Origin of the sequence: Staphylococcus arlettae (assembly GCF_002902345.1) — a bacterium.
GTDB lineage: Bacteria > Bacillota > Bacilli > Staphylococcales > Staphylococcaceae > Staphylococcus > Staphylococcus arlettae.
The window spans coordinates 291,051-348,721 of the sequence record NZ_PPQB01000005.1 but is presented as its reverse complement, the minus strand read 5'-3'; the positions used below and the strand labels follow the sequence as shown (position 1 = coordinate 348,721).

Here is a 57,671-nt window from a genome sequence, read left to right as displayed (position 1 = left end):
TAGTTTGTATTACCACCATCAATAAGAATGTCGTCGTTATCTAATAACGGTAATAAGCTATCTATTGTTGCATCTGTAGCTGGACCAGCTTTGACCATCAATAGAATCTTGCGGGGTTTTTCTAAAGAATTAACAAACTCTTCAATTGAATATGTTGGATGGATATTTTTACCTTCGGATTCTTTTACCATTTCATCTGTTTTTTCAGATGAACGATTGAATACTGAAACGCTATTACCACGTGATTCAATATTCCAAGCAAGGTTTTTACCCATTACTGCTAAACCTACTACACCAATTTGTTGTGTCATATTACTAACCTCTCTTATTAAAGTTTACATGTTTATTGTATCACAAAGCAGTAATCACATCACTAAATGAGTTTCTAACCTTGATTAGCAATTTGTGTGATTTTAAGTAACTGCTGAGCTAATGCTGTTAACGATTTTATCTCCATACGTTCTTCAGTTGTGTGTATAAATTCATAACCAACACCTAAAATCACTGTAGGAATACCATAGCCATTAATAATATTACCGTCGGATCCACCTCCAGCAATAACTGTTTGTGGTTCTAAATTTAATTGTGTTGCACTGGACTGTGCTACTTGTGTAACTTTACTTTGGTCATCAATTTTAAAACCTGTGTAGGTTTGGTATGTCTCTACTGTTGCTGAGCTTCCGTAATTCGTAGCGGTCGCTTCAAATATTTTTTTCATATGATTAATTTGAGCTTCTACTTTTTGTGGAGAATGGGAACGTGCTTCTGCTTGTAAAGTTACTTTATCTACAACGACATTTGTTGCAGAGCCACCTTCAAAACGACCAATATTTGCTGTCGTTTCATGGTCAATTTGACCTAAATGCATATTGCTAATGGCTTTTGCAGCTATGTTAATAGCACTTATTCCTTTATTTGGTGTACTTGCATGTGCCTTTTTACCATGTATTGTTGCTACTAATTTCATTTGTGTCGGGGCACCTATAACAGTAGTACCGACAGGAACGCTGGCATCTACTGCATAACCGTATTCTGCATCTAATAATGTACTATCTAATACTTTAGCGCCTTCTAGCCCAGATTCTTCACCTACAGTTATAATAAACTGTATTTGTCCGTGTGCAATATCATAATCTTGTAATGTATGTATTAATTCTAAGATTGCAGCTATGCCAGCTTTATCATCTGCGCCTAAAACTGTAGTACCATCAGAATAAATATATCCGTCTTCACTTATTACTGGCTTGATGTTTTTACCTGGTGCCACGGTATCCATATGACTAGTAAAGTAAATTTTATCGCTATTGTCATGTGCATTATATGGTGCTAATGTACAAATTAAATTATTGGCTCCGAGATATTCGTATGACCCGGCGTTATCTTCTGTGACTTGCACATGTAATTGTCGGAAGTATGATTTTAAATATTCTTGAATCGATGCTTCATATCCCGATTCAGAATTAATCTTAACTAAATCTAAAAAATTATTAATTAAACGTTCTTGATTGATCATAGTTCCACTCCTAAAATATGTGTTTCTGCATAGTATTAGTATTATAGTCATTATTGTTAAGTGTAAACAAAATTAGTCATTTACGAAACATATTTGATTACTTCCATTCATCAGCAATCTATTATAAAATATGCTTATATTAACAATTAGAGTAAACTATGTATTGTGGATAAGATATTATAAGTTTTACGGAGGAATTTTAAGTGAATAATAATAAAGTATTAAGAGTTATCATTGTGGTCATGCTCGTTGCAGTAGTATTAGCTTTAATTTTATCAAGTTTTGCTCCAATGATGGGATAGTAATTAAAAAGAACCTAAGTGAGTTAATGTTACTCACTTAGGTTCTTTTTATGCACTGTGTGATTCATGATGCATTTTTAAAGATCCGAAATCTGATTTGATTAGTAAATATTCTTCCAATTCATTTAACAACTGCATAAGACTAGCTCTTGTTTGTAATGCGTTTTGTGATTGTGGTAAAGGCATTTTGTCTAATTCAAGTCGAATTTCATATAATGAATGTAAACGCAGTAAAGTATAATCATTACTATTCACATTTTCGGCTATTTCTAATAATAAGTTACTTAATTGGTCTAATAATAAATCTGAACACTCTATATTTTGCAACATGTTTTGAATTCTGCGTAACAAATCAAGCTGCTCCTCACGCATATCAAAATAATGATAATATGAGTTTTCATTTCTGCCAAAATGATTTTTAACATCTCTAAAAGCAAGTGATTTTGCTTTTTTGATGGTAAATTGGATTTGAGAAAACGATAAATCTAATGAACGGCTTGGATCTCTACATACTTCGCTATATGTTTTAAAAACTTCTGTAAAATAATCTTCAATTTCATGCTTATATTGTTTTAAATTTTTATCTAAGCTTGGCATAATCATATTCATTAAAAAGGCTATACCTAAACCTACAATTAATAATAAAATCTCATTGAAAAATAAATTTATATCAATAGTTTGTGCGTTAAAGACATGAAGCAAGATTACGCAACTGGTTACTATGCCTTCTTGAACCTTTAAAACTACTGTTAGCGGTATAAAAAACAGTACGATAAGACCTAGTATTAGTGCGTGTTGTCCGAAGTAATTAAAAATAATTGAACCAAATATTAATATTAGCGCACAACATACAAAACGTGAAGCTATTGCTTGTACAGAATGAACTTTTGTATGCTTTATGCAAAGTACAACTAAAATGGCACTAGAAGAAAAATTATCTAACCCTAACAGTTGTGCAATAATAATTCCTAGTGCCATTCCAATGGCCGTCTTTATCGTCCTAAATCCTATTTTATATGGATTTAAACGTGGCATGATATTTGGCCTCTTTATCTTTCTTCGCAGTATTTATCGAATAAAGATTGTAATTGCGTAATAACATCCATCACATCGTGACCTTCTATTTGATGACGTTCTATCATTTCAGTAATTTGTCCATCTTTAATTAATGCAAATGATGGACTTGAAGGTGCATAACCTTCGAAGTAATCACGTGCTTGTTGTGTTGCTTCTTTATCTTGACCAGCAAAAACAGTCACTAGGCGATCCGGGAGCGTATCATAGTGTAGAGAATGAGCGGCTGCTGGACGAGCCATACCACCTGCACATCCGCAGACTGAGTTTACCATTACTAAAGTAGTGCCATCTTGTTGTAATACTTTATCTACTTCTTCAGCAGACGTTAATTGTTCATATCCCGCTTCGACCATTTCGTTTCTAGCTTGGTCTACGACATCATTCATATATAAATCGAAATTTAAATCCATAACCAGGTCACCTTCCATATCTTTATTAATATCATTATTTTACTAATTTCTTGGTAATTGTTCAACCCGCGTGTTTCACATGCATAAAAATAGGAGTGAGATAGAAGAACAATTTGTATCGTTTCTTAATCTCGCTCCAATAAAGATTTTTTTAATTAGCTTTGCTTAAAATATACTTGTGTTTTCAATTGAATATTGTTCGATACGTGATTTTACATAATTCATAAATCTACCAGCTTGTAAGCCATCTAAAATACGATGATCAATAGATAAACATAAATTAACCATATTTCGAATAGCAATCATATCATCAATTACGACAGGCTTTTTGATAATTGATTCAATTTGTAAAATTGCTGCTTGTGGATGATTAATAATGCCCATCGATGATACTGAACCAAATGTTCCAGTATTGTTAACGGTGAATGTACCACCTTTCATATCTTCGCTACGTAATTTTTTATAGCGTGCTTTTTGGGCTAAATCATTTACTTCGCGAGCAATACCCTTGATTGATTTTTCATCAGCATTTTTAATTACAGGTACATATAATTTATCTTCATCAGCAACTGCAATAGAAATATTCACATCTTTATGAATAACAATTTCATCATTTTGCCAGCTACTATTTAACAACGGAAATGCTTTTAATGCCTCTGCAACAGCTTTTACAAAGAATGCAAAGAATGTAATATTGTAACCTTCTTTTGCTTTAAAACTTTCTTTATGATAATTTCTCGTATTTACTAGATTAGTAGCATCTGCTTCAATCATCATCCATGCATGTGGAATTTCATTAACGCTATTGACCATGTTTTGCGCGATTTGTCTACGTACACCATTTACTGGAATAGAGGAACCAGCCTGTTGTGTAGCTATGCTGCTTTGGTCATCGACAGTTGGCGTCGGCGCATTAACAAAATTCGAAGCCTCTTTAGCTGTACCTTCCTTAATGGCCTTTTCAATATCTTTTTTCGTGACACGTCCTTCAAATCCAGTCCCTACAACTTGTGATAAGTTAATTTCATTTTCAGATGCAAGTTTAAATACTACAGGTGAAAAGCGCCCATTATTATTCGGTTTAGTAGAATCTTGTTGAACTGACTCTGTTTCAGATGGAGTTTCAGTAGGTGTTGATGTTGTAACCTCTTCATTATTAGCTGTAGTTGATGCTTCTTCCGTAGACGCTTCATTTTCTACTGCCAAGTGACAGATCACTGCTCCAACTTCTACAACTTCACCTTCATTCACAGTAATTTCTGTAATAGTTCCGGCATATGACGATGGCACTTCCGCAGTAACTTTATCTGTTATAACTTCACATAACGGGTCATATTCTTCTACAGTGTCACCGACCGATACTAACCATTGTTCAATTGTACCTTCATGCACACTTTCACCTAGTTTAGGCATTTTAATTTCCATTGTGCGGCCTCCTTAGTATTCTGCTAGTTCTCGCATTTTTATTTGTATTTTGTCAGGATTCATCATAAATTCATCTTCTAACGGTGGAGAAAATGGCATAGATGGTACATCTGGTCCTGCAAGACGCATAATTGGCGCATCTAAATCAAACAAGCAATTTTCAGCGATTATAGCTGCTACTTCTGACATTACACTACCTTCTAAATTGTCTTCTGTAACGAGTAAGATTTTTCCTGTTTCTTTTGCTCTTGCGATAATTGTTTCTTTATCTAGTGGGTAAACTGTACGTAAATCAACAACTTCAATGCTTATATTTTCTTCGGCAAGCATGTCAGCGGCTTGAATACAATAATTTACACATAAACCATAAGTGAAAACAGTAATATCATTACCTTGTCGTTTAACATCAGCTTTACCAATTGGCACTGTGTAATAATCTTCAGGCACTTCTTCTTTCAATAAACGATACGCTTTTTTATGTTCAAAGTAGAGTACGGGATCATTGGATTCAATTGATGCTAATAATAACCCTTTTGCATCATAAGGATTTGAAGGAATAACAATTGTTAAACCAGGTGTAGAAGCGAAGACACTCTCGATACTTTGTGAATGATATAAGGCACCGTGAATACCACCACCAAATGGCGCGCGTATTGTTAAAGGACAACTCCAATCATTGTTAGAACGATATCTAACTTTAGCTGCCTCACTCATAATTTGATTGGTAGCTGGTAAAATATACTCAGCAAATTGTATTTCTGCAATTGGGCGTTTTCCCATCATTGCTGCACCTACACCAGTTCCTACAATGTTAGACTCTGCTAACGGTGTATCGATGACACGTTCGCTGCCATATTTTTGTTGCAGACCTAATGTAGCACCAAAAACGCCACCTTTTAAACCAACATCCTCACCTAATATAAATACATTGTTATCTTTGTCCATAGCTTGGTCCATAGCTTGATGAATAGCTGCTAAGTAAGTTAATTTAGCCATTGTTGACGCTCCCTTCTTCATAGACATAACTATAAGTTTCTTCTGGAGATGGATATGGTGCTTTTTCTGCTTCTTTTGTTGCTTGATTGACAATCGATTTATGTTCTTGCTCTAAATCTTCTAACCATTGTTCGTCGATGATGCCTTCATTTAATAAAAATGCTCTAAATGATGCATTACAATCTTCTGTTTTCAAGCTATCTAACTCTTCTTTAGAGCGATAGCCACTGTCATCATCATCAGAAGAATGTGCTGTCATACGAGTACACATTGCTTCGATGAGTGTTGAGCCGCCACCATTTAACGCACGTTCCCTTGCTTCTTTCATTACCTTATACATTGCAATTGGATCATTACCATCAACACGTTCACCGTGAATACCGTATCCGATAGCTCTATCAGATAATTTTTCCGCACCGTATTGTAATGACTCTGGCACAGAAATAGCATATTTGTTATTTTCAATAACACAAATAAATGGAAGTTTGTGAACGCCTGCAAAATTAAGTCCTTCATGAAAGTCTCCTTGGTTAGAAGTACCTTCACCTAAAGTTGCTAATGCAATATTAGCTTGTTTATCCATTTTTAATGATAATGCAGCTCCCACACCTTGTAAGACCTGTGTACCTACGGGCGAACTTTGTGATAATATGCCAATTTTTTTATTGCTGAAGTGTGCTGGCATTTGTTTACCACCTGAATTAATATCGTCACGTTTACCAAATGCAGAAAGCATTGTATCAAGAGGTGACATTCCTAAGTAAGTAACAAGTGCTAAATCTCTATAATAAGGTGCAGAAATATCACCATCTTTCATCGCTAAGCCCATACCTATTTGTGCTGCTTCTTGACCTTGACAACTTATGACAAAAGGTATTTTACCGGCACGATTAAGTAACCACATACGTTCATCTAATTTACGACCTAAGTCCATCCATTTATACATTAATTTTAAGTCTTCTGTTGAAAGACCTACATCTTTATAATCAAACATGAAATTTCTTCCTCCTTGTTAAACGTGAATTGATCGATTTTCAACCTTTAAGCCTAACTCCATTAATACTTCTGACAGTGACGGGTGAGCATGTGTTGTTAAACCAAGTTCTAATGTTGAGCCATTCATAAATTGTAACAATGATGCTTCATTGATTAATTCAGTTACATGCGGTCCTATCATATTAATACCTAATACAGTATCATGGTCTTGATCAATCACGATTTCACAAAAGCCACTTTGGTTTTTAGTATCTTCGATAACAGCTTTGCCAATTGCTTTAAATGGCACTTTTACTGCTTTAGCTTTGTAACCTTCTGCTTTGGCTTCTTCGACATTCAAACCTAACGAAGCAACTTCTGGTTGTGTATATATACATCTAGGCATAATTTGATAATTTATTGGTAAAGGCGTTTGGTCAAACATATGTTCAACAGCAACCATCCCTTCTTTAGAACCAACATGTGCTAGTTGTAATTTACCGACACAATCACCTGCAGCATAAATATGTTGGTCGGCTGTTTGTTGATAGTCATTTGTAATAATATGACCTTTATCTGTTGTTTGAATTTTTGTATTGTTTAATCCAATATCTTCAGTTCGAGGTTTGCGACCAATAGCAACTAATACTTTATCAAAACGTTGTTCAGATTCTGCAATTTTAATTTCAATTACATCATCTTGTTGTGAAATATCTTCTGCACTGAGTTGCACTTTTTCATGAAAAGTTACGCCTCGTGTTTCTAAATCTTGTTTTAGTGTTTTTGCGACAGTCTTACTTTCTGTCGGTGCGATTCGCTCACCTGCTTCAATAACAGTTACGTCTACACCAAAATCTGTCATCATCGATGCAAATTCTAAACCTATAACACCTGCACCAATAATTGCTAAATTTTGAGGAAGATTTTGTAAGTTAAGCATATCGTCACTCGAAAGAACAACTTGATGATCAAAAGGTAAAAATGGTAATGATAGAGGATCAGAACCAGTAGCGATTAATACATTTGAGTTTGGTATTAATTCCGATTCCCCATCTTCATATTCAACGGAAATAGTACCACTTTGTGGTGAAAATAGAGATGGTCCTAATATACGACCATTTCCGTTAAATACGGCAATTTCATTGTATTTCATTAATTGTGAAACACCATTATGCATTTGTGATACGATTTCTTGTTTTCTCTCTTGTATTTTTTCATAATTAAGCTTAAATGAATCAACATCTACACCAAAATCGGATGCATGATTAATTGTGCGCATCACTTCTGCTGATTTGAGTAAGGCTTTAGTTGGAATACAACCTTTATGTAAGCATGTTCCCCCTAATAAGGAATTTTCTACTATAGCAACTTTTTTACCTAATTGAGTTGCTCTTATTGCAGCAACATAACCTGCAGTTCCTCCACCTAAAATTACTAAATCATATTGTTCTTTTGACATTATTTGTGCTCCTAACTAACATTTATTGACGTGACATTTCTTTTTTATCGTAAAATACAAGGAATGTGTAAACAATCAAGTTACCGCTAAAATCAACATATGTCACTTTGAATGAGTACATAGTGATTTTAGCAGTATACAAAATGTATGTCTTTGTGTAATTTCTACTTTTGTTTTTTATATTAGTTATGTAAACATTTTCGTTTTATTATGTTTACAGTTTAACTTATTTTATTAATTTATAAAAATGATAGCAATTAAATTAATTTTGTTATTGCTTTTTGAGTCTTAAACTAAAATATAATGAATCTAACATATTGCTTTTGCTATCAGCTTTTGAAGTGGCAACGATTGGAAAATTAGTACCTAGTACTAAACTAACGACAGAAGCGTCCCCGAAATATGAAAATGACTTATATAGTGCATTTCCTACATCTATATTAGGCACAATCAATACATCAGCATCACCTGCTACTGGGGATTTTATTGATTTTCTTATTACGCTTTCCATACTTATAGCATTATCAAAAGCGAGTGGTCCATCTATTAATAAATATGGTCTTACACTTGTTGAAAAGTGTTGTGTTACTTCTTGTGCATCAACAGAAGAAGTGACTTGTGAGTCCACACCATCTACTGCAGATAACATAGCTACTTTTATTTTGCTATATCCTAAGTTTTGAGTGAATGTTAAAAGGTTATCAATAATTTTTATTTTATCAGACACTGTAGGATTGTTATTAATGGCCACATCGCTTAATAATAACATCTTATGGTACTTTGGTATATTAAAACAAGCTACATGGCTTAATATCTTATTGTTAAGTACTAATGATGGATATTGGTTGAGGAATGATATCAATTTTGTTGAATCAATATTCCCTTTCATCAATACTTTAATTTTACCGTTAATTAAATCGCTGGCAACAGTCTGAAACAAGTCAATTTCATTATCTAAAATTTGCGTAGATATACGTAATAAATATTGGGTATCAATATCAAAAGAACGCAATAACTCAGTTAAATCTGTAGTATCATACAGGTAAATATTTACGTTCGTTGTTTTTAGAGCTTCAATTGCGACTGACATAATTTTCTCGTTATTGGGAAAAATGATTGCGACATTACCTTCTAAAGACGAAGTGTTTTGTACTAAATGTTGATATTGCATTACATTCAACACCTTTCAAGTGTATTAATAATACTCTCATTGGCATAGTGTTGGTTAGTATTTAACGATTTTGTTCAATCATTTCTTTTGCATTTTGTCTCGTGATTTCAGTTACATTAGCCCCAGATATCATACGAGCTACTTCATCAATACGTTTATCATCTGTTAGTTCAGTGACTTTTGATGTTGTTCTATCTTCATGTGCGACTTTACTTATAAGTAAATGATGATCACTCATTGTTGCAACTTGTGGTAAATGGGAAATGCAAATGACTTGTATATGTTGTGCAATTTCTCGCATTTTTTCTGCCATTTTTTGTGCAGCCTGACCGGAAACACCTGAATCGACTTCATCAAATAAAATTGCAGTTTGACCACGTGATTTAACAAATATACTTTTTAAAGCTAACATAATTCGGGATAATTCACCACCGGAAGCAATTTTATTTAAGCTTTTTAACGGTTCACCTTTGTTAGGGCTTATTAAAAATTCTACAAATTCTATACCTTCTATGTTCGGTTCATCTAATGGTTTAAAAGAAATTTCCAAATTAGCATCTTTCATTTGTAAATTTTGAATTTCCGCTACAATATGATCACGTAATGTTTGTGCTACAGCTCTACGTTCTTGTGATAGCGCCTTACCTTTAGATAATACTTGTTGATATAAGGATTGAATTTCTTCTCTTAACTGTGAAGTACTCTCTTCATAATTTTCTATTTTATTAATTTCGTTTTCTATTGTTGTTTGATAACGTATTAGTTCACTAATATCTTTACCATATTTTCTTTTTAAATTATTTAGTAAGTTCATACGTGACTCTAACTCGTTCAAATATTGTTCATCAAATTCAGTATTTGACAATTCATCATAAATTTGGTGTTTAGCATCTTCTAATGTGTAGTAAATTTGGTCCACATTTTCTTTTAGACTGTCATATTTGTTCGGTAATATATCATTAATAGTCTGTAATTGGTGGCTAAATTCATATAATCTATCTGTGATAGCATGTTCATCAGTTAAAGTCATATGAGCATTATTCAATGCTAAGTTTAGATTTTCAGAATTTTGAATACGTTTAATATCCATCTCTAATTGCTCTGTTTCACCTTCAACAAGGTTCGCTTCTAACAGTTCATCATTTTGAAATTTCAATAAATCTAAACGTTGTAATAATGCTTGATCTGCACTTTCCAAATCATGCAACTCTTTCTTTTTAGCTTTGTAAGCTTTAAAGGTCTGTGTATAATCATCAATTAATGATTTATACTGATCCTCTGCATAATGATCTAATAACTGTAGATGGTATTTTTGTTTAAGTAAAGTTTGCGTTTCATGTTGTCCGTGTATATCTAGCAATTCTTGCATCACTCTGCGTAAGTCTTGTAACGTAACAATTTGATTATTGATTCTACACATACTTTTGCCAGAGCTGAAAATTTCTCGTTTAACTAGTAAAAAATCTTCCGTAGTATCTATAGCTAAATCATGCAACACAGCTATAGCTTCTTGACTATTATCAATATCAAAGATACCTTCTATAACCGCTTTTTTCTCACCGTGACGTACATAGTCAGATGAAGCTCTCATACCAATTAACTGGCCTATAGCATCAATAATAATTGATTTTCCAGCACCAGTTTCACCACTAAGTACAGTTAAGCCATCACCAAATTGAATTTCTAATTCATCAATGATGGCAAACTGTTTTATTGATAAGGTTTGCAACATTGTAAAATCACTTCCCTCTAACTATAATAAATTAAAGATTCTAGTTTTAATGTTTTCACTTGCCTCTTTATCACGACAAATAATCAAACAAGTATCATCACCACATATAGTACCCAATACTTCATCCCAAGCAATCTGGTCTAAAATTGCTCCAATTGATTGTGCATTACCAGGCAGTGTTTTAAGCACTAGTAAATTCTCTGTTCCATCAATGTTGACAAAAGAATCCATTAAATAGCGCCCTAGCTTTTCTAAAGGGTGGTATTTGCGGTCATTTGGTAAACTATAAACATATTGTCCTGTAGGCGTTGGAACTTTAATTAATTGTAATTCTTTAATATCTCTTGAAACAGTCGCTTGCGTAACATTTAATTCATATTCATTTAAGCGTTTAACAAGTTCATCTTGCGTTTCAATTTTTTCATTAGAAATAATTTCTCTAATTTTAATATGTCTAACTGACTTTTTAGCCATGATAACACCTCTATATACGAATATTTATACATTGATTTTATCATACAGCGATATTATCTACTACTAAGAATGTATATATAACTTGGCAATTTAGTTAGATTCTTTACTGGCCAGTGTTTCTACCTGAAATAGTTGCTAATATAAATAAATTAACTGTATAAATATAAAATTGTTGTTACGGTTAAATAAAAATAAAATAGGTTGGAATAAAAGTATATTAGTAATGGCTATATTGTAATACCATTATAATTGCTACAGTAATATACTTTATATCACAACCTATTATTAACTAGTGATCTCGATTAACGAATAGTTCAATGATATATTTCAAATTGGATGTATCATATTGTTGCTCAATTTGAGCTAAACAATCATAAGCAGCATCGGTGTGATGTTGTAGTTTTTCTTCAGCACCGTCTAATCCTAATAATGAAACATAAGTACTCTTGTGATTTTCTAGATCACTTCCAACAGACTTACCTAACTTTTCTTCGTCGCCATATATATCTAGCAAGTCATCTTTAATTTGGAACATCAGTCCAATATGATCACTATATTCATACAATGCATCAGCAACATGATTTTCTACCTGTGCAATGTCAGAAGCAGCCATGACGGCAAATGTAATTAAGGCACCTGTTTTAGTTCTATGAATTTGTTCTAACGTAGCTAAATCAATTTGTATTTCTTGATTTTCGCTTTGCATGTCTAATGTTTGTCCGCCAACCATTCCTAAATGACCACTTGCTTGTGACAAGCGTTGTATTAATTTCAGTTTAACAGAGTCAGATAGTGTTTCGTCATGCGATACGACATCGAATGCTTTAGTTAATAAAGCGTCTCCAGCTAAGATCGCTTTCCATTCACCATAAACTTTATGATTAGTCAGTTTGCCTCTGCGATAATCATCATTGTCCATTGGTGGTAAGTCATCATGAATTAATGAATAAGTATGAATCATTTCTAAGGCGAGTGCCGGTGATAATCCTTGTTCATGGTTACTAGTCAACATATCTAATGTTAATAAAAGTAAAACTGGGCGAATACGTTTGCCTCCAGCTTCCAATGAATAACTCATACTTTCTTCTAAGTTAGTTGATAAAGGTGATTGTGGTATTATAACTGCTATTGCATTATTAATTTCTTCAGTGAATGTGTTAACTTTTTGTTTCATTATCTTGTTCCTTTACTTCTTCGTCTTCTTTAATTAATTCATTGACTTTTTGTTCTGCATTTTTTAATGTTTCATCACAACTAGCAGAGAGTTTCATACCACGCTGATATAATTCTAATGACTCTTCTAAAGATACGTTCTCATTATCTAACTTTTGAACGATTGTTTCTAGTTCTTCCATCATTTCTTCAAAACTTTGTTTGTTACTCATCTTTACACCTAACTTTCTTTACTTGAGCCTCAACGATACCATCTTTCATTGTTAATTCAATATTATCATTTTCTTTTAAATCTTGTGTACTTGTAATTACTTGTTCATCTTTATTTACAATTGTATAACCTCGCAACATTGTGTTAGTTGGACTTAAAGTATTAAGATTATCCAATTTACTCGCAAGTGTTGTTTTTTTGTTATGGAGCTGAGCGTGAATAATTTTAGTTAATTCTTGTTGTTTTTGAAGCGTTTGATTACGATGTGTCACAATATTTTGTTTAAAAGTTTTTAAATTAAATTGACCTTTTAACAATGATAATTGTTGCTTATTATTTTGTAACGTTAGCTGCATATTCAATTTTAATTGTTTCTCTAAATCATCACGCTTTTGAATTTGCTGGTCATAAAGTAATGATGGTGTTTTAAATTTATAATAAGAAGCTGTATGTTCTAAATATTTACGTTGTTGTTGAACATGTTGTTTAATATTTCGTGTTAAAAATAATTTAACTTGGCGAAGCTGTTGATGCAATTCGTATTGATCGGGTGTAGCGATTACCGCTGCCTGTGTAGGCGTTGCTGCCCTAATATCAGCTACAAAATCACTTAAAGTAAAATCAGTTTCGTGTCCTACAGCAGAAATAATGGGCTTAGGACAATTAAATATTGCTTTGACAACTTCTTCTTCATTAAAGTTCCACAAATCTTCTATAGACCCGCCACCTCTACCAATGATGATAGTATCTACATCTAATGATTGAGCGTATTGAATCTTTTCAATGATATCTTGTTTAGCTTGTTCCCCTTGAACTAATGTACTGATTTGTACTTGCTCAGCAAGAGGATATCTATTATTAATCGTTGAATAAATATCACGGATTGCTGCACCTGTACTTGCTGTGAGAACAGCTATTTTTTTGGGGTACTTTGGTATCTCTTGTTTATGCCGTTCATCAAAATAACCCGCTTCAGATAATTTTTTCTTTAATGCTTCTAGTTTTTGATATAAATTTCCTACGCCATCCATATGCATTTTATTTACATATATTTGATAGTTTCCTCGACGCTCATAAACAGAGACACGCGCCTCAAGTAATACTTGGTCGCCTTCCTTAGGTGTAAAATCTAGCTTTGCTGCAACGCCTTTGAACATCATCGCATTAATCACACTATTCTGGTCTTTAACATTGAAATACAAATGTCCGCTAGAATGCTTTTTAAAGTTGGACAATTCGCCTTTGATTAATACAGATTGTAAATGAGGGTCTTGATCAAATTTATATTTAATATATTTTGTTAAAGCAGAAACACTTAAATAGTCAGCCATGTTATCTACCACTCTTTTACTCAATATTACTTAATACACCATTAATGAATTTATAATGATCATCATCACTAAATTGTTTTGCCAATTCCACAGCTTCATTAATAACTACTTTTTTAGGTGTGTCACTTTGTAATAATTCAAAAGTTGCCATCCTTAAAATAATACGATCTGTTTTTAACAGTCTATCTAAAGTCCACTCTTTTAAATGGGGTTGGATTTTATCATCTAATACCGTTTCGTGATCTTTAACGCCTGTTACTAGCCAAGTAATAAAGTCGAAATCTAAGTCTTCATTTTCGTCTTTAATAAAGTTTATTGCCTCATTAATCGTCAGTGTATTATTTTTAATTTCAATTTGAAATAATGTTTGGAACGCTTGTGTTCTCGATTCTTTTCTACTCATTGTTAACTCCTTCAAGTGTCATTCTTTTATATCTACGGCTCAGTCACTAAATAACCTACTATTTATTATTTCCTTTGGCTGCAGCGATATGCGAAATGTGAATATTAATTTGCTTCGGTTCAATTGCAGTCATTGTAGTTAAAGCGTTATAAATAGCGTTTTGAATAGCTTTAGCTGTTTCAGAGATATTTACACCTTGTTCGAAAGCACAAAAGACATCGATATATAAATCTTCATCTTTAATTTCAATTTGGATTCCTTTATTTAATTGACGTTGCGTAATTTCATCAAAATTCGCATTTCTCAATTCTTTAAAATGACCATGTATACCTTTAATTTCAGATGTAGCGATACTTGCTGTAACTGCAAGTACCTCTGTTGAAATTTCTATATTTCCTAAATTAGACTGTGCATGTCCTGCAACTTTTACCATAAACAAACCTCCTAGTCTGTTTCTTCATCCATAATATTATGCGTTTCTAAGAATTTTGTATTAAATAAACCACTTCTAAATGTTTCGTTATTTAACAAGCGCATATGGAATGGAATTGTCGTGTCAATTCCTAAAACTACAAATTCTCCTAAAGCACGTAATCCAGTCATAATTGTTTCTTCTCGTGTAGGTTGATGTACTATAAGTTTAGCAACCATAGAATCATAGTATGGCGGGATTGTATAATCCGTATAACATGCAGATTCAATTCTAACTCCAAAGCCACCTGGCGTTAAATACTGTGTGATTTTACCTGGAGATGGCATGAAATTTTTGTATGGATTTTCTGCGTTGATACGAAATTCCATTGCGTGACCATTTATAACAACATCCTCTTGTTTGAAAGGTATCGCTTCGCCCATGGCCACTTTTAATTGTAATTTAACTAAATCGACGCCTGTGACCATCTCAGTTACTGGATGTTCAACTTGGATACGTGTATTCATTTCCATGAAATAAAAATTATTACTATCTAAATCAAAAATAAATTCAATTGTACCCGCATTTTCATAGTTAACTGCTTTAGCTGCGCGTATAGCTGCTTGTCCCATTTCCTCGCGCTTATCTTGCGTTAATATGGGTGATGGTGCTTCTTCGACTAGTTTTTGCATACGACGCTGTATTGTACAATCACGCTCACCTAAATGAACTACATTGCCAAACTTATCGCCTATGACTTGAATTTCTATGTGTCGGAAGTTTTCGATGAATTTTTCTAAATATAAACCCCCATTACCAAAAGCAGTTTCTGCTTCTTGTTGTGTCATCTTATAGCCATTTTCTAATTCTTTTTCATCACGAGCTACTCTGATGCCTTTACCGCCACCACCAGCGGTAGCTTTAATAATAACAGGATAACCTATTTTTTCAGCAATATCTTTTGCATCATCGATAGATTTAATTAATCCTTCGCTACCAGGAACAACTGGAACATCAGCTTTTTTCATTTCTTCTTTAGCAATGTCTTTAATTCCCATTTTTTGAATTGATTCATAATTAGGACCTATGAATTGCAATTGACATGCTTCGCATAATTCAGCAAAGTCTCCGTTTTCAGCTAAAAAACCGTACCCAGGGTGTACGCCATCACAACCAGTTGAAGTTGCAATAGAAAGAATATTTGCGATGTTTAAATATGAATCTTTGGATTGTGTTGGTCCAACGCAGTATGCTTCATCTGCTATTTGAGTATGTAATGCGTCTTTATCGCCTTCAGAATAAATAGCTACTGTTTGTAATCCTAATTCATGACATGCTCTAATAATTCTAACGGCAATTTCTCCGCGATTTGCTATTAAAATTTTATTCATTATTTCACCTTAAATAACGGCTGGCCATACTCAACCATTTGACCGTCTTCAACTAAGATTTCAGTAATTTCCCCGGTAACTTCAGCTTGAATTTCATTAAATAATTTCATTGCTTCTAAGATACATACTGTTGTGTCATTTGCTACAGTATCACCAACTTGTACATAGGCGCTTTCTTCTGGTGAAGGAGATTTATAAAATGTCCCTACCATTGGTGCATTAATTGTTTTCGCATCGCTATCATTAGATGTAGTTGTGACATCCGTTGATGCACTAGGTAGTGTTGCCGGTGTTTCAGCTGGAGCAACTGATTGTTGAACAGGTTGTTGTGAAATTTGTGGTGTAATGATTTCAGTTTCTTTTTCTTTTTTAAGATTAATTACATTACCTTTATCTTCAATATTGATTTCAGTAAGACTTGATTGATCTAAAATTTCTATTAATTCCTTTATCTCTTTAAAATTCATAAATATAACTCCTTCAGAATGTTTTCATCTACCATGCTTATTTTACTTGACTAAAAAACGCAATTCAAGTATATGCACGTTGGTATTGCGTATATTAATTATTTTATCATTTTAATTTACATTTTTGTGTATTTATATCATAAAAATAAAAAGCGAGTCAGAAATCATATAAGGTGAAATGATTTCTGACTCGCTGAGTGTAGACTTGATACTCAGATAGAGTTTATTACTATTACACTAACATAAGCGCTTGTCTGTCGTTTAGTTATTATCCAAGATTCGTTATTGGCTTAGCCTCTTGAAATATAACTACCATCGCTTGTATTGATTACCAAAATGTCACCTTCATTAACGAATAAAGGTACGTTTAAAGTGTAACCTGTTTCAACAGTAGCAGATTTAGTAGCTCCTGTTGCCGTATCTCCTTTGATACCTGGTTCTGTTTCAGTCACTTCTAATTCAACTGTTTTAGGTAATTCTACGCCAATAGTTTCACCTTCATAAGTTTGAATTTGGACTTCCATGTTAGCTTTTAAGTATTTTAGTTCATCTTCTAAATAATCAGCTGCTAGTTCTATTTGGTCGAAAGTTTGATTGTCCATAAATACATGCATGTCACCATCTGCATAAAGGTATTGCATACGACGGTTTTCAATCATCGCTTGCTCAACTTTTTCACCCGCTCTAAAGGTTTTTTCTTGGATAGCACCTGTTCTTAAATTACGTAATTTAGAACGCACAAACGCTGAACCTTTACCTGGTTTTACGTGTTGGAAATCAATTACTTTCCAAATACCATTATCTACTGAAATTGTTAAACCTGTTTTAAAATCATTAACCGAAATCATTCAGTTTCCTCCTCAAATATACGCTCTTCTATAAAATAATAAGGTCTTTTGTGGAATTAGTAAAGCGTTGACAACCATTTTCTGTGATTAAAATATCATCTTCGATACGTACGCCACCTAATCCGTCTATATAAATGCCGGGTTCAATTGTAACACAATTATTAACTTGTAAGGCACTGTCTGTATTTTTTGCTAAAACTGGCCCTTCATGTACATCTAAACCGATACCATGTCCAAGTGAATGACCAAATGCCTCACCATATCCTTGCTTGGTAATGTAATCACGGGCAACCGCATCTAATGCTTTACTAGAAATACCAGCTTTAGCAGCTTCTATAGCTTTCTGATTTGCAGCTAATACAATGTTATAAATTTCTTTAAGTTTTGGATTAGGTTCTCCAATAGCAAATGTTCTAGTAATATCTGAAGCATAACCTTGATAATATGCCCCGAAGTCTAAGGTAATCATATCTCCTTGTTCGATAATTTTGTCGCTTGCAACGCCATGAGGCAAGGCACCACGATGTCCAGATGCAACAATAGTAGAGAACGATGTTCCTTCAGCACCAAGCTCTAATAATTTACTTTCTAATTTAGCTTTTAATTGTTGTTCCGTCATACCACTTTTGGCTACTGTTAAAATGTACTCATACGCTTGGTCTACAATATTCGCAGCACTTTGGATAATTTCAATTTCTGTCGGGTTTTTAACTTCTCTAATTTTTTCAATTGCGCCACTAATACTAATTAAACTAACGTAAGATTTACTGAGTTGTAAATACTCATCATAACTTACTAAATTTCCTTCAAAACCAATGTTTTGTAAATTTAGTGTGCTTATTTGTTCTTTTAGAGATTGAATGAGACTGTTTTGTCGATTAATTATATGGAATGCTGGTGCTTCACTTGTTGCTTGTTCAATATAACGGAAATCAGTAATCAAATACTGGTCCTCTTTTGTGATAAGTAACGCCCCGCTCGTACCAGTAAAACCTGATAAATAGCGTCTGTTATATTCAGATAATACAATGACACCATCTAAATGTTTTTGTGCAATAAAGGATCTTAATTGTTCAAGTTTGTCCATGCTGAATCCCCCTATTCAATAAATTTGTACATTTTCTTTATATACATTAAAATGATAGCATAAATAATATGATAATAAATAGTTTTTGAATTAGGAGAAAATGATGAAAAAGAAAATAATATCAATTATTGGCGCATCATGTATACTCGCGGGATGTGGTAGTCAAAATCTAGCGCCATTAGAAGAAAAATCGACTGATTTACGAGAAAAAAATCATAATTTAAAATTAGATATTCAAGAACTAAACCAAAGTATAACTGATCAAAAAGCTAAAATTGCTGATTTGAAGCAAGATAAAGCAAATATGAAAAAAGCTAAAAGTAATGAAAAGCGTGTTAATTATATGAAAGCATCATCAAAATATTATGATGATATTGCTAATGTCATTAGTGACTATAATTCACTTGAACCAGACTTAACTAAAAATAAAGCCGATCAGAAAATACAAAGTAAATTAGACAAGTTAATTAGTAATACTGATAAAGCATACGCTACATATGAAGGCAAGGTTGATACTGATGACATGTCTTCAGATGCAAAAAGTAAGCACAAAAATATAAAAACACTTAATAAAGACTTATCAAAAGCTTTAGCTAAAATTAAAGAGGGATACAGTGCCAAAGATAAAAAGAAATTAAAAGCAGGGCAACAAGACTTAACTGAAGTAAGTATTAACGAACAATAACTTACATGAAAGGAGCATAATAGCAATGATGAAGCAGATTTTATTTTATTTTGTCATAGCGGTTGCACTATTTGGACTAATTATGAACTTAGATATGTTTATTTTTAGTTTCGTGCAAATGGTTATTAGTTTAGCCATATTAGGTGGGATTATTTATTTAATTTATTATTTTTTCTTTTTAACACCAGATCAGCGGAAATATAAACGAGCAGTTAGAAAATCTAAACGTCATAATAAACATTAATTACAACTTGCAACATGCTATAAAATAAAGGGCTGAGTGACAAGTAGTAACATAGCCTCAAAACGTAGATAAACCCTTCGCATTAATTTGCGAAAGGTTTATTTTTATTTATATAAGTTATTCACAATAGCACGTTCCGCAGACTATAGGCTAAGGCAGTGCCCGGGAAAAGCGTGCATAAAAACTGCCAACAAAGTCAGAAGATTTGTCGACAGTTTTAGACTATCAATAACTGAATCGTTTAATTAACAGCGTATTAAGTTATTGTGCAGATGCATATGAAGCTCATTATTTACGATAATTCCATTCATCAGATTTATATTTTATTATTAATTCATCTACTTCTTGTAATTGTGATGGCGTAAGTTTGAGTGGTTTGAATTCAATATCTAAACCTTTTTTAAAGCCAGCTTCAAATGCTGATTCCATTTCAGCAATAGAAATATGACGTTCTGCAATATCATTGATTGCTACAGCTTTATCGACAAACGCTTGTTTCATTTTATCTTTCAAGCGATCATTTTTAAAAATAAACAAGTCGAAAAGTTCATCAATATCAACATCTTGTAATAAAGAACCGTGTTGTAATATAACACCTTTTTGACGAACTTGTGCACTACCGGCAATTTTTCGCCCTTCTACTACTAATTCATACCAACTAGGTGCATCAAAACAAACAGCGCTACGTGGTTGCTTTAACTTTTCTCGCTCTTCTTCGGAACGTGGAATTGCGAAATATGCATCAAATCCTAATAATTTGAATCCTTCAAGTAACCCTTCAGAAATAACACGATATGCTTCTGTTATTGTACTAGGCATGTTAGGATGTGATTCAGGAACAATAACACTATAAGTCAATTCCTTGTCATGTAGTACACCTCTACCACCGGTTTGTCTTCTGATTAAACCATAGCCAAGTGCTTTGACTTTTGCAGTGTCAATTTCTTTAGTTAATCTTTGGAAATATCCCACTGACAAGGTAGCCGGGTTCCACGTATAAAAGCGTATAACTGGGTCAATTTCACCTCTTGATACAAAATTTAGTAATGCCTCATCAAATGCCATGTTATAGTAAGGATCATTACTACCAGTATTTATAAAATTCCAAGTTTCAGTCACAATAAAAAACTCCAATCAATATTAAATAAGAACATTTATTTTTGTTATCGTTTACAGAACTTTAACATTATAACAAAAATATTTTGATAAATCGTTATAACAGTCTTATAATATATATTATCGGGAAAATAGGGAGGATGCAAGATGAGTAGTTTTTGGTTTATAGCATTAGCAATACTAATTATTATCATTGTTTATATGATAGTTAACTATATGCTTAATAAAAAAGCTGTTACTGAATTAAATCAAAATGAATTTCATAACGGTTTAAGAAAAGCACAAGTCATTGATGTTAGAGAAAAAGTTGACTATGATTATGGCCATATTGTTGGTTCAAGAAATATTCCTATTACAATGTTTAAACAAAGATTTCAAGGTTTAAGAAAAGACCAACCTATTTATCTTTGTGATGCGAATGGGATTGCGAGTTATCGTGCAGCACGTACATTAAAGAAAAACGGTTACACTGATTTGTACATGCTCAAAGGCGGTTATAAAAAATGGACTGGCAAAATTAAATCTAAAAAATAATAAATTGATGGTAATAATTTTAAATGATAGAGTAATGCTCAACTAAATTAATGTAAGTAAATACTCTTAAAAATCGTTGCTAATTTTTAAAAACCCCCTGATGATACTTTAAAAGTTCATCAGGGGGTTTTCTAATTATTTTTCGCTACGTAAGTTTTCAAATTTTAAAACAGGTTTTCTCGCAGCTTGTGTTTCATCTAAACGATCAATAATAGTAGTATGTGGTGCTTCTAACACTTTATCCGGATCATTTTTAGCTTCTTCAGCAATTTGAATCATAGAGTCACAAAAATAGTCTAAAGTCTCTTTGGATTCGGTTTCTGTTGGTTCAATCATCATGCCCTCTTCTACGTTAAGTGGGAAATAAATTGTTGGTGGATGTACACCAAAATCCAATAAGCGTTTCGCCATATCTAATGTTCGAACACCTTCAGATTTTTGCTTAGAACCACTTAGAACAAATTCGTGTTTACAATATTGTTCATAAGGAATTTCAAAATGATCTTTTAAGCGTGCTTTAATGTAATTCGCATTAAGTACGGCTGCTTCTGAAACTTCTTTCAAACCTAAATTACCCATAGTTCGAATGTAGGTATATGCACGTAAATATATACCAAAATTACCATAAAACGGTTTAACACGACCGATGGAATTTTCAATATCATTATCATATTTGAAAGTATCATTTTCTTTTACGACCATTGGTTTTGGTAAAAAGCTTGCAAGTTCCTTTTTAACGCCGATAGGACCAGATCCTGGACCACCGCCACCATGAGGACCAGTGAACGTTTTATGCAAGTTTAAGTGAACAGCATCAAAGCCCATGTCACCAGGTCTTACTTTATCCATAATGGCATTTAAGTTTGCTCCATCATAATACAATAATCCACCTGCTTCATGAACAATGTTGCGGATGTCCATAATATTCTTTTCGAAAATACCTAAAGTATTTGGATTCGTTAACATAATAGCAGCTGTATTTTCATTAACTAAACGCTTCAAATCTTCAACATCGACTTCTCCACGTTCATTTGATTTAACAGTGACAGCTTTAAAACCTGCAAAAGCAGCTGATGCTGGGTTAGTACCGTGTGCTGAGTCTGGTACTATTACTTCATTACGATGACCTTCACCATTTTTTTGATGGTATGCTTTAAAGATCATTAAAGCCGTCCATTCACCATGAGCGCCTGCTGCGGGTTGTAATGTAACTTCATCCATACCAGTAATTGCTTTCAGTTCTTCTTGTAAATTATGAACAATTTCCAGTGAACCTTGTACTTGATCTTCTTCTTGTAATGGATGTGATTCCGCAAATCCAGGTATTCGTGCCACTTTTTCATTGATTTTTGGATTATATTTCATCGTACAAGAACCAAGTGGATAAAAACCTGAATCGACACCAAAGTTTTTATTAGATAATTCAGTATAATGACGCACTAAATCTAATTCAGCTACTTCAGGGAATTCTGCTTTGTTTTTTCTAATGAACTTATCATCTAAAAGACGATTAACTGCATCATTATCAATTTCTTTTTGCGGCAAGGAATAAGCATATCTATCCTTTTTAGAACGTTCGAATATTAATGGTGTTGATTTACTTACTACCATTGAGTTCACCTGCTTTCTCAACAAATGTATCTATTTCATCTTTTGTTCTTAACTCAGTTACTGCAATTAACATATTTTGTGCTAAGTTTGAATCTACTTGGCCTAAATCGAAACCACCAATGAAGCCTTCTTCAGCTAATAATTGGTTAATTTCTGCGATTGGTTTATCAAATGTTACAACAAATTCGTTAAATGATGTACCTTCTGCAACTTTAAAACCTTGTGCTTTAAATTGTTCTTTTGCATAGTTAGCATTTTCAAAGTTTTGAACTGCGATATCATATATGCCTTGTTTACCAAGTGCTGACATACATATTGATGAAGCCAGTGCATTTAATGCTTGGTTTGAACAAATGTTTGAGGTTGCTTTGTCACGACGAATATGTTGTTCACGTGCTTGTAATGTTAATACAAAGCCACGGTTACCATCATCATCTTCTGTTTGACCAACTAAGCGACCAGGTATTTTACGCATTAATTTTTTAGTTGTTGCGAAAAAGCCACAGTGTGGTCCACCAAATTGTGCTGGAATACCGAACGGTTGCGTATCACCAACAACAATATCAGCTCCAAAAGTACCAGGTGGAGTTAATAAGCCAAGTGCAAGTGGATTCGCATAGACAATAAACAATGCTTTTTTAGATTCGATAAAGGATTGAATTTTTTCCAAATCTTCAATAGAACCATAGAAGTTAGGATATTGTACTGCAACTGCAGCAGTATCATCATCTATTGCTTTTTCTAATTTATCTAAATCTGTAATAGTACCATCTAAATCAACTTCTACAATTTCAAACTCTTCACGTGTTTTTACATATGTTTTCAACACTTGTAATGCTTGGTAATGCATGCCTTTAGAAACGACAATTTTATTTTTTCTAGTTTGGTTGAAGGCTAAAATACATGCCTCTGCAAAACTTGTCATTCCATCATACATAGAAGAATTGGCAATATCCATATCTGTTAATTCACAAATTAACGTTTGGAATTCAAAAATAGCTTGTAATTCCCCTTGTGATATTTCAGGTTGGTATGGCGTATATGCAGTGTAAAATTCTGATCTAGAAATCATAGCATCAACTACAGATGGCGCATAATGATCATATACACCGGCACCTAAAAATGATGTATGTGTTTCTTTAGTGACGTTTTTACTTGCGATTTGACTTAACTTTCTAAATAATGTTGTTTCCGGAACAGCATTAGCAATTTGTAATTCGTCGTTTAATAAAATATCTTTAGGTACATCTCCAAATAATTCATCAATGGACTTCGCACCTATAACATCTAACATTTCTTGTTTATCTTGTTCAGTTAATGGAATATAACGATGACTCACTTTGTACACCCCTCAATACTATTTTGAAATTTGATTTTTTTTAACGATTTTAGCTTTAACTTGTCTCTTTCTAACCTGAACCAATACTTCTTTATCTAATTCAAATTCGCTTCTCTCAATTAATGCTAAAGCGATTGATTTACCAGAAAATGGAGATTGCGTACCCGAAGTTACTTCACCAATTTCATTATTATCCAGGTCATATACTTTATAACCAGTTCTTGGAATGCCTTTATCTATCATTTCTAATCCAACAGCTCTGCGTTTAGATCCATTTTCTTTTTGATCTTTTAATACAGATTTCCCTATAAAATCAGCCTCTATTAATGGCTTAGCCGCAAAAGCAATTCCAGCTTCATATGGTGTGATTGATTCAGTTAGATCTTGACCATGTAAAGGTAAACCAGCTTCCAATCTTAGTGTATCTCTAGCACCTAATCCACAAGGTACTACATTGTTATCAATAAGGTTATCCCATATTTCTACAGTATCTTGTGCTTCACAATAAATTTCAAAACCATCTTCACCGGTATAACCTGATTGTGAAAGAATTACATTTTTACCAAAACAAGATACGTTTGTTTTGAATTCAAATGGTTTCATTTCGGATACGTCAATATCTACATGCTCCTGTATAAGTCCACGTGCCTCAGGACCTTGAACTGCCAATTGACCATATTGGTTTGATACATTCGTTACTTGAGCATCAAAATCTTGTGCATGTTGTTGCATCCATTCAAAATCTTTATCTGTATTACCTGCATTGACAACAAGTAAATAAGATTGGTCAGCTAATTTGTATGTTATTAAATCATCAATAATGCCACCATCCTCATTACATAAAGCAGTATATTGTGCTTTTTCTGTAGTAAGCTGATCGGTATCATTTGAAAGTAGGTATTGAACCAATTGGTCAGCTTCTGGACCTTCTATTAGTACTTCTCCCATATGACTAACATCAAATAATCCTACCGCAGTTCGAACAGCATTATGTTCTTCTTTAATACTAGAAAACTGGACAGGCATTGCCCAACCACCAAATTCTACAATTTTAGCTCCACTGTCCACAAATGTTTGGTACAATGGCGTTTGTTTAAGATTACTAGACATCAAGATACCCCCAATTAAATATTTATTAAAAAAACAGGATAGCTAAATAAGCTACCCTGTCTCATTATTCAGGAACGCGTCACAGTGTTATCCTTTTGCCTGAGAGTTTCGTTAAACTTGCACCTTCGGCGATGACGTTTATACATTGTCATTCTCTCCAACACTGATCAATCGCTAATCAAACTTTGTATAATTTCACTCTGTAAATCACAAAGTTTTTGATTACTATTAACTTTTTTGAATGCGATTTCATTATATCTTGAAACCCTAGATAAATACAACCATTTTAATTCAGGAAATGTTTTGTTATTCGCGTTCGGTCGATTTTCGTCGGATTTCACACGTTCATATAAAACCTCTAATTCACAATCTAACCAATAAACATATTTTACTTGTTTCAACAATTGGAGCGATTGTTCACCTTCAATAATACCTCCACCAGTAGCAATAATATCGTACTGTTCGAGACATTGTTGTAAATAAAATGCTTCTAATTGTCTAAAAACAGATTCACCATCTGACTCGAAAATTTCTGGGATGGTTCTTTGTTCTTGTTCTACAATATAATGATCTAAATCAATATATGTGTAATTATTAGCTTTTGCCATGTACTGACCTAATGTTGTTTTGCCAGTACCCATAAATCCTATTAATACTATTGGCGTTAAAGCACTATTCATGAATGAAATCTTCCTTTTATATGTGTTTTTCAATTTGGGAATCATAATATTTTTCTATATTATTTAAAGTTTTAAGTTTTAAACTATGATGAATTAAATAGAAAGATATTAAAGATAAATATAGCATAAAAAACCCGGCAACAAAAGAGGATAAAAACCCTTTCATACTATAAATAGATTGTTTTTTCAAAATATTCCCCCTTTTCTACTAATTTTAAATGTATTGCTAAATGATGGGTTGCTATTGTTGCTACACGAAAAGATAATACATTATTCAATAAAATAATATATCCGGTATCATTTACTTGTTTAATAACTTTTCCATTTTTATAACTATAAGAATATGTTTGATTTTTCGAGGTTGCTATTGAAAATTTCTGGGGATGAATAATTGTTAATTTATGTTGTGAAGTAACGATAGATTGAGTGATATCACGTGCAAATAATTCTAGTTCTATATATTGTGTAGAGGTGTAATGTGAATTAAATAGTACTGCTTGTTTGATAAGTAATGGGAGTAAATGAGCAGCAATTGTTAAAATCAACATCGTAAATAGCATTTCGATAAAACTAAAGCTTTTTATTCTTATATTCATAGCAAAGATCTTCTTTCAAACTGTGATTCTTAATACACACGTTTTTTAAATGATAGGTAATTTTATATTGAGCAATTGTTTTAGACTTTTTATCAATAGTCTTGGATAAAGTTAAATCATAAAGTAAAATTCTTTTAGCCTCTAGTTTGTTCAATTGATTTTGAAGTGTAGTTTCTAATTGATAAGTTAATGGAATAATTTCGAGGCAAAGCGTCATGATTAGTGAAAATGTTAATAAACTATCCAGCAATATATTACTCTTTAACTTTTTCATATCTAATAGTCCCTTTTTCAATATTAAATATTATTCGAAAAAGTTGCTGCTGTAATTTAATATATAATGAACCAAATTGATGTGTATTACCATGTTTATCAAATGTCAGGTGTTTTAAATTAGTTTTAGGATGGATGAAACCATTAGTAATTAGTATGGGTTGATATGATGTATTTTGCATATCCATCATAGATATTTCTTGATTATATGGTTTGAAAAACATTGTTATAGATTGGTTTTCTTTAATTGCTTTAGATTTAAAATAGTAAAATTTTAGAATCAACTGCTGAATTTGATTGTCACGTGTATAAACGCTGTGTGTGTCATGTAGAAATTTCATTTGCATATACAATATAATCGCAATAATTGATAAAACAAATAACATTTCAATATAAGTAAATGCGTGCCTAGCTAGCAACAGCTTCACCATTAGTAATTGTAATATTTGCACCGGATTTACATTGTTTTTGATTCTCTTTAATATACCCCTCTCGAACAAGGTCATCTATTGTTGCTGGTGCTTGATTATTTTTTAATGTGTATGCTTCTATTTGGCTATCGACCATTTTTAATTGTGCTTTACAACCTGTATTTTGTATATGCTTTGATTGTTTTGCAATATTAGGGATTATTAGTATGAGTAATAAACTAATGATTAATAGTACGAGTAACATTTCTATTAATGTAAAAGCTTTTGTAACAGTTCTTTTATACATTTTTTCATATTTACTCCTTTTAATAAGTTATTATTTTAAAGTTTGCATTAAATCAAACATCGGTAGCATAATTACTGCGTAAAGTGCGAGAATTAATATCGCTAGTATTAGAAAGATTGTGGGTTGTATAAAACGAATTTGCTGTTGAAATCTATTTTGAATTTTATCAATAATGATTGTGCTATAAAGTTGTAGCTCAATACCTAATTTACCACTGCGTTCACCTTGTTGTATAAATGTAATTAATTCTGTTTCAATACAAGGTACACGTGATAATATTTGGTCTAATGTATCTCCTTTAGTGGTATGAATTGCAATTACAGAAGCTAAATAATTGAGGTATAAATCTTCCTGTTGCTGATATAAGTTTACGATGTGATGCAAGGTAACACCGTGTTTGTAAAATAACGCGAATTCAGAAGCAAATTGATATGTTTTATATAAACGGTAATAATGGTGGAAAATTGGAAGCTTAGAAAGTAATCTAATTTGTTTATTAATGGGTAAACGTTGAATAATTTTACGCATAATAATTAAAATGAGGAATATACTAATAAAAAATATACTAATAAATTTCGGTAAGACCATAATCGAGTATGTCAATAAGTGTTGAAATGGAGAACGAGTCACATCCATTGTTGCAAATAACGTTTCAAACTCTGGAATAACTGTATGATTTAAAATGGTGAGCATCAAGAAGAATATACTACATAAAATAACGGGGTATTGTAAAGCTTTTAACAAGTATAGCTTTACTTCATAGTTTCTTTTTAAATAGTCTTGAATATGTGGTAAACATTCGTTTAAATCGCTAAATTTTTCAGCAAATAATACTAACATTATCGTGGGTTTTGGATACTTTAGCTGTGATAACAGTTGATTACACGTTGCACCTTCAGCTATATATGCCAGTAACTCAGCTTTATACTGTTCTGGAATGTTGTATTGTTTTATTATAAAGTGAAATGCCTCAGAAATTGTAAAACCATGTGTAAGTAAATCATGTAAACGACCAATAAGACTAATTTTATCCTTATCACTGAGCTTTTTTTGATTAAATGTATTTTTGTACCACTTTTTCACAAATAACCCCCTTTTGCGATAATCGTTGTAATATATTCGGCAAAGTTTGGAAATCTTCTGGTAGTCTATAATTATTGTTAAAGAAGTAATGTATATCTTCATGTGATAAGCTTTCTGCTACTAAATATCGATGCTTGTCATTAGAAGTAATGAGTCGTTGGTTAGTAATATTAATAATAGTTTGTACTAATTCCTGATTTGTGAGCCCCATTTCTAATAAACGAAGTAATGCCCCTTCACAACTATTGGCATGTAATGTTGTCAAAACAAGATGTCCACTTAAACTCGCGTGTATGACTTGTTTAGCTATTTCAGCATTTCTTATTTCACCAATTAAGATTACGTCTGGATCGCATCTTAAAATAGCTTTAAAAGAATTGTGATAGTCAATGCCAGCTTTAGTGTTTACCGAAATTTGCGTAATACCATCTATAATTCTTTCAACTGGGTCTTCAATAGTAATCACATTTAAATTTAATTGTTCTTTTGCATACAAACTCATTTGATACATTGATGTACTTTTCCCCGAGCCTGTTGGACCTGTGAATAACACCAAGCCTTGTTTTTTCGTCATTAAATGATATAAATAATCCAATTGCATTTCTTCAGTTGATTGGTAGAAGTATTGTGGAATTATTCTAATAACACAGCTTTCAATTCCTAATGATAACGGCAACGTGGAAATACGTAAGTAATATAACTGCTTATAGTTATAAATATAACGGCCACTTTGTGCAATGTGGTGTGTAGAAACATCTAGGCATGCTTGATATTTCATATAAGTTAATAGTTTAGCATAGGTATGCTTAGTCATTTTTTGAAAATCTATTAAACTTTCATTCACCCGCAATTTAATAACTACTTCATTTTCGACTGGTATAAAATGAATATCAGACGTTTTCTGTTTTATGGCCTTGGTCATAATATCTTCAAATAACAATTTCAAAAAATCACCTCCTACATATATACACGTAGAAGGTGATAATTTTACTTGCTATTTATAAATATGGATTTAATTGTTCATCATCAACTGTAGTATGTGGTCCATGTCCAGGGAATAATGGTAAATCACCATCTAATTCAAATAATTTATCTTTGATTGAGTCCACTAAAGTCTCATAATCACCTTGGTATAAGTCTGTTCTACCAATACCTTGTTTAAATAAAGTGTCACCAACTACAGCAAAGTCAGGAAAAACAAAAGTTAAACTGCCCGGTGAATGTCCTGGTGTATGCAATACATCGAAAGTGAAATCTGCAATTTGTGCTTTTCCTTCACTTAATGGTTCAGGCTTTACATCACTTGTAATGGCAGGTAAACCAAATTGTTTGAATTTTTCAGAGCCATTTTTTTGAGTGTTCGTAAGAAAATCAAATTCTTTAGAATGCATATAAACAGGTACATTATACTTTGTAACAATATCATTCAAAGCACCTATATGATCAAAATGAGCATGTGTTAACACCACTGCTTTTACTGTTTTATTAATTTGATTAACTTTTTGAATAATTTGACCACTTTCAGCTGCAGGATCTACAATAATTATGTTTTTATCATTTTCGATAAAATAAGTATTGGTATCTACAGGACCTAAAGTTAAATTAGATATTCTCATTTGGGTCACCACTTTTATCTAAATGTTGTTGCACTGAATCTAATTTTTCATCCATTTTTCTAGATTTATCACGGCGATCATCAATACGTATATTCGTACAGACTCTATCTAATCCTTTATTAAAAGGTAATTCATGGATTACTTGTACAACTTCCAATAAATCTTTTAAATCTCCTTCGATTAAAGTATTCATAGGTGTTAATTGATAGTCTATTTTACCAGCTTTTTTGTATTCTTTTAATTTGGTTTGAATTTCTGCAATATATTTACTGACACTTGGACCTTCAGTTCCAACAGGAATTACTACTACATCCACAATTGCCATTATTTGACACCGTCCTTTTCAAGTACATACGTATAAATTAAACCAGCAGCGCCAGTAATTCCTGCATCATTTCCAAGTTGTGCTTGAACGATTTCAGTATTGTGCTGAGCTGGTGTAAATGTTAAGTTATGATATTCTGTTTTAATATTTTCAATTAATATTAAACCTGCCGTAGACATACCGCCACCTAAAACAATATACTTCGGATTACTTGTCACACTAATTATGCTACATAAATAAGCGATGTAATTAGCTACACGTTCCGTTATAAATATGCAAAATTGGTCTCCAGCTTTCGCAGCATCAAATACAGCTTTTGCAGTTACTTTATTATTTTTAATTAATTCTAGTATAGATGATTTAAATGTTAATTTTGGATAATAAAAATTAACTAAATTAACTACGCCCGTCGCTGATGCAACTGTTTCTATACATCCAGATTTACCACAGTTACAATTGAAACGTTGATCATGGTCTACTCTAAAGTGTCCAATTTCTGCACCAGATCCATTGTGACCATGTACAATTTCACCGTTTGAAATAATGCCACCACCAAGACCAGTACCAAGTGTAATTGCTACAACATCTTCAGCACCTTCGCCTGCGCCTTTATGTTTTTCACCTAAAGCAGCTACATTCGCATCATTATCAACATAAACTGGGCAGTCCACAAACTGTTGGAAGATGTCTCTCACGTTGACATTACCTTGCCAATACAGATTGACAGCCCCATTAACTGTTCCCGTTTCAAATTCTACAGGTCCTGGCACCCCAATACCAACACCTAAAACATCATCAAAGTTATAATTTAAATTAGCTACTTGAGCTACAAAAGAATCGTAAATATTTTTCAATAGGTTATATCCACTTGAATCTGATGTATCTGTATCTATAGACCATTTAGTTATTCTTTCTAATTGTTCATCAAATATTCCAAGTTTGCATGTTGTGCCACCGACATCGGCTGCTAAAATAATTTTACTCATTTACCTACTCATCCTTTTCTAGTTTGTTTGATGGCGTGTTATAAACAATGTGTTTAAGAATTATGTTGAAATCCTAATTTACTCACTATCAGCTGTAAGCAAACGTTAAAACAAGAAAAGCTGTCGTTAAACAAAATGTTCACCATGAATATATACACGCGAATTCATTTATTCAGTTACTTAAATTATATCATAATACATAGCAAGTGCTCATCTGTTATATAGCTTGCATTAATTATCAAATTTATAGTTAACTTTGTCAATTTGTTTACTCTTATTATGGTTTTCTTTTGCAACAAATATTAAAAAATACAATTTTTATTTTTTTGAACTAACTTCTTCAATGCACAAAGAAGTAAATATAACTATTTCTTACCTCTCAACTTTATTTTACTGATTCATATAATACAAAATAAAACCTAGAATAGTCATGACTATTCTAGGTTTATATAGACAATTTCGTTTATTATTCCCTGCGTTGACTAATTATCATTTTACATTTTAGATAATTATGTTTTGATAATAAATTATAATGATATAAAGAATTAATTTCTTGCTCAATCATTTCTAGCGTATCATTGTTATCTTTAAAATAAACAATGAAACCATATTTTTTTAATAACTGTAAGACATCATAAAAGTCGTTAATTTGTTCTTGCATATTAGTCTTCCAATTCTTTTTTTAAATTTTGATAATTTTCATTACCAGGATTTAATTTTAATGCTGCATTGATATATTTCAATGCTTCATCTTTATCGTCTAATGCACGGTTAGCGACAGCTAACTCGTAGTTTAACAATCCAGAATCAGGAAATGTTTTCAGTCCACGTTCCCAATCGGAAATAGCTTCAGCTCTAGAATCAACAGTAGTCGTAATCAATCCCTTTAAATAATATGTTTCATCATCGGCATAATTTTTGTCGATTGTTTCAGCAACCATTTGCTTAGCCTCTTTATATTTATCTTCCTTCATCTGTTTAGCAATAATAGTGTTATAAATATTATCTTCTTTAATTGTATAGATTCTTATTTGTGATGCGATAAATAATATTAAAATTAGCACCAGTAAAATCCAAAAAACATTACGATTTGCGGTAAAATAATATGCTAAAAGTGTAATGAACAAACCACCAATAAAACCACCGATATGAGCCCAAACATTGATGTTATCCATAAATAACGAAATACCAATCAAGATTACTAATGCGATAAGCAATTGACCGACTAATTTGCGTTCAAAAATCTTACTTATATACATAAATCCAAATAATGAACCGATAAGACCGAAAATTGCACCACTTGCTCCTACTGAAATAGTATCAATATTAAATGATAATGAAGCAAAATTCGCAAATAACCCTGAGAATAAGAATATTACTAACATTCTCCAATGACCGACGATAGATTCCACTATTTTGCCAAAAATAAAGAGACTTAGCATATTCATTAAGATATGTTCAAAATTATAATGTAAAAATATGGAAGAAATTAATCGATACCATTCTCCATGTACTACATTAAAGTGTACTAATCCACCTACATCTAATAGTTTTAATTCTGAAAAACGATTGAAAAATAAAATCATTAATAGCCATATAATGACGTTAATACCTATCAATGTATAAGTGACTGGTGAAAATTTTATCATGTGTTTTTCAATAGGACTTTGATTTAATGATTTTTGTTTGTATGTAGTAGTTGTGTGTTTCGCATTATTGTTTTGATACAATCGTTTCATAATGTAATTAGGCATAGTGCGTTCAATACTTACATCATTATGTAATACTTTAATTGTTAGTTTTATAGGTTGATGTTCATTTAAATGTTCTTCAACAAATTGGTTATTTGTAAAACAGTAAATGTCTATGTTTTGAGGTTCAAAATCAACAAAGTTTGCGATATCTTCTCTGTGTTCTTGAATTCTCTCTTTTGTTAATCGAATTTCTTGTGCTGATTGCACGTCGTTTCTAAATATTTTTATTGTTTGTCGTTGTTTATGCGCTAACCAAACTTCTTCTGTATCTTGGTTATAGTGTTTAAGTTGATAATTATAATATCTAATCCATAAATAAACACATTTCCAAAAATGCTTTTTTGTAATCATTTTTGCCTCCGTCATTTAGTTGTTGCTACAATATATGTTTCTACTGGTTGATCATGAGACTCTGGTTCGAAATCGTTTAATTGGAAATCATAAATTAAACTCAGTGTTTGTTGTTCGTGTTGGCTTAAAAATTTATCAAAATAGCCTCCACCATAGCCTATACGGTATCCTTGGTCATTAAAAACTACTCCCGGTACAATAACTAAGTCTAGCTCATTTGTTATCGTTGTGTCTGCAGTAATATAGTTAATCCCCTTGTCATCCTTACCAATTTGAGATAAATCGTTAATTTCTTTAAATGTCATAACACGATTCTCATAATCAGTATGAGGTACAAATACCTCTTTGCCGTCATTAAGCATATGTTTAATAATTTGATATGTATCTACTTCGTGACTCATTGCTAAAACAATCCCAATACGTTGTGCAGATTGATATGTTATCGATTGATATAATTGAGTAGCAAGATGTAAATCAGCTGTGTGTTTAGCTTCACCAACAAATGATTTCATTTGTTTAATCATATTTGTGCGCAATGTTTTTTTATCCACATTTTCACCTTCATTTTTATTTATACTGTCCTTATTATAACGTTATTCCATTATCATGTCATTAATCACTAACTGACATAAAAATAACCAGGTTCATCAAGAACCTGGTTATCTTCAGACATTATTATTTTGTTTCACGGTGCAATGTATGTTTATTGTCTCTAGCACAGTGTTTTTTCATTTCTATACGTTCAGGATTAGTACGTTTATTTTTTGTTGAAATGTAGTTTCTTTCACCACATTCTGTGCAAGCTAAAGTTACGTTTACGCGCATGCTAATTCCTCCTTACCTTTTCAAAATACGACTAATTAATCATACCACTTTGCATGAAAATTGAAAAGTATTATTTTATACCAAATGCCATACATCAACGTTTTGTAATTAAATTATGTTACTTTTAATAGCTAAATGCCATTATTTTTTATTTTTAAAATAATAATCTATAACATCTCTACCAACATCTCCACCATTTAACCATGGTTCAGGAACAGGTTGGTTCGTATAAACTATTGAAAATGCTAATTGTGGGTCTTTTATTGGTGCATAACCAATATAAGTTGAGTTAACTTTAGGTTTACCATCTTGGAATACTTCGGCAGTACCAGTTTTACCAGCACTTGGAACGGTAGTATCATTAAAGCTTTCATAACCAGTTCCTTCTTCTTCGTTAAACGCCATATCAAAACCTTCTTGAACTTGGTCAATTTGATCTTGCGTGTTGTTTACTCTATTTAACACGTTGCCTTTAACTTTGTGTTTGACAGGACCTAATGAATCTTTATTAGTTGCATCATGAATTTGAAGACCGATATGTGGTTGAATACGATAACCATTATTAGCAATCGTTGAAACATATTGAGACAACTGTAAAGGAGTATAAGTATCATATTGACCAATAGCTAAATCAAGGTAGTTACCAGGATTATTATTTAATGGCTCAATTTGACCACTTGTTTCATTTGGTAAATCTATACCTGTCTTCACACCGAGACCAACTTGATTAAGACCTTTACGTAGTTTTTGACCAGCAATGGAAATATCTGAAGGTAAGTTCATATTTGGTGTATATGGTGACCCAGCAATTTTTAAAGCAGTTTTAAACATGTAAACGTTGGAAGAATGCATTAATGCTTCTTTATCATCAATTCTTACTTTTCCATCTTGGTTAAAGTAAGAATGTTTTTTCAATCCATCTGAAAATTCGAGCGGTTCATCAATCATTTCTTCTCCAACATTAATAGCATCGTTTTGATAACCAGCTAAGAGTGTACCACCTTTAACTGACGAACCTACAGTATATTGTGCTGTAAATGTTCCGATATCAAAATCAGTGAGACTACCATCTTTATCAATTTGTTTACCTACCATTGCTAAGACGTCTCCATTATTAGGGTTTTGAACAACCATCAAAGCATTGTCCATATCCTTAGCACCTTCACTACGCAATTTTTTAATTTGCTCTTCTAGATATTCTTCAGTTTTCTTTTGCAAGTCTACATCAATAGAAAGTACTAAGTCATCTCCACGTGAACCAGGGTTGACTACTTTAGAATCAATTATCTCTCCTGATTTATCCGTAGTATATTTCATTTCTTTCTTTTTACCACGTAATACATCTTCATATTGATATTCTAAGTAAGATTTGCCGACACGATCATTTCGTGAATAACCTTTAGATAAGTATTTATCTGTTAATTCTTTAGGTATACCTTCTTTAGATGTCGATACGTCACCTAAAATACCACGCAATGTATCGCCATAAGGATATTTTCGATCCCAGTCCATTGCAGTATTTACACCAGGTAAATCTGAAAGTTTTTGTGATACGGCTGCGTACTCTTCCTCACTGACATCTTCATTTTTAATAGTTTGTGGATCTAGAGTTGAGCCAGCCATCATTTCTCTATAAATTGCTAACACTTGTAAATCATCATCACTAAGAGAATCCAATTGTTTTTTAGTGATTTTGTTACGTAATGTTTCGTCATATTGTTCTTGCGTAATGCTACCGTCATTTAATAAACTTTCTTCATGTTGCATCATGTCTTTAGATTTTTGTGGATGCTTTTGCACCCAAAAATCTTGTTTATCTCTATCAGTAATACTATCCGTATCCATTTTAATGAGTTTGGAAAGTTTTGTTGCTGTGTCTAATATTTCAGACTGTGACGTTTTTTTACCACGTGTGTATGTAATAGACATTTTTGATGCATTATCTACAATTACTTTTCCATTTCGATCTAGTATTCTGCCTCTAGGTACAGATTCATTTACAGTAATATTTTCACTATTTTTTATCAACTGTTTATAATGAGAACCTTGGGCAATTTGTAGATAACCGAGGCGCAATACTATAATTGCAAAAATGAACACAATAATGCCAAAAATAAAACTAATTCTCTTGTTCATTGTAGCTCTTGTTTTTTCAATATTTGACTTTTCTTTTAATCTTTTTAACAAATCAACCTACCTCTATTCAAAAGTTCTCACTATAAATGATATATGAAATGTTGAATTTTTTCTATTATTTTAGTCAAAAAAATGACGACCTCATTTAAAGGTCGTCATAAAATGAGCTTTTTATTTAGCTGCATTATATAGTTCGTCAACTTTTTCCCAGTTAACAACATTCCAGAAAGCACTGATGTAATCTGGACGTTTATTTTGATATTTTAAGTAGTATGCATGTTCCCAAACATCTAAACCTAAAATAGGTGTTTTACCTTCAGTTAATGGGTTGTCTTGGTTAGGTGTAGTAACGATTTCTAAGTTACCGTTATTTACTACTAACCATGCCCAACCTGAACCAAAACGTGCTGCAGCTTTATTTGCAAATTCTTCTTTAAATGCATCTAAAGAACCCCATTGTTCTTTAATTTTATCAACTACAGTACCTTTTTCTTCAGAGTTAGGAGTTAATAATTCCCAGAACAATGAATGGTTGATATGTCCTCCACCATTGTTACGCACAGCTGTTTGAATATCTTCAGGTACGCTATCTAAGTTAGCGACGATTTCTTCAATTGATTTAGATTCTAAATCAGTACCTTCTACTGCTGCATTTAATTTTGTAACATATGTGTTGTGGTGCTTGTCATGATGAATTTCCATTGTTTCTTTATCGATGTGTGGTTCTAATGCATCGAACTCGTAAGGTAAATTTGGTAATTCAAAAGCCATAAATAATCATCCTCCTAATTAATCATATATAAAGCATAACAATTAAACTTACTTACAACAATCAAAATGCTTAGCGCATAACTGTTTTGAAAGATTAGTTGTCATCTTTGCTACTTTATTAGTATATCTCAAATTCGCAATATTTAAACATATAAATGTTAGAAATTATAAAATAAAAAGTAATTCGTACTATTGACCTATGTTTTACGTTTACATTTTTAATAAAAAGACACTTTTGGTAACGTTTTGCACACGTGGTAACAAAATAATAAGGCTAATTCAAAATTTGAATTAGCCTTATTATCAATCATATTTTTAAATTATTATGCTAATTGACATTGTTCACAAATGCCGTAAACTTCCAATTTATGTTGTTTAATCTCGACGCCTGGTAATTTCGATTTAATCTCTTCCATTGGACAAAACTCTATGACCTTTGTGTCACCACATTGTTCACATATAAAATGATGATGATGGTGTTCAGCACATGCAATTCTAAATTTCATTTCACCATCTAATTCAGTGCTTTCAATAATATTAAGTTCCTTAAATAAATGTAAGTTTCTATAAATAGTATCGAAAGAAATACCTGGATAGTGTTGATCCATGCCTCGTTGTATATGTTTTGCATTAATATATTTATCTTCATCCACAAAGATATTTAACATATCTCGACGTTTATCGGTATATTTATGACCATGTTGTTTAATAATCTTAATCGCTTCTTCAGTTTTCATCCGTATCAGCTCCTTTGTGCTTATATGTACTTAATTTTTGATATAACATAGTAAGCATTAATAATAAAACTAATAAAACAACGATGACGCCTCCAGGTGATATATTGATGTAAAATGCTAATATCAATCCGCCTATAACTGAAATTTCACCAATAATAATACTCCAAATAATAAGTTGCTTAAATCCTTTCGTTAAGCGCATAGTAATTGCAACAGGTAATGTAATTAATGCACTGACTAAGAGTATTCCTACCACACGCATAGATGCAGAAATAACCATAGCGACGATGACAATAAAAACAAATTGAATCCATTTTGGTATTCCGATTACTTTACTATATTCTTCATCAAATGATAAGACAAAAAGTTCCTTGTAAAAGGTTAAAATGAAAAACAATACAATTACAACAACAATTAATATTGTAATTAAATCACTGATTGTCACGGCACTAATTGAACCAAAAAGTAAGCCTACTATTTCTTGATTAAAGCCTTCTGCGAGTGATATGAAAATAGCACTTAACGCAATCCCTGTACTCATAATGATGGGAATTGCAATTTCTTGATAATTACTATATGACGTTCGTAATTTCTCAATTAACAAAGCACCGATAACAGCAAATAATATACCAAACCACATCGGATTAATAAAAGTCAAGGCAGGTAATAAAGTAATAACATACATGCCAAAAGAAATTCCGCCAAGTGTAACATGGCTTAGTGCATCAGCAATAAGTGATAAGCGTCTAACAACGATAAAAGCACCTATTAATGGTGCGATAAAACCTATTAAAATACCGCTTAAAAGTGAATAACGCATAAAATCAAAATTCAATAGTGCATCAATCATTTGTACAGCACTCCCTATCATGTTGATGATCGACAAATTGAATTGGATGTCCGTAAATTTTAGAAATTTGAACTTCATCTAGTGATTTAAAATCTTCAGTAGTGCCGTGAAAATGGATGTGCTTATTTAAACAAGCAACTTCTGTTGCAGTATCTGCTACTACTCCAATATCATGTGTCACCAAAATAATAGTAACACCTTCAGCTTTCAATTTATCTAATGTGTCGTAAAATTCGTTAACGTGTTTTGCATCAATTCCATTAGTAGGCTCATCTAGAATTAACACACTTGGGTTGCTAATTAATGCACGCGCAATTAAAATCCGTTGTTGTTGTCCACCAGACAATTCGGCGATATTTTTATCAATTAAATGACTAATATTTAGTCGTGTTAACACAGCTCTAACTTTTTCGTCATCACGTTTATTAAACCATTGACCTAGCCTTTTACGTTTAGTTAAGCCACTAAGAACAACCTCTTTGACGCTTGCTGGAAATCCTGCTTTAAATGATAGTGCTTTTTGAGAGACGTAACTAATTTTTAACAGCGATTGTTTACCTTTATAATCTTTGCCATCAACAAAGATTTTTCCTTTTTGTATTGGTAATAACCCCAAAATAACTTTTAATAATGTTGATTTCCCTGCGCCATTTGGACCAACAATGGCCAAAAACTCACCCGGATTGATTTTAATATTAATGTTATCCAATACTTTTTTATTATCAAAATAATAATCTAAATTTTTTAATTCAAAAACTGGTGTAGCCATTTTTTCACCTCGAGTAATACTATACAGCTTACTTGTATATATGTAAATAGTAATGTTTACGACTTAAAGATAAAAAGATTAAGTTAAGTACGATATAGGAGTTACTATTGGCTGTTTTAATAATCACAGTCAATTAACAATATATATCGTCTCAACTTAATCTATAGATAATTACTGATTTAAAATTTGTTCTTTTAAATCTGCTTCAAAACGTTGGTTTTTCAACATTTCAATTTCAAATTTATATGGTGGTTTTTTGTTCTTTTTATCTTCACCCACATAAGGTGTTTCTAAAATTTTCGGTATATCTTTGAAAGTATCATGATGTACAATATAATTTAAAGCCTCAAATCCAATATGACCAAATCCAATATTCTCGTGGCGGTCTTTATGGGCGCCAATAGGATTTTTACTATCATTTACGTGCACTACTTTAATTCGATCAACGCCTACGATTTTATCAAATTCGTTTAATACGCCATCGAAATCTTCTTTTACATTGTACCCTGCATCATGTGTGTGGCATGTATCAAAACATACAGATAAGCGTTCATTATGCTCTACACCGTTAATAATTTCAGCGATTTGTTCAAATGATCTACCTATTTCTGAACCTTTCCCAGCCATTGTTTCTAAAGCGATACGTACATTATTATCGTTTGTTAGTACTTCATTTAAACCTTCGATAATCTTTTTAGTACCTTTTTCTTCACCTGCACCGACATGTGAACCCGGATGTAGAACTATGTCACGTGCTCCAATTGCTTGAGTACGTTCTATTTCACTTTGTAAAAATTCAACGCCAAGATTAAAGACGTGAGGTTTTTCGGTATTAGCAATATTAATTATATAAGGTGCATGTACTACAATATTCGATAAACCGTGTTCAGCCATAAACGCTTGGCCACGTTCAATATTTAAATCTTCAATAGCTTTACGACGAGTATTTTGAGGTGCACCAGTATAAATCATAAAAGTTGATTCTCCGAATTTATATGCTTCTTCGGCAGATCCTTCAAGCATTTTTTTACCACTCATTGATACATGAGATCCTAATAACATAAAACTCACCTATCCTTTTTTATTTTTTCTAGCTTGTCTATTTTGTCGTTTACTGTATTGTTTACGTTCTTTACGCTTTAATTCTTCTAATTCACGTTTGAATTTTTTCTTATATCCTGGCTTAACTGTTTTTTTGTTGTTACGTTTAACTTTATTTTTAATTTGATTAGTTAAATGGTCATCTTTATTTTTACGAGATTGTCGTTTGTTATGTGCTTTTATAGCTTGTAGCTCACCATTTTTAATATCAACATCTTTAAAGACGTAACCGCGTTCTTCTATTAACCCAATATTTGCTTCTTCATCGGGACTATAAAGCGTTATAGCTATACCATGGTATTGTCCACGGCCAGTTCGTCCTACACGATGTGTAAAGAAATCAATATCATTAGGCACATCAAAATTAATAACATGACTAACACCGTCGATATCAATGCCACGCGAAGCTAAATCACTTGCAATAACATATTGGAACTCTAAGTTTCTAATGCGTTTCATTTGTTGTTTACGCTCTCTAGGTGTAAGTCCACCATGGATCATGCCAAGTTTGATACCTGCTTCATTTAATTGTTGCCCTAATTCGTTAGCACTATCTCTACTATTACAAAAGATAATACATAAATAAGGATTAATAACATCCATCAATTTCAGAGTTTTATCAATTTTTGCGTCACCCTTAGTCGGTATTAAGTAAAAATCGATATTCTTTTTGTTTTGAGTAGTGTGTTCAATTTCAATAAACTCTGGTTGCTCTAAATATTTATTTAAGAATGGATGTAAAGATTTAGGAATAGTTGCACTAAATACAGCGATATTTGCAGACTCATCTAAACGAGTAGCAATTAAATCGACATCTTCAATTAAGCCTAAATCTATCATTAAATCCGCTTCATCAATAACGAGATATGATGCTAAATGTACATGTAAATCACCATGTTTAGCTAAATCATTTACACGTGTAGGTGTGCCAATGATCAATTGTGGTTGATTTTTGGCACGTTGTCTGTCTTTCTCGAAATCAGTACCACCAATAAATAGTTTGACTGAAACATCTGTTTTGAATTGTGTTAAGTGTTGTGCTGCGTCAAATAGTTGTTGTGCTAATTCACGCGTAGGCGCTACTACAACAGCCTGTGGTTCGTGAATTGAAATATCAATATTTTGAATTAATGGAAGTAAAAAAGCATGTGATTTACCTGTTCCTGTTTGTGACTGACCTATGATATTAGCTTGTTTTAATATTTTAGGAATTACTCTACTTTGTATTTCTGTTGGTTTATCAAATTTTAAATCTTTTACCGCCTCAATTAATTCGGCATCCAATTTAAAATTCTCGAATGGGTGATTAGCCATATTTTGGCCTCCTTAAATTTCATCTTACTTATTATAAAGGAAGAACACATGAATTTGAATATATTTATGCGTATTTTTATAAATAGTTATATGGATCAGTATTTAGTTCTGATGCCACCATTGTAAAATCGATGTTTTCAACGGGTAACCAGTTATTCAGTAAGTTGATAAGTCCTTCTTTCATCACATACTCGCTATAATGATTAATATCTAATAAATTCATCTGATTTATTTTCGCATCTAATGCTTCGTGATGTTTAATATCGCCAGTTATAAAAATATCCGCACCCAATGCTTGTGCTTGATATTCATAACCAATCCCTGCACCACCAATGATAGCTACTTTTTTAATATGTGCATTTAAATCACCAATATAACGTACACTTGGCATATTTAAATTTTCTTTAATTGATGCAGTAAAAGCTGAGACATTTTGTGTTGCTGGTAACTCACCGATAACCCCTAAGCCATAGTTAGCAACTTTAGTCATTTCAACAAAGTCGTACACAGGTGTTTCGTATGGATGATATTGTTCAATTAATTGTTGTGCCAATACCTTTTGAGAACTATTTATCATAAATTCCAGCTTAACTTCTGCAACTTGCTCAATTGAATGTAATTTACCTTGATGAGGATTAGCACCATCAACTGGTTTAAAATTACCAGTACCAGCTGATTCAAAAAAGCAATATTCATAATTACCCTCTTCAGCTAGGCCGTGCTCACTAAGATTTTGTTTTAACGATTCAACATTATTTTGAGGTACATATACTTGAACTTTGTAATAATAGTGGTCTGCTGAATTTAAAGGTTTTAGATTGGTTAAATTCATTTTATCGGCAAGCATTTTATTCACGCCATCTGAGTAGACGTCTAGATTTGTATGTAATGCTATTAGGTTGATATCATGTTTAATTATTTTTCTAATAATCGCACCATATCCATCTTGTTCTACTACTGATTTTATACCTTTAAATATTAATGGGTGATGACAAATAATTGTGTTGAGACCTTTAGAAATAGCCTCATCTACAACTTCAATCGTACAATCAAGCGCAGTTAAAACACCTGATATTTTAGCTTGTTTATCGCCTATTAATAGACCTACATTATCCCATGACTCAGCAGTTGTAAATGGAACATGTTGTTCGATTGTGTGTAGTAGTGTTTTAATATTCATTTAAAGCACCTCTTTAATCATTTGAATTTCATTTTCGATTTCCGTAATTCGTTCTCTGTGAGTAGTTTGATTCAGTTGTGTTAATATATGCTCTAATGCTGTTAACTCACGTTCCCATTTTTGATAAAACAGTTCTGATTTTTGTGACAGTAAGATAGGGCCAAATTTCAATTCTAACAGTGATAAATTTTTAATTTCTGGTGAATAATCGGCCACAATTATTTCATACGTATGGCCTTTTTCTGTCATTAACACTTCATCTACAATTGTATAATTTAGTTGTTGTAATAAAACGCGTATAGGCTGTGATTGTATATTGCTTTGTAAAATTAGACGGGGTCTGTTAGTTAATTTTTCTTGACCTGCTCTTAATATTTTAGTGATAAGTGGTCCGCCCATGCCACATATAGTAATAGATGTTATAGCATTATCCGTTTTTAGTACTGTTAAACCATCACCTAGTTCAACAGAAATTACTGATTCTAAACCATGTGCGCGCACATTTTTTACTGATGCATCAAAGGGTCCACGAATTACTTCACCAGCTATAGCTCGTGCAGTTAAATTATTTTCAATTGCATAAATAGGTAAATAAGCGTGATCCGAACCAATATCAGCCAGATAATCACCTTTTATATATTCACTAACTTTTTTTAAGCGTTGATTAATTTGAATCATGAGTTAACTCCCTTGTATTAAATAAAAAGCTCTTTTGCACATAGAAAGTACAAAAGAGCCATAAATTAGTCCATAAAATCTTTAAGACGTTTACTTCTGCTTGGATGTCTTAATTTTCTTAATGCTTTTGCTTCAATTTGACGAATTCTTTCTCTTGTAACGCCAAACACTTTACCAACTTCTTCTAATGTACGTGTTCTACCATCATCTAAACCAAATCTTAAACGTAAAACATTTTCTTCACGGTCTGTTAATGTATCTAACACATCTTCTAATTGTTCTTTTAAAAGTTCGTAAGCAGCGTGATCTGAAGGGCTTTGCGCCTCTTGATCTTCGATGAAATCACCTAAATGGCTGTCATCTTCTTCACCAATTGGGGTTTCTAATGATACAGGTTCTTGAGCAATTTTTAAAATTTCTCGTACCTTTTCTGGTGGTAGATCCATTTCTTCACCAATTTCTTCAGGTGCTGGATCTCTTCCCAAATCTTGTAATAATTGACGTTGAACACGAATTAATTTATTAATTGTTTCTACCATATGCACTGGAATACGAATTGTACGTGCTTGGTCGGCTATAGCACGAGTTATTGCCTGTCTAATCCACCAAGTCGCATAAGTTGAAAATTTAAACCCTTTATTAAAGTCGAATTTTTCAACTGCTTTAATCAGTCCCATATTTCCTTCTTGAATTAAATCTAAGAATAACATTCCACGACCGACATAACGTTTAGCGATGCTGACTACTAGACGTAAGTTTGCCTCAGCCAATCTAGACTTAGCAACTTCGTCACCATCTTCGATACGTTTTGCCAGTTCAATTTCTTCTTGTGCACTTAATAAATTAACACGTCCTATTTCTTTTAAATACATACGGACAGGATCATTTATTTTGACACCTGGAGGCGCACTTAGGTCGTTAGGATTAATTTTATCATCTGTATCATTACTATCTTTTTCATTTACTAAACTAATATCATTGTCATTTAGCTGATCGAAAAAATCATCCATATGATCTGGATCCATTTCGAAGTTTTGCAGTTTTTCTGCAATTTCTTCGTGGCTTAAATGCCCTTCTTTTTTACCTTTTTCGATTAATTGTTTTTTAACATCTTCTAAAGTTAGAGATGGGTCAATTGTTTGTTTCTTTACTTTAACTTTATCTACAGACATGAAAAGGCCTCCCGAATATAATATCAACGAATACATTTTGTTTAATTGTGAGAGTTTATTAGTACTCATTGCCATTTATGACGTTACTTAAACATTGTTAACCTCATAATTATACAATTGTAAGTTGAGTTGTACCGTAACTGTTAATTCATTCTATTTTTATTGTAGTCTACAATCTTTGCTAAGTAATATTTTTGTAATTCCGTATCACCAAGACGTAATGCATCATTTAATTTTTGATTTAAAGATACTGCAGTTTCTTCTGTTCTATTAGCAGTAATAGTGTTGATATAGTCATCGATTTCATATTCAAACGGTTCTTCATTTATCTTATAATTATCTAAAGATATAAATGCTTCTTTTATCTCTGAAATGTCGATATATTGCAACACATCACTAATGTCGAACGTACCATTATCGGCATAAAACTCACGTAAAACATTAAATATACGCTTAAAATACTCATTTGTAAAGTCTTCAGGCGCAATTAATTGGTGGTAATTTAAAAATGTATCTTTATCATTCATGAAATGTCTTAACAAGTTTCGTTCTGCTTTTTCTTGTTTAGTTAAATTAGTGAACTGTGGTATGTTGGGCACACTTGGAATTTGAGGTTCATAGTACGATTGTACGGCTCCTACTTCATTACTTAGACTTTCCTGACTAACTTTAAACAATTCCGCTACTTCTTGCAATACCTTTTTCTTTAAAATTGGCGATTGCATAAATCCAATTTCATTCGTAATCTCTTTAAGATATTTTTCATAAGCTAAATCATTATTATTAATTTCATCTTGATGCAATAATACTTTATAAATTAAATACGCTTTTTTTTCATGATTTACAAAGTGATTAAATGCATCCGCACCATATTTACCAATATATTCATCAGGATCCATATTTTTAGGTAATTGTACTACAAACACATTAAAGCCTTGTTTTAGTAAAACATCTCCTGTTTTTAATGTAGCTTCACTTCCTGCAAAGTCTCCATCAAACATTAAAGTAATATTGGAAGTTAATTTTTTAAGGAATGTTATATGTTCTTGCGATAGCTGTGTCCCCATACTTGCAACTACTTGCTTTAATCCTGCTTGATCCGCTTTGATAACATCCATAAAACCTTCAAGTAATATTGCTTCATCTACTTTTCTAATCGTTTTGCGGGCGCGATCTACATTATATAGTAATTTCCTTTTATGAAATATTGGTGTTTCTGGTGAATTTAAATATTTTGGTTCTTGATTCGTATAAGTACGTCCTGAATATCCTACAATACGTGATTGAGCATTCATTAATGGGAACATAATTCGATCTCGAAATCTATCGAAATAACTAAAGTTTTCTTCGTTACGTGATAATAAACCAGCTTCAAATGCAAGTTGAATATCATAGCCTTTTTTCTGTAAAAAATCATGACAAAAATGCGTATTATTAGGTGCATAACCTATTTGACGCGCATCTATTAATTCATCTGTAAAACCACGTTCTTTTAAATAATTTAACGCTGCTTCACCTTCTACAGTTTTTTTTAGAGCATAATGATAATATTCTTGCATTAATTCATGCATTTCAATCATCTTCAAATCATCTGATGCAATTTGATGACCATCATTTGATGGTGTTTCAGATGGTAAATCCACAGTAATATTAACACGCTCACCTAGTTCTTTTACTGCTTCAACAAAGGAAATATCCTTAATTTCTTGAGTGAATTGAAAGACATTACCACCTTTTTTACAACCGAAACAATGACAAATTTGTTTATCTTCTGAAACGGTGAACGATGGTGTTTTTTCATCGTGGAAAGGGCATAAACCAATATAGTTTCGCCCTCTTTTTTCTAATTTTACGTATTCACTTACTAAATCAAGGATATCTGTTTTATCTTTTATATCATTTATTACTGCTTGTTCAATTCGCAAATTTTATCACCTATTACACATTAGTTATACAATTATAACTGTTAAATACCTTTTTTGAAATTATTATGCTCAATAATACTAATAATATCATTGGCTGTTTCTTCAATAGCTTTATCAGAGACATCAATAACAGGACAACGGATTTTCTCAACTAAATTATGGAAGTAATCAAGCTCTTCTTTTATACGTTGTTCTGTAGCATATCTTGCACTTTCACCTAAACCAAGTTGACGTAACCGTTCTTTTCTAATTCTATTAAGTTTTTCCTCACTAATTTTTAAAGCGATACATTTTGATGGATCAACATTAAATAAGTTTTCAGGCGGAACCACCTCTGGCACAATAGGAATGTTCATTACTTTATAACTTTTATGTGCTAAATATTGTGATAATGGCGTTTTAGAAGTTCTAGATATGCCTAATAATACTATATCCGCTTTTTCTAATCCTTTTGGATCTTTACCATCATCATATTTAACCGCAAATTCGATAGCATCTATTTTTTTAAAATAAGCCTCATCAAGTCTGTGTACTAATCCTGGTTCATAATACGGTTGTTCATCTATGCGTTCTAATAAGATGTTCATTAACGGTCCCATAATGTCAACACTTTTAATATTAAGTTCTCTTACTTTAGCTTCCATATATTTACGTATTTCTGGTTTCACTAACGTGTACACTATAATGGCGTCCGTTTCACGAGCTACTTGTACGACCTCATCAACATTTTCTAATGCTTCTATATAAGGATATCTCAATATTTCATGTTCACACTGATTGGGATTAAACTGAGATATACATGCTCTTGCTACTAATTCTGCTGTTTCGCCAATAGAATCTGATGCAACTATTAAATTTATCTTTTCCATTTCATTAACCACCTATTCATTAAATAATGATACAAAAATATTAGTTATTGTAGTTTTAGAGATTCTACCTTTAACTTCAAATTTACCATTATCTTTTTTATTTACTATGGGTAACGAATCTATTTCTTTTTCAATCATTAAATTCGCTGCATAAACTACGCGTTCATTTTCTAATATGTAATTCAAATTAGGCATTCTTGTCATGACGATATTTACAGGCATTGAATGAATATCGTCACCAATCATAGAAGCTCTTAGCAAATCTTTGCGTGAACAAACTCCTATAAAATCACCATCTTCGTTAATCACAAATAATGTACTTACATCTTCTAAAAAAATAGTACATATCGCATCATAAACTGACATTTCATTTTTAACGACAACAGGCTGAGATAAATAATCTTTGACTACATATTTTTTTAATTGATCTGAAATTAATTTGTTTTTAGGCTTTCCTGCATAATAGTAACCTACTCGTGGTCGTGCTTCTAAAATACCTGACATTGTTAAAATAGCTAAATCAGGTCTTAAAGTAGCTCTAGTAAGGTCTAATCGCTCTGCTATATGCTCACCGGTAATCGGTCCATTATTCTTTACAATATCGACAATTTGTTGTTGCCTTTTACTAAGTTCTATAGCCTTTCACCCCTTTACTCATACATCATAATTATACATTGAATTGCTTCCTGCTACAAATACATATAATTACTTGCTAATAGTTAAACTATAGATTAGAATAAACAGTGAAGCGAGCTAAGGGCGGTGAGAGCTTAGCAAGTAATAATGGCGTAATCAATTAAAAATAAATTTAAAAGTGAGTGGCTACACTAATTTGGGTGGAACCGCGGGTTAACTAAAAATTAGAAATAACACACAACATTTGTGGTATTATTATTAACTCGTCCCAAGGCAATGTTTAAATTACTATGTGTAATTTTCTTTGTCTTGGGGCGTTTTTATGTAAAAAAGGAGTGCATTTTGATATGACGAAAGATATGGAAACAGTAGTACAATTAGCAAAACATAGAGGTTTTGTATTCCCTGGTAGTGACATTTATGGTGGTTTATCTAACACTTGGGACTATGGTCCACTAGGTGTTGAACTAAAAAACAACGTTAAAAAAGCATGGTGGCAAAAATTCATTACTCAATCACCATATAACGTTGGTATTGATGCAGCCATTTTAATGAATCCTAAAACTTGGGAAGCCTCTGGTCATTTAGGTAACTTTAACGATCCAATGATTGATAATAAAGATAGTAAAATTAGATATCGTGCAGATAAAATCATTGAAGATTATATGTTAAATGAAAAAGGTGACGAAAACTTTGTCGCTGATGGCTTAAGTTTCGATGAAATGAAACGTATTATTGAAGATGAAGGTATCGTATGTCCTGTAAGTGGTACTGCAAACTGGACTGATATTCGTCAGTTTAACCTTATGTTTAAAACATTCCAAGGTGTAACTGAAGATTCTACAAATGAACTATTCTTACGTCCTGAAACTGCGCAAGGTATTTTTGTTAACTATAAAAATGTTCAACGTACAATGCGTAAAAAATTACCTTTTGGTATAGGTCAAATTGGTAAATCTTTCCGTAACGAAATTACACCAGGTAACTTTATTTTCCGTACGCGTGAATTTGAACAAATGGAACTTGAATTCTTCTGTAAGCCAGGAGAAGAAATTGAGTGGCAATCATATTGGAAAACATTTGCAAGCCAATGGTTGAAAGACTTAGGTTTAAGTGAAAGCAATACACGTTTACGTGATCACGATGAAGATGAATTATCTCATTATTCAAATGCAACGACAGATATTGAATATCGTTTCCCATTTGGTTGGGGTGAATTATGGGGCATCGCAAGCCGAACAGATTATGACTTAAGAAAACATAGCGAACATTCAGGTGAAGATTTTACTTACCATGACCAAGAAACAAATGATAAGTATATTCCTTATTGTATCGAACCTTCATTAGGTGCTGATCGTGTAACATTAGCTTTCTTATGTGATGCATATGCAGAAGAAGGTGTTGAAGGTAGTAAAGATGCACGTACAGTATTACACTTCCACCCTGCTTTAGCACCTTATAAAGCAGCAGTGTTACCATTAAGCAAAAAATTATCAGGCGAAGCCATTAAAATTTTCGAAGAGTTAAGTGCTAACTTCTCAATTGATTTTGATGAATCTCAATCAATTGGTAAACGTTACCGTCGTCAAGATGAAATTGGTACACCTTATTGTATTACATTTGACTTCGATTCATTAGAAGATCAACAAGTTACAGTACGTGACCGTGATTCAATGGAACAAGTTCGTATGCCAATTGCTGAGTTAGAAGCATTCTTAACTGATAAAGTTAAATTTTAATTAAATTATAAGAGGTTGGGATATAAATCCCCATTCTCAAATAAGAGGACTAATCCTTAATATGGATGGGTCCTCTTTATTTATATTTAAAAATATTCGATTTTGACTGTGCATGCTTTCCTGGGGTATGGTTCGAGCCTGTAGTCTCTCACACATACTATTCCCCGGACGTCAACACGTTACTAAATTAGTACAATTTATATTTTGTTATTAAAAAATTAATGACAATTATAACAAAATGTTAAAGTACTATAATAATTGAGAAAATTTCATAATACTAAAGAAAATGCCAACTTCTATATCTACTCAATAGAAGTTGGCGTTTATTTTTTAGTCAAAGATACTTTTGTCTCGTACTTTTTAATTATCTTCAATGTTATTGTCTAATCTATGCAACTGATTTATTAACTTTTGGCTTTTGAAATACATACCTGCATATTCCTTATACAATAAAATCACTAATTCAGACATTTCATCTACTATGTCAGAATGTATATTCAAATTATTCATTTTTGATACTGGCAATTGTTGTAAGATTGATAATAAATACAGCGCTCTATTAGAAAGCTTAAAGGCATGCGGATCTTGATCAATAACCGATTCGGCAATTGCACCATCATATTTAAAACTATATGCAGCAAGGGTTGATTGGTCTGTATTTTTAGTAAGAACACAATGATCAAAAATGGCTGAAAACCCAAATTTCGCCATATTCTTTAGCAAGACAATAACAGACATTAATTGTGCTGATACACCATTTGAAATCTTTTGCAAGACAAATGATAATAATTGATAATTAAATTGCGATACTTCATCATTCTCTATAGCACGATCAATGACTTCAGTACATAAACTAGCAAAACTACTTTCATAGATGTCTAATCTTAAATTGTAATTTTGATTGATGACGTCTATGGAACTTAATGTTCCCATACCTTTCCACTTAGAATAAATAAACAACCCATACACGAATAACTGTGTATGAGCTTGTAATCCTGTTTTATTCTTTTTGGCCCTTCTTGCCATAAGTGGTACTTTCGCCCCATGCTCATTTAATATCGTTATTATTTTATCTGACTCACCGTAGTCAACACTTTTAATAACAATACCTTTTTGCTTGATTAACATTTACATTTCACCTCAAGCTAAAATTAATCTTGATCTTCTACATATCCCATTTGACGAATGAAATTAACTTTATTACGCCAATCTCGTTGTACTTTAACCCAAAGTTCTAAATAAACTTTGGAACCTAACAACATTTCAATGTCTTTTCTAGCTCGTTTGCCAACTTCTTTTAACTTTTTGCCACCTTTACCAATGACGATTCCTTTTTGTGAATCTCTTTCAACAAAGATAGTTGCTTCAATGCGTACTCTATCTTCATCTTCTTTAACCATACGATCCACATTAACGCCTATTGCATGTGGAATTTCTTCGCTTGTTAAGTGTAATATCTTTTCACGAATTAATTCCCCAACGACAAATTGTTCTGGATGGTCAGAAATTTGGTCATCTGGATAATATTTAGGTCCTTCTGGTAAATAAGACTTAAGTACAGATAGGAAATGGTCAACATTGTGACCTTCAAGTGCAGAAATTGGAACGATTTCCGTGAAATCCATATATTTTTGATATTGCTCTATTCTAGGCATTAGTTCATCTGGATGTACTAAATCTATCTTATTTAATACTAAAAACACTGGTGTTTTAATTGTTTTTAACATTTCCATGATAAACTCATCACCACGACCAATATCTTCGTTAATGTTGACCATAAACATAATCGCATCGATCTCTGAAAGTGTGTTTTTTGCTACACGCATCATATAATCGCCTAATTTATGTTTGGGTTTATGAATACCAGGTGTATCTAAAAAGATAATTTGTGCATCATCTTCAGTCATAACACCTTGTATTTTATTTCTAGTTGTTTGTGCTTTATCAGACATAATTGCTATTTTATGTCCGATAACTCTATTCACAAAAGTAGATTTACCGACATTCGGTCTACCGATAATTGATACAAATCCTGATTTATGTTCCATTAATTATTTAAATCCTTTCCGGAGAATCCAAGTGGCAACAATTCGCCTACTGTAGATTCTATCATTTCGCCTGTTTGATTTGTCATATATACAGGCATATCATCATCGCACAATTCTTTCATTACTTGTCTGCATGCTCCACACGGAGATGATGGTTGATCAGCATCTACAGTAATAGTAATGGCTGCAAAATCTCCAGCTTGATAGCCTTGACCAATAGCGGCTACTAAGCTAGAACGTTCTGCACAAATAGTCATTGGGTATGCAGCATTTTCAACATTTGCCCCATAAAAAGATTGTCCATCTTTGGTAACTAAATAAGCACCTACTTTAAAGTTACTATAAGGTGCATGTGCTCGTTTTTGTGCTTCTCGTACTTCGTTAAAATAATGTTTTTGAAATGTCATTATGTTCCCCTCCCATTAATGAAGCGTATATAAAAATAAACTTATTCTATATTACAGCGCCAACAAATATGGTATAAAAATAATCAACCCTATAATAAGCGACATCACTGATACAATTAATACACTAAAGGCAGCAATATCTTTCGCATATTTGGCTAGTATATTATACTCCTTTGTACATAAATCAACAACATATTCAACAGCAGTATTAATTGCTTCAAACGCGAGCACTAGGCTAATCGCTATTATTAAAAATAACCATTCGACTTTGTTTATACCGACAAATATGCCTAGCAAAATAGCCATTGCCGCACAGCATAAATGTATAGTGAATTTCCAATCTTTTTTAACTATCGTATTAAGTCCTTGCAAAGCATATTTAAATCGTTTCATAACTACTTGTCTCTCGTCAGTCCATATGCGTCTAATATGGCATCTTGTCTGCCAAACATTTGTTTCTCTTCTTCTTCAGTCATATGGTCATAACCTAACAAGTGCAAAAAGCCATGTAATGCAAGAAAACCTAATTCACGTTCAAAAGTATGGTTATATGCATCTGCTTGTTCTTTGGCGACGTCTGTACATATAATAATATCCCCTAACACTCTTGGCATATCGATACCGACAATTTCCGGTTCTTCTTCTTCCAAAGCAAATGATATGACATCAGTCACTTTATCTTTATCACGATACATATGATTAATACTTTGTATTTCTGTTTTATCAACAAACGTTACTGAAAGTTCAGCTTCACCTTCAATATTTTCTTGCTCTTTTGCAAATGTGAGTAACTTGTCTATCTGATTATACCAAGTAGTATCAACTTCCTCTGTATGGTCACTAAAGTCTATTGTAAACAACGATTACTCAACTCCTTCGTATTTGTCTATAATTTTACTAACTAACGGATGTCTCACAACATCACTTTGATCAAGTTTTAAAATACTTATACCTTTAACGTCACTTAATTTTTTCGTGGCTTCTTTCAATCCGCTTTTTATTCCTTTAGGTAAATCCACTTGGGTTGGATCACCAGTAACTACCATTTTTGAGCCAAAACCTAAACGTGTTAAAAACATTTTCATCTGTGCGTGTGTAGTGTTTTGTGCTTCATCTAGAATAACAAAGGCATCATCTAGTGTACGTCCTCTCATATATGCAAGCGGTGCGATTTCAATAATACCTCTTTCGATAAATCTTGCAGATTGTTCTCTTCCTAAAACAGTGTTTAATCCATCATATAAAGGTCTTAAATAAGGATCTACTTTTTCTTTTAGGTCACCCGGTAAAAATCCTAGTGATTCTCCAGCTTCAACTGCTGGTCTCGTAAGGACAATACGTTTCACATTCCCTTTACGTAATTGTTTGGCAGCATATACAACAGCTAAAAATGTTTTTCCTGTACCGGCAGGCCCTATTCCAAAAACTAAATCATTTCGATTCATAGCATTGATATACAAACGTTGACCCATTGTTTTTGCACGAATTACTTTACCGAAAGCATCTTTAGTAATCTCATCTTCGTATAAATCTAATAATTGTTTTATTGTACCGTTCTGAGCCATTTTTATAGCTGACTCAACATCTTTCAGCGAAATATTAATGCCTTGTTGAATCACTTTCAATAAATTTATTAATACCGATTCTGCTTTTTCAACATGCTCCACAATATTTCCTTTTACTGCGATTTCTTGGCCGCGAGCATGTACGACGACATCAAATCCTTCTTCGATAGCTTTAATATGTTCATCATTATTTCCAATGAGAGCTTGAGCTTCATTGATATCGTCTATTTGAATTATACCAGGCATATAGGCGCTCCTTTACAATAAAGATTTCTAATTAATAGTAATTAATCTTATCTGATTTTAGAATACAATTAATTGTTTGTATAGTGGTAAAAAGCAATTGTATTCTCAAGTCCAAATAAGATTAAGCTAACAACTTTTTACATTTATATTATACCACGTTAAGCAACAATAATATTTTAAAGTGCATTTAAAAAAGCCTAATTTAGCTATAATTTAACAACATATTTACATTAAAATATCATTTGACTTAATATTACACAATTTGTGCATTGCGTAAACAACTAAAGCGTAAATACTAATTATAATTTTATCCTTTAAAACACTTGAACAAACGAAAAAGTGTGAACAAAAGTATAAAATTAAAAAGCCTAGAACAAAATGTTCCAGGCTTTTACTTACAATCGTTTAGGTTGATTTAATATTTCAGACCAAACAATACCATTAACAACTTCATCTTCATCAAACCGTAAATCATTTTGACTACTCGTTGAGCCACTTTGATAATTTTGCATTAGTTGTTTCAGACGAAAACGTTTAGTTCTCGCTGATAAATATTGATCATTGATAATGGCACGTGCTTTCTTGTCCATCCGTTGTAACTGTTTCTCTTGCTCTCTATCCATCTCTGAGCGAACATCTTTTAAATCGTTTAATAATGAGTCTTCGAGTTCTTTTTTCAGATTTTCCTCGCTTTTATTCTTACTAGGTGTCGATTCTGGTTGTTGTTTTGACTCAGTATGTCTGTCCACTTCCTCTTGTGCGGTAGTTTCTGTAGGTTGTGGTGTAGGTGGTTCAGGGTTAGATGATTTTCGATCAGATTGGCGACTTGGATCAAATTCTTCTTCAAGCTCATTGAATTTTCTCTCAAGTTCTTCGAAAAATCCTCTTTTCGGCTGTGATTCTTGCTGTGGATTTTTTTTAGGTTGCTGTTGTTGTCTTTGCTTGTGACTATTATCTCGAATCGCGCCAATGATTGTAACTACTACAGATATTACAAAGATTATAATACCTAAATTCATTTAATCACCCCTAATTATTTTTCCGGTGATTCATCTTCATCTTTTTTAGTTCTCTTATTAATGGCATTACGCATGCCTGTATCAGCTTCTACATTTTTTAAGTTATAGTAATCACCAACGCCAATATTTCCTGAACGTAATGCTTCAGCCATAGCTAATGGTACTTCTGCTTCTGCTTCAACAACTTTAGAACGCATTTCTTGTACTTTGGCTTTCATTTCTTGCTCTTGGGCAACAGCCATAGCTCTACGTTCTTCAGCTTTTGCTTGCGCAATATTTTTATCAGCAAGTGCTTGTTCAGTTTGTAGATCTGCACCAATATTCTTGCTAATATCTACATCAGCAATATCAATCGATAAAATTTCAAATGCAGTACCAGAATCTAAACCTTTACTTAATACAGTTTTGGAAATGTTATCTGGATTTTCTAATACTTCTGTATGGTGTTCACTAGAACCAATTGTCGAAACAATACCCTCACCGACACGAGCGATGATTGTTTCTTCACCAGCACCACCAACTAAACGCGCGATATTGGCACGAACTGTAATTCTAGCTTTCGCTTTAACTTCGATACCATTCATAGCAACACCTGCAATAAATGGTGTTTCAATAACTTTTGGATTTACAGACATTTGTACTGCTTCAAGTACATCACGTCCTGCTAAATCAATAGCAGCGCCACGTTCAAATGGTAAATTAATATCTGCTCTTTGCGCAGCAATATTAGCATCTACAACTCGATCTACATTACCACCTGCTAAATAGTGTGACTCTAGTTGATTCGTCGTAAGATTTAAACCTGCTTTATGTGCTTTAATTAATGGAGCGATAACCTTACGTGGTGATACTCTTCTCAATCTCATTCCTACAAGTGTACCTATACCGACTTTTACGCCTGCTGCGATAGCAGAAATCCATAGGCCTACAGGAACGAAAGAAAATAATAATAGTAAGGCAATAACAACTATAACGACTATAATTAATAAACCTATCATATTGAATCTCCTTTTTATTTTAAATTTCTCTTACGACAACTCTTGTACCTTCTACTTCCAAGATTGTGACTTCTTTATTTCGTAAAATAAACGAGCCATCTGAGACAGCGTCGATACGTTCAGTGCCATAAGAAATAATACCAGCTGGTCTTAGGTCCGTTAAAGTAGTGGCCGTTTTACCAACTAAATGAGAGCGATCATCATGGGAAGTATAACCTGATTCAGTATTTGTTGAATCTTTTAATACGACTTTATCTAAAAATGGAATATTGCGTTTGAATATTTTCACTAATATCACCCACTCAATAATTGATAAAATTAGTGCAATAACTACATTACCAATCATAAAAATTAAATTATCACCTAATGTGATAATGCTGAATATAATTAACCCCATTCCAATCAAGCCAATTACTGCTCCGACGACAAATAATTCAATAATGACAAAAATAACGCCAATGCCGAATAAAATAATCGACACAACATTAACGTCGCCTTTCACTAAAAAACCTAAAAAGAATATGAGTAATGCTAAAGTTGAAATAATACCGATGATATTAATTTTTTTAGAGTATAATTGATACAAGAAACCTAAAAAGATAATACTCGTCAATATTAGCGTAATTATTGGATTTACAATAAAATCCGCTAAATTCATCAACCAACTTTCACCTTGAATCATATTTAGCACATTTTGCATATGTATATTTGATAATAACTCCACGATTTCACCTCACTCTCACCTCTAATTATACAATAAACAGATAGCTATTAATATAGTTTAACTAATATCGATGTTAAAATTACAA

General features: G+C 32.4%; 63 protein-coding genes and 1 riboswitch (1 of these 64 only partly in view). Of the genes, 4 read left to right on the top strand and 59 right to left on the bottom strand.

Going from position 1 to position 57,671, the window contains the following annotated elements:
• The 20 genes from gnd to CD036_RS01770 all read right to left on the bottom strand — a co-directional run.
• On the bottom strand, positions 1 to 311 hold the beginning of the coding sequence (gnd, locus tag CD036_RS01865; protein WP_002509724.1) for an NADP-dependent phosphogluconate dehydrogenase. Its footprint begins 1,099 nt before the window's first position; 311 of the gene's 1,410 nt are visible here — the first part of the coding sequence; the start codon lies at positions 309 to 311; the stop codon falls past the left edge of the window.
• Between the two features lie 74 nt (positions 312 to 385).
• Positions 386 to 1,513: a M20/M25/M40 family metallo-hydrolase gene (locus CD036_RS01860; protein ID WP_103387874.1), complete on the bottom strand. Its 1,128-nt coding sequence runs from the start codon at positions 1,511 to 1,513 to the stop codon at positions 386 to 388.
• Between the two features lie 350 nt (positions 1,514 to 1,863).
• Entirely contained in the window at positions 1,864 to 2,850 is a 987-nt protein-coding gene (locus CD036_RS01855; protein ID WP_103387873.1) for an aromatic acid exporter family protein, read from the bottom strand.
• Between the two features lie 14 nt (positions 2,851 to 2,864).
• Positions 2,865 to 3,302 (bottom strand): bacilliredoxin BrxB, encoded by a 438-nt coding sequence (gene brxB / locus CD036_RS01850; RefSeq protein WP_002509727.1) that lies wholly within the window; start codon positions 3,300 to 3,302, stop codon positions 2,865 to 2,867.
• Between the two features lie 165 nt (positions 3,303 to 3,467).
• Positions 3,468 to 4,727, bottom strand: a complete 1,260-nt coding sequence (locus CD036_RS01845) for a dihydrolipoamide acetyltransferase family protein (protein ID WP_021459940.1) — start codon at positions 4,725 to 4,727, stop codon at positions 3,468 to 3,470.
• A 12-nt stretch (positions 4,728 to 4,739) separates the two neighbouring features.
• Entirely contained in the window at positions 4,740 to 5,723 is a 984-nt protein-coding gene (locus CD036_RS01840) for an alpha-ketoacid dehydrogenase subunit beta (protein WP_103387872.1), read from the bottom strand.
• Positions 5,716 to 6,717, bottom strand: a complete 1,002-nt coding sequence (locus tag CD036_RS01835; RefSeq protein ID WP_002509731.1) for a thiamine pyrophosphate-dependent dehydrogenase E1 component subunit alpha — start codon at positions 6,715 to 6,717, stop codon at positions 5,716 to 5,718. Before CD036_RS01835 ends, CD036_RS01840 begins: the two co-directional genes overlap by 8 nt.
• A gap of 18 nt (positions 6,718 to 6,735) precedes the next feature.
• Positions 6,736 to 8,157, bottom strand: coding sequence for a dihydrolipoyl dehydrogenase (gene lpdA, locus CD036_RS01830; RefSeq protein WP_103387871.1), 1,422 nt, complete (start codon positions 8,155 to 8,157; stop codon positions 6,736 to 6,738).
• A 271-nt stretch (positions 8,158 to 8,428) separates the two neighbouring features.
• Positions 8,429 to 9,328: a phosphate acyltransferase gene (locus CD036_RS01825; protein ID WP_103387870.1), complete on the bottom strand. Its 900-nt coding sequence runs from the start codon at positions 9,326 to 9,328 to the stop codon at positions 8,429 to 8,431.
• Between the two features lie 61 nt (positions 9,329 to 9,389).
• Positions 9,390 to 11,060 (bottom strand): DNA repair protein RecN, encoded by a 1,671-nt coding sequence (gene recN, locus CD036_RS01820; protein ID WP_002509734.1) that lies wholly within the window; start codon positions 11,058 to 11,060, stop codon positions 9,390 to 9,392.
• Positions 11,061 to 11,081: 21 nt separating this feature from the next.
• Positions 11,082 to 11,534 (bottom strand): transcriptional regulator AhrC/ArgR, encoded by a 453-nt coding sequence (ahrC, locus tag CD036_RS01815; protein WP_002509735.1) that lies wholly within the window; start codon positions 11,532 to 11,534, stop codon positions 11,082 to 11,084.
• A gap of 289 nt (positions 11,535 to 11,823) precedes the next feature.
• Positions 11,824 to 12,708 (bottom strand): polyprenyl synthetase family protein, encoded by an 885-nt coding sequence (locus CD036_RS01810; RefSeq protein ID WP_002509736.1) that lies wholly within the window; start codon positions 12,706 to 12,708, stop codon positions 11,824 to 11,826.
• Positions 12,692 to 12,919 carry an exodeoxyribonuclease VII small subunit gene (locus CD036_RS01805; protein WP_002509737.1) on the bottom strand — a complete coding sequence of 76 codons (228 nt, stop codon included), beginning with the start codon at positions 12,917 to 12,919 and terminating at the stop codon, positions 12,692 to 12,694. The genes CD036_RS01810 and CD036_RS01805 overlap by 17 nt, the downstream gene beginning before the upstream one ends.
• Positions 12,912 to 14,249, bottom strand: a complete 1,338-nt coding sequence (gene xseA, locus CD036_RS01800; RefSeq protein ID WP_002509738.1) for an exodeoxyribonuclease VII large subunit — start codon at positions 14,247 to 14,249, stop codon at positions 12,912 to 12,914. Before xseA ends, CD036_RS01805 begins: the two co-directional genes overlap by 8 nt.
• A 16-nt stretch (positions 14,250 to 14,265) precedes the next feature.
• Entirely contained in the window at positions 14,266 to 14,652 is a 387-nt protein-coding gene (gene nusB, locus CD036_RS01795) for a transcription antitermination factor NusB (RefSeq protein WP_002509739.1), read from the bottom strand.
• A 58-nt stretch (positions 14,653 to 14,710) separates the two neighbouring features.
• Positions 14,711 to 15,085 (bottom strand): Asp23/Gls24 family envelope stress response protein, encoded by a 375-nt coding sequence (locus CD036_RS01790; protein ID WP_002509740.1) that lies wholly within the window; start codon positions 15,083 to 15,085, stop codon positions 14,711 to 14,713.
• Positions 15,086 to 15,096: 11 nt separating this feature from the next.
• Positions 15,097 to 16,455, bottom strand: a complete 1,359-nt coding sequence (gene accC / locus CD036_RS01785) for an acetyl-CoA carboxylase biotin carboxylase subunit (protein ID WP_021459936.1) — start codon at positions 16,453 to 16,455, stop codon at positions 15,097 to 15,099.
• Positions 16,455 to 16,922, bottom strand: a complete 468-nt coding sequence (accB, locus tag CD036_RS01780) for an acetyl-CoA carboxylase biotin carboxyl carrier protein (RefSeq protein WP_002509742.1) — start codon at positions 16,920 to 16,922, stop codon at positions 16,455 to 16,457. Before accB ends, accC begins: the two co-directional genes overlap by 1 nt.
• 290 nt (positions 16,923 to 17,212) lie before the next feature.
• Positions 17,213 to 17,770 (bottom strand): elongation factor P, encoded by a 558-nt coding sequence (gene efp / locus CD036_RS01775; RefSeq protein WP_002509743.1) that lies wholly within the window; start codon positions 17,768 to 17,770, stop codon positions 17,213 to 17,215.
• A gap of 28 nt (positions 17,771 to 17,798) precedes the next feature.
• Positions 17,799 to 18,857, bottom strand: a complete 1,059-nt coding sequence (locus CD036_RS01770) for a M24 family metallopeptidase (protein ID WP_021459934.1) — start codon at positions 18,855 to 18,857, stop codon at positions 17,799 to 17,801.
• Between the two features lie 103 nt (positions 18,858 to 18,960).
• Here CD036_RS01770 and CD036_RS01765 point away from each other — a divergent pair, with 103 nt between their 5' ends.
• The gene (locus tag CD036_RS01765; protein WP_103387869.1) at positions 18,961 to 19,542 is read left to right on the top strand and encodes a hypothetical protein; all 582 of its coding nucleotides are present in this window, start codon (positions 18,961 to 18,963) and stop codon (positions 19,540 to 19,542) included.
• Between the two features lie 28 nt (positions 19,543 to 19,570).
• On the top strand, positions 19,571 to 19,786 hold the full coding sequence (locus tag CD036_RS01760; protein ID WP_103388013.1) for an SA1362 family protein: 216 nt from the start codon (positions 19,571 to 19,573) through the stop codon (positions 19,784 to 19,786).
• Between the two features lie 288 nt (positions 19,787 to 20,074).
• Here the strand turns inward: CD036_RS01760 and lipM are convergent, their stop codons facing one another.
• Entirely contained in the window at positions 20,075 to 20,905 is an 831-nt protein-coding gene (lipM, locus tag CD036_RS01755) for an octanoyltransferase LipM (RefSeq protein ID WP_002509747.1), read from the bottom strand.
• Between the two features lie 144 nt (positions 20,906 to 21,049).
• On the opposite strand from lipM, the gene CD036_RS01750 reads away from it, so the two are divergent.
• The gene (locus CD036_RS01750) at positions 21,050 to 21,436 is read left to right on the top strand and encodes a rhodanese-like domain-containing protein (RefSeq protein WP_021459932.1); all 387 of its coding nucleotides are present in this window, start codon (positions 21,050 to 21,052) and stop codon (positions 21,434 to 21,436) included.
• A 135-nt stretch (positions 21,437 to 21,571) separates the two neighbouring features.
• Here the strand turns inward: CD036_RS01750 and gcvPB are convergent, their stop codons facing one another.
• The 29 genes from gcvPB to ccpN all read right to left on the bottom strand — a co-directional run bounded on the left by gcvPB (position 21,572) and on the right by ccpN (position 48,840).
• Positions 21,572 to 23,047, bottom strand: a complete 1,476-nt coding sequence (gene gcvPB, locus CD036_RS01745; RefSeq protein ID WP_002509749.1) for an aminomethyl-transferring glycine dehydrogenase subunit GcvPB — start codon at positions 23,045 to 23,047, stop codon at positions 21,572 to 21,574.
• The gene (gene gcvPA, locus CD036_RS01740) at positions 23,034 to 24,386 is read right to left on the bottom strand and encodes an aminomethyl-transferring glycine dehydrogenase subunit GcvPA (protein WP_002509750.1); all 1,353 of its coding nucleotides are present in this window, start codon (positions 24,384 to 24,386) and stop codon (positions 23,034 to 23,036) included. Before gcvPA ends, gcvPB begins: the two co-directional genes overlap by 14 nt.
• An 18-nt stretch (positions 24,387 to 24,404) precedes the next feature.
• Complete coding sequence (gcvT, locus tag CD036_RS01735) at positions 24,405 to 25,496, bottom strand: glycine cleavage system aminomethyltransferase GcvT (RefSeq protein ID WP_021459931.1); 1,092 nt, start codon at positions 25,494 to 25,496, stop codon at positions 24,405 to 24,407.
• A 77-nt stretch (positions 25,497 to 25,573) separates the two neighbouring features.
• Positions 25,574 to 25,667, bottom strand: a riboswitch (glycine riboswitch).
• Positions 25,664 to 26,176, bottom strand: coding sequence for a shikimate kinase (locus CD036_RS01730; protein ID WP_002509752.1), 513 nt, complete (start codon positions 26,174 to 26,176; stop codon positions 25,664 to 25,666). Its footprint overlaps the riboswitch before it by 4 nt.
• A gap of 167 nt (positions 26,177 to 26,343) precedes the next feature.
• Complete coding sequence (locus CD036_RS01725; RefSeq protein ID WP_103387868.1) at positions 26,344 to 26,772, bottom strand: ComGF family competence protein; 429 nt, start codon at positions 26,770 to 26,772, stop codon at positions 26,344 to 26,346.
• 254 nt (positions 26,773 to 27,026) lie between these two features.
• The gene (gene comGD, locus CD036_RS01715; protein WP_103387867.1) at positions 27,027 to 27,464 is read right to left on the bottom strand and encodes a competence type IV pilus minor pilin ComGD; all 438 of its coding nucleotides are present in this window, start codon (positions 27,462 to 27,464) and stop codon (positions 27,027 to 27,029) included.
• Positions 27,454 to 27,762: a competence type IV pilus major pilin ComGC gene (comGC, locus tag CD036_RS01710; RefSeq protein WP_103387866.1), complete on the bottom strand. Its 309-nt coding sequence runs from the start codon at positions 27,760 to 27,762 to the stop codon at positions 27,454 to 27,456. The genes comGD and comGC overlap by 11 nt, the downstream gene beginning before the upstream one ends.
• 30 nt (positions 27,763 to 27,792) lie before the next feature.
• A complete protein-coding gene (comGB, locus tag CD036_RS01705; RefSeq protein WP_103387865.1) occupies positions 27,793 to 28,845 on the bottom strand; it encodes a competence type IV pilus assembly protein ComGB in 1,053 nt (350 codons plus the stop codon).
• Complete coding sequence (gene comGA, locus CD036_RS01700; protein WP_002509759.1) at positions 28,817 to 29,791, bottom strand: competence type IV pilus ATPase ComGA; 975 nt, start codon at positions 29,789 to 29,791, stop codon at positions 28,817 to 28,819. The genes comGB and comGA overlap by 29 nt, the downstream gene beginning before the upstream one ends.
• 52 nt (positions 29,792 to 29,843) lie before the next feature.
• Entirely contained in the window at positions 29,844 to 30,461 is a 618-nt protein-coding gene (locus CD036_RS01695) for an MBL fold metallo-hydrolase (RefSeq protein ID WP_002509760.1), read from the bottom strand.
• On the bottom strand, positions 30,448 to 30,786 hold the full coding sequence (locus CD036_RS01690) for an MTH1187 family thiamine-binding protein (RefSeq protein ID WP_002509761.1): 339 nt from the start codon (positions 30,784 to 30,786) through the stop codon (positions 30,448 to 30,450). Before CD036_RS01690 ends, CD036_RS01695 begins: the two co-directional genes overlap by 14 nt.
• Complete coding sequence (locus tag CD036_RS01685; protein WP_002509762.1) at positions 30,786 to 31,772, bottom strand: glucokinase; 987 nt, start codon at positions 31,770 to 31,772, stop codon at positions 30,786 to 30,788. The genes CD036_RS01690 and CD036_RS01685 overlap by 1 nt, the downstream gene beginning before the upstream one ends.
• A 466-nt stretch (positions 31,773 to 32,238) precedes the next feature.
• The gene (locus CD036_RS01680; protein ID WP_002509763.1) at positions 32,239 to 32,433 is read right to left on the bottom strand and encodes a YqgQ family protein; all 195 of its coding nucleotides are present in this window, start codon (positions 32,431 to 32,433) and stop codon (positions 32,239 to 32,241) included.
• A gap of 1 nt (position 32,434) precedes the next feature.
• Positions 32,435 to 33,877 carry a rhomboid family intramembrane serine protease gene (locus tag CD036_RS01675; protein WP_021459928.1) on the bottom strand — a complete coding sequence of 481 codons (1,443 nt, stop codon included), beginning with the start codon at positions 33,875 to 33,877 and terminating at the stop codon, positions 32,435 to 32,437.
• 11 nt (positions 33,878 to 33,888) lie between these two features.
• The gene (locus tag CD036_RS01670) at positions 33,889 to 34,428 is read right to left on the bottom strand and encodes a 5-formyltetrahydrofolate cyclo-ligase (RefSeq protein WP_103387864.1); all 540 of its coding nucleotides are present in this window, start codon (positions 34,426 to 34,428) and stop codon (positions 33,889 to 33,891) included.
• Positions 34,429 to 34,552: 124 nt separating this feature from the next.
• Positions 34,553 to 34,702 (bottom strand): 50S ribosomal protein L33, encoded by a 150-nt coding sequence (rpmG, locus tag CD036_RS01665; protein ID WP_002509766.1) that lies wholly within the window; start codon positions 34,700 to 34,702, stop codon positions 34,553 to 34,555.
• Positions 34,703 to 34,843: 141 nt separating this feature from the next.
• Positions 34,844 to 36,889, bottom strand: a complete 2,046-nt coding sequence (locus CD036_RS01660) for a peptidoglycan D,D-transpeptidase FtsI family protein (RefSeq protein WP_103387863.1) — start codon at positions 36,887 to 36,889, stop codon at positions 34,844 to 34,846.
• A 120-nt stretch (positions 36,890 to 37,009) separates the two neighbouring features.
• A complete protein-coding gene (locus tag CD036_RS01655; protein WP_021459925.1) occupies positions 37,010 to 37,609 on the bottom strand; it encodes a superoxide dismutase in 600 nt (199 codons plus the stop codon).
• Positions 37,610 to 37,932: 323 nt separating this feature from the next.
• Positions 37,933 to 38,346, bottom strand: a complete 414-nt coding sequence (locus CD036_RS01650) for a Fur family transcriptional regulator (RefSeq protein ID WP_021459924.1) — start codon at positions 38,344 to 38,346, stop codon at positions 37,933 to 37,935.
• Positions 38,336 to 39,196, bottom strand: coding sequence for a metal ABC transporter permease (locus tag CD036_RS01645; protein ID WP_021459923.1), 861 nt, complete (start codon positions 39,194 to 39,196; stop codon positions 38,336 to 38,338). Before CD036_RS01645 ends, CD036_RS01650 begins: the two co-directional genes overlap by 11 nt.
• On the bottom strand, positions 39,189 to 39,965 hold the full coding sequence (locus CD036_RS01640; protein WP_002509772.1) for a metal ABC transporter ATP-binding protein: 777 nt from the start codon (positions 39,963 to 39,965) through the stop codon (positions 39,189 to 39,191). Before CD036_RS01640 ends, CD036_RS01645 begins: the two co-directional genes overlap by 8 nt.
• Positions 39,966 to 40,136: 171 nt before the next feature.
• Positions 40,137 to 41,027: a deoxyribonuclease IV gene (locus CD036_RS01635; RefSeq protein WP_002509773.1), complete on the bottom strand. Its 891-nt coding sequence runs from the start codon at positions 41,025 to 41,027 to the stop codon at positions 40,137 to 40,139.
• A gap of 9 nt (positions 41,028 to 41,036) precedes the next feature.
• Positions 41,037 to 42,380 (bottom strand): DEAD/DEAH box helicase, encoded by a 1,344-nt coding sequence (locus tag CD036_RS01630; protein ID WP_002509774.1) that lies wholly within the window; start codon positions 42,378 to 42,380, stop codon positions 41,037 to 41,039.
• A 76-nt stretch (positions 42,381 to 42,456) separates the two neighbouring features.
• Positions 42,457 to 43,560 carry a Nif3-like dinuclear metal center hexameric protein gene (locus tag CD036_RS01625; protein ID WP_002509775.1) on the bottom strand — a complete coding sequence of 368 codons (1,104 nt, stop codon included), beginning with the start codon at positions 43,558 to 43,560 and terminating at the stop codon, positions 42,457 to 42,459.
• On the bottom strand, positions 43,561 to 44,238 hold the full coding sequence (locus tag CD036_RS01620; RefSeq protein ID WP_002509776.1) for a tRNA (adenine(22)-N(1))-methyltransferase: 678 nt from the start codon (positions 44,236 to 44,238) through the stop codon (positions 43,561 to 43,563). It lies immediately after the preceding gene.
• Positions 44,239 to 44,303: 65 nt separating this feature from the next.
• Positions 44,304 to 45,410, bottom strand: a complete 1,107-nt coding sequence (gene rpoD / locus CD036_RS01615; protein WP_002509777.1) for an RNA polymerase sigma factor RpoD — start codon at positions 45,408 to 45,410, stop codon at positions 44,304 to 44,306.
• Positions 45,411 to 45,553: 143 nt separating this feature from the next.
• On the bottom strand, positions 45,554 to 47,335 hold the full coding sequence (gene dnaG, locus CD036_RS01610) for a DNA primase (protein ID WP_103387862.1): 1,782 nt from the start codon (positions 47,333 to 47,335) through the stop codon (positions 45,554 to 45,556).
• A 41-nt stretch (positions 47,336 to 47,376) separates the two neighbouring features.
• The gene (locus tag CD036_RS01605) at positions 47,377 to 48,204 is read right to left on the bottom strand and encodes a pyruvate, water dikinase regulatory protein (RefSeq protein WP_002509779.1); all 828 of its coding nucleotides are present in this window, start codon (positions 48,202 to 48,204) and stop codon (positions 47,377 to 47,379) included.
• 12 nt (positions 48,205 to 48,216) lie between these two features.
• Positions 48,217 to 48,840: a transcriptional regulator CcpN gene (gene ccpN, locus CD036_RS01600; RefSeq protein WP_082435647.1), complete on the bottom strand. Its 624-nt coding sequence runs from the start codon at positions 48,838 to 48,840 to the stop codon at positions 48,217 to 48,219.
• Positions 48,841 to 49,187: 347 nt separating this feature from the next.
• On the opposite strand from ccpN, the gene CD036_RS01595 reads away from it, so the two are divergent.
• Positions 49,188 to 50,579 (top strand): glycine--tRNA ligase, encoded by a 1,392-nt coding sequence (locus CD036_RS01595; protein WP_002509781.1) that lies wholly within the window; start codon positions 49,188 to 49,190, stop codon positions 50,577 to 50,579.
• Positions 50,580 to 50,939: 360 nt separating this feature from the next.
• Here CD036_RS01595 and recO read toward each other — a convergent pair whose 3' ends face one another.
• The 9 genes from recO to CD036_RS01550 form a co-directional block, all read right to left on the bottom strand.
• The gene (recO, locus tag CD036_RS01590) at positions 50,940 to 51,707 is read right to left on the bottom strand and encodes a DNA repair protein RecO (RefSeq protein WP_002510512.1); all 768 of its coding nucleotides are present in this window, start codon (positions 51,705 to 51,707) and stop codon (positions 50,940 to 50,942) included.
• A gap of 23 nt (positions 51,708 to 51,730) precedes the next feature.
• On the bottom strand, positions 51,731 to 52,627 hold the full coding sequence (era, locus tag CD036_RS01585; protein WP_002510511.1) for a GTPase Era: 897 nt from the start codon (positions 52,625 to 52,627) through the stop codon (positions 51,731 to 51,733).
• On the bottom strand, positions 52,627 to 53,034 hold the full coding sequence (cdd, locus tag CD036_RS01580) for a cytidine deaminase (protein WP_002510510.1): 408 nt from the start codon (positions 53,032 to 53,034) through the stop codon (positions 52,627 to 52,629). Before cdd ends, era begins: the two co-directional genes overlap by 1 nt.
• 51 nt (positions 53,035 to 53,085) lie before the next feature.
• Positions 53,086 to 53,427, bottom strand: a complete 342-nt coding sequence (locus CD036_RS01575) for a diacylglycerol kinase family protein (protein WP_002510509.1) — start codon at positions 53,425 to 53,427, stop codon at positions 53,086 to 53,088.
• A 2-nt stretch (positions 53,428 to 53,429) separates the two neighbouring features.
• A complete protein-coding gene (gene ybeY, locus CD036_RS01570) occupies positions 53,430 to 53,894 on the bottom strand; it encodes an rRNA maturation RNase YbeY (RefSeq protein ID WP_002510508.1) in 465 nt (154 codons plus the stop codon).
• Positions 53,895 to 53,897: 3 nt separating this feature from the next.
• Positions 53,898 to 54,845: a PhoH family protein gene (locus CD036_RS01565; protein ID WP_002510507.1), complete on the bottom strand. Its 948-nt coding sequence runs from the start codon at positions 54,843 to 54,845 to the stop codon at positions 53,898 to 53,900.
• Between the two features lie 395 nt (positions 54,846 to 55,240).
• Positions 55,241 to 55,864, bottom strand: a complete 624-nt coding sequence (locus CD036_RS01560) for a hypothetical protein (protein WP_103387861.1) — start codon at positions 55,862 to 55,864, stop codon at positions 55,241 to 55,243.
• 14 nt (positions 55,865 to 55,878) lie between these two features.
• Positions 55,879 to 56,862: a flotillin-like protein FloA gene (gene floA / locus CD036_RS01555; RefSeq protein ID WP_002510505.1), complete on the bottom strand. Its 984-nt coding sequence runs from the start codon at positions 56,860 to 56,862 to the stop codon at positions 55,879 to 55,881.
• A gap of 19 nt (positions 56,863 to 56,881) precedes the next feature.
• Positions 56,882 to 57,562 (bottom strand): NfeD family protein, encoded by a 681-nt coding sequence (locus CD036_RS01550; RefSeq protein WP_031266853.1) that lies wholly within the window; start codon positions 57,560 to 57,562, stop codon positions 56,882 to 56,884.
• Positions 57,563 to 57,671: the final 109 nt, after the last annotated feature.

Coding starts and splice junctions, on each gene's coding strand:
- CD036_RS01860 (WP_103387874.1), bottom strand. CDS start 1,513: ATGATCAATCAAGAACGTTTAATTAATAATTTTTTAGATTTAGTTAAG.
- CD036_RS01855 (WP_103387873.1), bottom strand. CDS start 2,850: ATGCCACGTTTAAATCCATATAAAATAGGATTTAGGACGATAAAGACG.
- brxB (WP_002509727.1), bottom strand. CDS start 3,302: ATGGATTTAAATTTCGATTTATATATGAATGATGTCGTAGACCAAGCT.
- CD036_RS01845 (WP_021459940.1), bottom strand. CDS start 4,727: ATGGAAATTAAAATGCCTAAACTAGGTGAAAGTGTGCATGAAGGTACA.
- CD036_RS01840 (WP_103387872.1), bottom strand. CDS start 5,723: ATGGCTAAATTAACTTACTTAGCAGCTATTCATCAAGCTATGGACCAA.
- CD036_RS01835 (WP_002509731.1), bottom strand. CDS start 6,717: ATGTTTGATTATAAAGATGTAGGTCTTTCAACAGAAGACTTAAAATTA.
- lpdA (WP_103387871.1), bottom strand. CDS start 8,157: ATGTCAAAAGAACAATATGATTTAGTAATTTTAGGTGGAGGAACTGCA.
- CD036_RS01825 (WP_103387870.1), bottom strand. CDS start 9,328: ATGCAATATCAACATTTAGTACAAAACACTTCGTCTTTAGAAGGTAAT.
- recN (WP_002509734.1), bottom strand. CDS start 11,060: ATGTTGCAAACCTTATCAATAAAACAGTTTGCCATCATTGATGAATTA.
- ahrC (WP_002509735.1), bottom strand. CDS start 11,534: ATGGCTAAAAAGTCAGTTAGACATATTAAAATTAGAGAAATTATTTCT.
- CD036_RS01810 (WP_002509736.1), bottom strand. CDS start 12,708: ATGAAACAAAAAGTTAACACATTCACTGAAGAAATTAATAATGCAATA.
- CD036_RS01805 (WP_002509737.1), bottom strand. CDS start 12,919: ATGAGTAACAAACAAAGTTTTGAAGAAATGATGGAAGAACTAGAAACA.
- xseA (WP_002509738.1), bottom strand. CDS start 14,249: ATGGCTGACTATTTAAGTGTTTCTGCTTTAACAAAATATATTAAATAT.
- nusB (WP_002509739.1), bottom strand. CDS start 14,652: ATGAGTAGAAAAGAATCGAGAACACAAGCGTTCCAAACATTATTTCAA.
- CD036_RS01790 (WP_002509740.1), bottom strand. CDS start 15,085: ATGGTAAAAGTTGCAGGACATGCACAGTCTAATTTAGGAAATATAGAA.
- accC (WP_021459936.1), bottom strand. CDS start 16,455: ATGAATAAAATTTTAATAGCAAATCGCGGAGAAATTGCCGTTAGAATT.
- accB (WP_002509742.1), bottom strand. CDS start 16,922: ATGAATTTTAAAGAGATAAAGGAATTAATAGAAATTTTAGATCAATCA.
- efp (WP_002509743.1), bottom strand. CDS start 17,770: ATGATTTCGGTTAATGATTTTAAAACAGGTTTAACAATTTCAGTAGAT.
- CD036_RS01770 (WP_021459934.1), bottom strand. CDS start 18,857: ATGGACAAACTTGAACAATTAAGATCCTTTATTGCACAAAAACATTTA.
- CD036_RS01765 (WP_103387869.1), top strand. CDS start 18,961: ATGAAAAAGAAAATAATATCAATTATTGGCGCATCATGTATACTCGCG.
- CD036_RS01760 (WP_103388013.1), top strand. CDS start 19,571: ATGAAGCAGATTTTATTTTATTTTGTCATAGCGGTTGCACTATTTGGA.
- CD036_RS01750 (WP_021459932.1), top strand. CDS start 21,050: ATGAGTAGTTTTTGGTTTATAGCATTAGCAATACTAATTATTATCATT.
- gcvPB (WP_002509749.1), bottom strand. CDS start 23,047: ATGGTAGTAAGTAAATCAACACCATTAATATTCGAACGTTCTAAAAAG.
- gcvT (WP_021459931.1), bottom strand. CDS start 25,496: ATGTCTAGTAATCTTAAACAAACGCCATTGTACCAAACATTTGTGGAC.
- CD036_RS01730 (WP_002509752.1), bottom strand. CDS start 26,176: ATGAATAGTGCTTTAACGCCAATAGTATTAATAGGATTTATGGGTACT.
- CD036_RS01725 (WP_103387868.1), bottom strand. CDS start 26,772: ATGAATATAAGAATAAAAAGCTTTAGTTTTATCGAAATGCTATTTACG.
- comGC (WP_103387866.1), bottom strand. CDS start 27,762: ATGTATAAAAGAACTGTTACAAAAGCTTTTACATTAATAGAAATGTTA.
- CD036_RS01695 (WP_002509760.1), bottom strand. CDS start 30,461: ATGAGAATATCTAATTTAACTTTAGGTCCTGTAGATACCAATACTTAT.
- CD036_RS01690 (WP_002509761.1), bottom strand. CDS start 30,786: ATGGCAATTGTGGATGTAGTAGTAATTCCTGTTGGAACTGAAGGTCCA.
- CD036_RS01685 (WP_002509762.1), bottom strand. CDS start 31,772: ATGAGTAAAATTATTTTAGCAGCCGATGTCGGTGGCACAACATGCAAA.
- CD036_RS01680 (WP_002509763.1), bottom strand. CDS start 32,433: ATGCAAGAACAAATTAACGACTTTTATGATGTCTTACAGTTATTAAAA.
- CD036_RS01675 (WP_021459928.1), bottom strand. CDS start 33,877: ATGATTACAAAAAAGCATTTTTGGAAATGTGTTTATTTATGGATTAGA.
- rpmG (WP_002509766.1), bottom strand. CDS start 34,702: ATGCGCGTAAACGTAACTTTAGCTTGCACAGAATGTGGTGAAAGAAAC.
- CD036_RS01655 (WP_021459925.1), bottom strand. CDS start 37,609: ATGGCTTTTGAATTACCAAATTTACCTTACGAGTTCGATGCATTAGAA.
- CD036_RS01650 (WP_021459924.1), bottom strand. CDS start 38,346: ATGAAAACTGAAGAAGCGATTAAGATTATTAAACAACATGGTCATAAA.
- CD036_RS01645 (WP_021459923.1), bottom strand. CDS start 39,196: ATGATTGATGCACTATTGAATTTTGATTTTATGCGTTATTCACTTTTA.
- CD036_RS01640 (WP_002509772.1), bottom strand. CDS start 39,965: ATGGCTACACCAGTTTTTGAATTAAAAAATTTAGATTATTATTTTGAT.
- CD036_RS01635 (WP_002509773.1), bottom strand. CDS start 41,027: ATGTTATTAGGATCTCATGTATCAATGAGTGGTAAAAAAATGCTTGAA.
- CD036_RS01630 (WP_002509774.1), bottom strand. CDS start 42,380: ATGGCTAATCACCCATTCGAGAATTTTAAATTGGATGCCGAATTAATT.
- CD036_RS01625 (WP_002509775.1), bottom strand. CDS start 43,560: ATGAATATTAAAACACTACTACACACAATCGAACAACATGTTCCATTT.
- CD036_RS01620 (WP_002509776.1), bottom strand. CDS start 44,238: ATGATTCAAATTAATCAACGCTTAAAAAAAGTTAGTGAATATATAAAA.
- rpoD (WP_002509777.1), bottom strand. CDS start 45,410: ATGTCTGTAGATAAAGTTAAAGTAAAGAAACAAACAATTGACCCATCT.
- CD036_RS01605 (WP_002509779.1), bottom strand. CDS start 48,204: ATGGAAAAGATAAATTTAATAGTTGCATCAGATTCTATTGGCGAAACA.
- CD036_RS01595 (WP_002509781.1), top strand. CDS start 49,188: ATGACGAAAGATATGGAAACAGTAGTACAATTAGCAAAACATAGAGGT.
- recO (WP_002510512.1), bottom strand. CDS start 51,707: ATGTTAATCAAGCAAAAAGGTATTGTTATTAAAAGTGTTGACTACGGT.
- era (WP_002510511.1), bottom strand. CDS start 52,627: ATGGAACATAAATCAGGATTTGTATCAATTATCGGTAGACCGAATGTC.
- cdd (WP_002510510.1), bottom strand. CDS start 53,034: ATGACATTTCAAAAACATTATTTTAACGAAGTACGAGAAGCACAAAAA.
- CD036_RS01575 (WP_002510509.1), bottom strand. CDS start 53,427: ATGAAACGATTTAAATATGCTTTGCAAGGACTTAATACGATAGTTAAA.
- CD036_RS01565 (WP_002510507.1), bottom strand. CDS start 54,845: ATGCCTGGTATAATTCAAATAGACGATATCAATGAAGCTCAAGCTCTC.
- CD036_RS01560 (WP_103387861.1), bottom strand. CDS start 55,864: ATGAATTTAGGTATTATAATCTTTGTAATATCTGTAGTAGTTACAATC.
- floA (WP_002510505.1), bottom strand. CDS start 56,862: ATGATAGGTTTATTAATTATAGTCGTTATAGTTGTTATTGCCTTACTA.
- CD036_RS01550 (WP_031266853.1), bottom strand. CDS start 57,562: ATGCAAAATGTGCTAAATATGATTCAAGGTGAAAGTTGGTTGATGAAT.